Annotated in this window: 30 protein-coding genes and 1 pseudogene (2 of these 31 running past the window's edge); 10 read left to right on the top strand and 21 right to left on the bottom strand. The window is 54.9% G+C overall.

All coding sequences use genetic code 11. The features are described from left to right. Positions 1–1,061, top strand: partial view of a TonB-dependent receptor gene (locus PREDE_RS13195; RefSeq protein ID WP_005846083.1) — the 3' portion only. 1,003 nt of this gene lie to the left of the window's left edge; the window shows 1,061 of its 2,064 coding nt (coding positions 1,004–2,064); the start codon falls outside the window, past its left edge; its stop codon occupies positions 1,059–1,061. Between the two features lie 27 nt (positions 1,062–1,088). Here PREDE_RS13195 and PREDE_RS13190 read toward each other — a convergent pair whose 3' ends face one another. The 6 genes from PREDE_RS13190 to PREDE_RS13165 form a co-directional block, all read right to left on the bottom strand. Continuing rightward, a complete protein-coding gene (locus PREDE_RS13190) occupies positions 1,089–2,558 on the bottom strand; it encodes an MFS transporter (protein ID WP_005846081.1) in 1,470 nt (489 codons plus the stop codon). A gap of 26 nt (positions 2,559–2,584) precedes the next feature. Next, positions 2,585–3,556 carry a 5-dehydro-4-deoxy-D-glucuronate isomerase gene (kduI, locus tag PREDE_RS13185; RefSeq protein WP_005846079.1) on the bottom strand — a complete coding sequence of 324 codons (972 nt, stop codon included), beginning with the start codon at positions 3,554–3,556 and terminating at the stop codon, positions 2,585–2,587. 87 nt (positions 3,557–3,643) lie between these two features. Next, on the bottom strand, positions 3,644–5,023 hold the full coding sequence (locus PREDE_RS13180) for a PTS galactitol transporter subunit IIC (protein WP_005846077.1): 1,380 nt from the start codon (positions 5,021–5,023) through the stop codon (positions 3,644–3,646). Positions 5,024–5,525: 502 nt separating this feature from the next. Then, positions 5,526–8,003 carry a bifunctional UDP-N-acetylmuramoyl-tripeptide:D-alanyl-D-alanine ligase/alanine racemase gene (locus PREDE_RS13175; RefSeq protein ID WP_005846073.1) on the bottom strand — a complete coding sequence of 826 codons (2,478 nt, stop codon included), beginning with the start codon at positions 8,001–8,003 and terminating at the stop codon, positions 5,526–5,528. Positions 8,004–8,101: 98 nt separating this feature from the next. Beyond that, positions 8,102–8,581: an S-ribosylhomocysteine lyase gene (locus PREDE_RS13170; protein WP_005846071.1), complete on the bottom strand. Its 480-nt coding sequence runs from the start codon at positions 8,579–8,581 to the stop codon at positions 8,102–8,104. Positions 8,582–8,593: 12 nt separating this feature from the next. Beyond that, positions 8,594–9,292 (bottom strand): 5'-methylthioadenosine/adenosylhomocysteine nucleosidase, encoded by a 699-nt coding sequence (locus tag PREDE_RS13165; RefSeq protein WP_005846070.1) that lies wholly within the window; start codon positions 9,290–9,292, stop codon positions 8,594–8,596. Between the two features lie 135 nt (positions 9,293–9,427). Here PREDE_RS13165 and PREDE_RS13160 point away from each other — a divergent pair, with 135 nt between their 5' ends. Together PREDE_RS13160 and PREDE_RS13155 are read left to right on the top strand one after the other, a co-directional pair. Continuing rightward, positions 9,428–11,953 (top strand): YfhO family protein, encoded by a 2,526-nt coding sequence (locus PREDE_RS13160; RefSeq protein WP_005846068.1) that lies wholly within the window; start codon positions 9,428–9,430, stop codon positions 11,951–11,953. 86 nt (positions 11,954–12,039) lie between these two features. Next, on the top strand, positions 12,040–14,739 hold the full coding sequence (locus PREDE_RS13155) for a LamG-like jellyroll fold domain-containing protein (RefSeq protein ID WP_005846066.1): 2,700 nt from the start codon (positions 12,040–12,042) through the stop codon (positions 14,737–14,739). Positions 14,740–14,763: 24 nt separating this feature from the next. Here the strand turns inward: PREDE_RS13155 and fucP are convergent, their stop codons facing one another. Next, entirely contained in the window at positions 14,764–16,095 is a 1,332-nt protein-coding gene (gene fucP, locus PREDE_RS13150) for an L-fucose:H+ symporter permease (RefSeq protein ID WP_005846065.1), read from the bottom strand. Positions 16,096–16,287: 192 nt separating this feature from the next. Between fucP and PREDE_RS13145 the strand changes: the two genes are divergently transcribed. Further along, complete coding sequence (locus tag PREDE_RS13145) at positions 16,288–19,113, top strand: bifunctional fucokinase/fucose-1-phosphate guanylyltransferase (protein ID WP_044127015.1); 2,826 nt, start codon at positions 16,288–16,290, stop codon at positions 19,111–19,113. Positions 19,114–19,140: 27 nt separating this feature from the next. Continuing rightward, positions 19,141–20,010, top strand: a complete 870-nt coding sequence (locus PREDE_RS13140) for a GSCFA domain-containing protein (protein ID WP_015310581.1) — start codon at positions 19,141–19,143, stop codon at positions 20,008–20,010. 96 nt (positions 20,011–20,106) lie between these two features. Here PREDE_RS13140 and PREDE_RS13135 read toward each other — a convergent pair whose 3' ends face one another. The 11 genes and pseudogenes from PREDE_RS13135 to PREDE_RS13085 all read right to left on the bottom strand — a co-directional run bounded on the left by PREDE_RS13135 (position 20,107) and on the right by PREDE_RS13085 (position 46,471). Beyond that, a complete protein-coding gene (locus PREDE_RS13135; RefSeq protein ID WP_044127012.1) occupies positions 20,107–22,575 on the bottom strand; it encodes a glycoside hydrolase family 127 protein in 2,469 nt (822 codons plus the stop codon). A gap of 261 nt (positions 22,576–22,836) precedes the next feature. Beyond that, on the bottom strand, positions 22,837–25,815 hold the full coding sequence (locus tag PREDE_RS13130; protein ID WP_235777512.1) for a beta-L-arabinofuranosidase domain-containing protein: 2,979 nt from the start codon (positions 25,813–25,815) through the stop codon (positions 22,837–22,839). Positions 25,816–25,892: 77 nt separating this feature from the next. Beyond that, on the bottom strand, positions 25,893–27,215 hold the full coding sequence (locus tag PREDE_RS13125; protein ID WP_005846057.1) for a DUF6055 domain-containing protein: 1,323 nt from the start codon (positions 27,213–27,215) through the stop codon (positions 25,893–25,895). Positions 27,216–27,297: 82 nt separating this feature from the next. Continuing rightward, on the bottom strand, positions 27,298–29,058 hold the full coding sequence (locus PREDE_RS13120; RefSeq protein WP_005846055.1) for a RagB/SusD family nutrient uptake outer membrane protein: 1,761 nt from the start codon (positions 29,056–29,058) through the stop codon (positions 27,298–27,300). A gap of 41 nt (positions 29,059–29,099) precedes the next feature. Further along, on the bottom strand, positions 29,100–32,336 hold the full coding sequence (locus PREDE_RS13115) for a SusC/RagA family TonB-linked outer membrane protein (protein WP_005846054.1): 3,237 nt from the start codon (positions 32,334–32,336) through the stop codon (positions 29,100–29,102). 22 nt (positions 32,337–32,358) lie between these two features. Beyond that, positions 32,359–34,041, bottom strand: a complete 1,683-nt coding sequence (locus PREDE_RS13110; RefSeq protein ID WP_005846052.1) for a fasciclin domain-containing protein — start codon at positions 34,039–34,041, stop codon at positions 32,359–32,361. 65 nt (positions 34,042–34,106) lie between these two features. Continuing rightward, a complete protein-coding gene (locus PREDE_RS13105; protein WP_235777511.1) occupies positions 34,107–36,119 on the bottom strand; it encodes a fasciclin domain-containing protein in 2,013 nt (670 codons plus the stop codon). 16 nt (positions 36,120–36,135) lie between these two features. Further along, on the bottom strand, positions 36,136–37,866 hold the full coding sequence (locus PREDE_RS13100; RefSeq protein ID WP_005846049.1) for a RagB/SusD family nutrient uptake outer membrane protein: 1,731 nt from the start codon (positions 37,864–37,866) through the stop codon (positions 36,136–36,138). Between the two features lie 10 nt (positions 37,867–37,876). Beyond that, positions 37,877–41,204: pseudogene (locus PREDE_RS13095) on the bottom strand (SusC/RagA family TonB-linked outer membrane protein). A gap of 3 nt (positions 41,205–41,207) precedes the next feature. Next, positions 41,208–43,853: a fasciclin domain-containing protein gene (locus PREDE_RS13090; RefSeq protein WP_005846043.1), complete on the bottom strand. Its 2,646-nt coding sequence runs from the start codon at positions 43,851–43,853 to the stop codon at positions 41,208–41,210. A gap of 44 nt (positions 43,854–43,897) precedes the next feature. Continuing rightward, the gene (locus PREDE_RS13085; RefSeq protein WP_005846041.1) at positions 43,898–46,471 is read right to left on the bottom strand and encodes a hypothetical protein; all 2,574 of its coding nucleotides are present in this window, start codon (positions 46,469–46,471) and stop codon (positions 43,898–43,900) included. 309 nt (positions 46,472–46,780) lie between these two features. On the opposite strand from PREDE_RS13085, the gene PREDE_RS13080 reads away from it, so the two are divergent. The 4 genes from PREDE_RS13080 to PREDE_RS13065 all read left to right on the top strand — a co-directional run bounded on the left by PREDE_RS13080 (position 46,781) and on the right by PREDE_RS13065 (position 54,434). Next, entirely contained in the window at positions 46,781–49,312 is a 2,532-nt protein-coding gene (locus PREDE_RS13080; RefSeq protein WP_005846038.1) for a DUF4859 domain-containing protein, read from the top strand. A gap of 387 nt (positions 49,313–49,699) precedes the next feature. After that, entirely contained in the window at positions 49,700–49,843 is a 144-nt protein-coding gene (locus PREDE_RS13990) for a hypothetical protein (RefSeq protein WP_154648468.1), read from the top strand. Between the two features lie 63 nt (positions 49,844–49,906). Further along, on the top strand, positions 49,907–50,161 hold the full coding sequence (locus PREDE_RS13070; RefSeq protein ID WP_015310577.1) for a DUF5053 domain-containing protein: 255 nt from the start codon (positions 49,907–49,909) through the stop codon (positions 50,159–50,161). Between the two features lie 247 nt (positions 50,162–50,408). Further along, positions 50,409–54,434 carry a hybrid sensor histidine kinase/response regulator transcription factor gene (locus tag PREDE_RS13065; protein WP_235777509.1) on the top strand — a complete coding sequence of 1,342 codons (4,026 nt, stop codon included), beginning with the start codon at positions 50,409–50,411 and terminating at the stop codon, positions 54,432–54,434. Positions 54,435–54,501: 67 nt separating this feature from the next. Here PREDE_RS13065 and typA read toward each other — a convergent pair whose 3' ends face one another. Then, positions 54,502–56,304: a translational GTPase TypA gene (gene typA / locus PREDE_RS13060; protein ID WP_005846029.1), complete on the bottom strand. Its 1,803-nt coding sequence runs from the start codon at positions 56,302–56,304 to the stop codon at positions 54,502–54,504. Between the two features lie 216 nt (positions 56,305–56,520). On the opposite strand from typA, the gene rpsO reads away from it, so the two are divergent. Beyond that, positions 56,521–56,790 carry a 30S ribosomal protein S15 gene (rpsO, locus tag PREDE_RS13055; protein WP_005846028.1) on the top strand — a complete coding sequence of 90 codons (270 nt, stop codon included), beginning with the start codon at positions 56,521–56,523 and terminating at the stop codon, positions 56,788–56,790. 321 nt (positions 56,791–57,111) lie between these two features. On the opposite strand, the gene folK is transcribed toward rpsO, so the two are convergent. Then, entirely contained in the window at positions 57,112–57,537 is a 426-nt protein-coding gene (gene folK, locus PREDE_RS13050; protein WP_005846026.1) for a 2-amino-4-hydroxy-6-hydroxymethyldihydropteridine diphosphokinase, read from the bottom strand. Continuing rightward, positions 57,537–57,671, bottom strand: partial view of a tRNA preQ1(34) S-adenosylmethionine ribosyltransferase-isomerase QueA gene (gene queA, locus PREDE_RS13045; protein ID WP_005846024.1) — the 3' portion only. 1,059 nt of this gene lie beyond the right edge of the window; only the last 135 of its 1,194 coding nucleotides appear in the window; its start codon lies beyond the right edge, outside the window; it ends in the stop codon at positions 57,537–57,539. Before queA ends, folK begins: the two co-directional genes overlap by 1 nt.

Genomic DNA, 57,671 nt, shown 5'->3' with positions numbered 1-57,671 from the left:
CCAAGGGCGGCATGCGGTACCAATGGATTGCCGGAGCTTTCGGCTTCTACCAGAAAGAGGACTACACCACGCTCATCGACTACGTGGCGCGCAAGCAAACTCTCGGGCTGGTCAACGGACTGCCCACCAGCGGCATTGCCGCATACCATGTCTCTACCCTTGACATCTACCGGGGGCTTTCGGCTTCCGTCGGTCTGCGTTACGATTACGAAGACGCCAAAATAAACAACGAAAACTGGCTGGCACCCCTTGGCAACACCGCCGACCACAAGCAGACCGGTACTTTCAGCGGGCACAGCCACTCGTCGCAATTCACGCCAAAGTTCACGCTGAACTATCTCTTCGCCCCCGAGCAAATCGCCTACGCCACGGTGGCCCGGGGCTTTAAGGCCGGTGGCTTCAACAGTGTCATCGAGACCGAAGCCGACCGTTCCTACGATCCTGAATACACCTGGAACTACGAGCTGGGCACCAAACTGGCTTTTCCGGGCGGCCGTGTCTCTGTCGAGGCCAGCCTTTTCTACGTGGACTGGAAGCACCAGCAACTCCCCATCACCTTTCCCGGCAAGGGAAACGTGGTGCGCAACGTGGGCCACAGCAACAGCAAGGGCTTCGAGCTGACACTCCACGCCAACCCCGCCAAGGGCCTCTTGCTACAGGCCAACTACGGCTACACCTACGCCCAGATGCTCAACGGCAACATGGGCACCCAGGACTACACGGGCAACATGCTGCCCATGGTACCCCGCCACACCCTGTCTCTCGACGCCGGCTACACCCTGTGGAACCCCCTCCGCGGGCTCAACAAGCTGAGTTTCCACGCCAACCTCACCGGCACGGGCCCCATCTACTGGCGCGAGGACAATGCCATGAAGCAACCTTTCTACGCCCTGCTCAACCTGAAAGCCGCCATGACCAAGGGCCGTTTCACCTGGGAGCTGTGGACCAAAAACACCACGGACACGAAGTATATGGCCTACTACTTCGTATCCGTGCAGAAGATGGGGCAGCAAGGTCGCCCCTTTATGGCCGGCACCTCGCTGGTCTACAACCTGAAGTAGACCCGAAGTGCCGGCCCGCTTTCCGTTTTATTCCACCACAATGGGCTTGTACTTCGGCACAAGTGTCTTCATCACCACCCAGCCCACGAGGTAGGCCACGGCACAGATGCAGAAGATAATCATGTAGCCGGCCGGCTTCCCGTCGAAGCCCATGAAGCGGAACGCCTCACCCTGCCCCTCGGCATAGGTGAAGAGCATGCCCGAACCTTTGTTGATGAGGAACGAACCCAGGCCGCCCGCCATGGCGCCGATGCCGGTAATGGTGGCTATGGTCGACTTGGGGAACATGTCGCCGATGGTGGAATAGAGGTTGGCCGACCAGGCCTGATGCCCGGCTCCCAGCAGTCCGATGATGATGGCGGGCCACCAAGGACTCAAGGTGCCCATGGGTTGGGCCAGCAAACCCAGCACGGGGAAGCACGCAAAGATGAGCATGGCCCGCATGCGGCCGATGTAGGGATTCATGCCTTTCTTGTCGACGAAGTAGGTGGGCAGGTAGCCTCCACCGATGCTCAGCACCGTCACGATGGCATAGAGCGTGAAGATAAGCAGGATGCCCATGGTCGAGTCTGACGTGTAGCCATACTGGTCGGAGAAGTAGGCGGGGGCCCAGAACAGGAAGAACCACCACACGCCATCGGTGAGCAGCTTGCCCATAATGAACGACCAGGTCTGCCGGAACGTGAAGCAACGCCAGAAACCAATGACCTTTTCTTCGGCCTCGGGGGCGTCGGCCGCCGGTGTGTCAAGCGGCGCGGCCTCGTCGTCGCTGTCCTGATTGATGTAGAGCAGCTCGGCCGCATTCACGTGTTTGCTCTTGGCGGGCTTGTCGTAGAGCCAGATCCAGAGGCCCATCCACACATAGCCCAGCACGCCGATGATGACAAAGGCCCACTCCCAGCCCAGCGCACGGGCCAGCAGGGGGATGGTGGCCGGGGCGGCCAAGGCCCCGATGGAGGCGCCGCTGTTGAAGATGGAGGTGGAGAAGGCGCGGTCTTTCTTGGGAAAATACTCGGCCGTCACCTTGATGGCAGCCGGGAAGTTGCCGGCCTCGCCGGCAGCGAGGATGAGCCGGCAGGCCAGAAACAGATACACACTCACCGTGGCAATGGCCACCGCCGCGTCGCTGCCCGCCTGCACCATACGCAGGGCTTCGATAGAACCGTAGCCCTCAATCTGCATGGCCACCCAGCCGCAGCCGGCGTGCATCACGGCTCCCGTGGACCACACGAAGATGGCAATGAGATAGCCTTTCTTAGTGCCCATCCAGTCGATGAACTTTCCTGCAAAGAGGTTGGTCATGGCATAGAAGATGGAAAAGAGGCCCGTGATGGTGCCATAGTCGTTGTCGGTCCAGTGAAATTCGGGCGAAATGAAATCCTTCCACGTCAGCGAGAGCACCTGACGGTCCATGTAATTGACCGTCGTGGCCAGAAAAAGCAGGGCACAAATCACCCAGCGGAAGTTCGACATTTTGTTGGTTTGAATCGTAGACATAGTTTTTATTCTTCAGTGTTTGAAGTTTATTCGAGGTTGGGAATGCCGACAACCTGCATGTCGGTATAGACCAGATTTTCTCCGGCCATGCCCCAGATGAAGGTGTAGTTGCTGGTGCCGGCGGCGCAGTGCACGCTCCACTGCGGGGAGATGACGGCCTGCTCGTTGTTCATCCAGATGGGGCGCGTCTCCTGCGGCTCGCCCATCACGTGCAGAATTTTCTGGCCCTGGGGCACCCTGTAGTACATATAGGCCTCCATGCGGCGGGTATGCGTGTGGGCGGGCATGGTGTTCCACACGCTGCCCTCCTTGAGTTCGGTGATGCCCATCTGGAGCTGACAGGTGTGCACGCCGGCCACGCCGTCGATAATCATCTGGTGAATCACGCGGTCATTGCTCTCTTTCAGGCTGCCGGCCTTGATGTTGTTGGCCTCTTTCAGCGTCACTTTCCTGGTGGGGTAAGTGGCGTGGGCGCAGGCCGAATTCAGGTAGAACTTGGCCGGTTCGGCGGCATTCTTGCTGGCCACCACGATGTCCTTGGCCCCGCGGCCCACGTAGAGCGCCTCCTGAAAACCGAGCGTATAGCTCTTGCCGTCCACCGTCACCGTGCCCTCTCCGCCAATGTTAATGATACCCAGCTCGCGGTTGTCGAGCAGGTTGCGGCCGTTCGTGCCCTTGCTCTCGTCCACATAGAGCGGGGCGATGGAGGTGAGTTTCAGCGGAGCTGCCGTGGGCTCTGCACCGCCGATGAGGAAGCGGTCGTAGAACGTGTAGGTCCAGTTCACCTCGCCGGGAGCAAACACTTTCTCGATGAGATACTCCTTGCGCAGTCGGTCGGTGGTGTAATGCTTAGCGTCGTCGGGGCCTGTAGCCCAGCGCACATTGTAGTGGGTGTAGGCGTTTTCGGCCTTCACCTCGTAACCCTTGTTGCAGCATTGCTGTGCCATGGCCATTCCGCCGACGAGGCACAGTGCGATTGTCATGAATGTTTTCTTCATTGTTCGTTCGGTTAAAGGGAGGCCCGCGGGGCCTCCCCATGGTTGTATGGTCTTTTCGTTTCTATAGTATCGCCATGTCGGTAGGCCTTAGAGGGCCTTTTCGGCCTGCAGTTTCTCATCCCTGAGGATGAGCCGACGGTTCCAGAGCATCATGCCCAGCGTGGCCAGCAGCAGGGCGCCGGCGCCGATGTAGGCCCCCCACTTGCAGGCGGCGTAGATGACAAAGCCGTAGAGCGAGCTGGCAAAGTCCATGCTGCCGGCCTCGAAACCCTCGGGCACCTGCGCGGCCTTGTCGCCCGTCTCACGGAACACGGTGGCGGCAGCCTGGGTGAAGTCGGGCGCCATGATGGTGACAAACCACAGCCCCAGCAGCAACGCCACCAGGCCGACAAGGTAGGTGCGCACCACGTTGCCCTTGGTATAGGGCAGCATCAGCGGGAACAGATAGAACAGGCCGGCCAGCGAAGCCAGGGGCAGGAACTGGTTGCCGGGCAGCACCACGGCGATGACCAGATAGGTGGGAATGAGCAGCAGCGTGCACACCAGCGTGGTGGGATGGCCGATGACCAGGGCCGGACTCATGCCGATATACACCTTTTTGCCATGAAAGCGCTTGTCCACCAGCTCCTTGGTCTTCTCCGAGATGGGCATCAGACCGTCGATAAACAGCTTGGTGATGCGGGGAATGAGTTCCATCACGGCACCCATCGTCACACCGAGAAAGAGCGTCTTCTTCACGTCGAGCTGGGCCACGAGGCCAATCAGTGCGCCCACGATGACACCCAGCACGAGCGGTTCGCCCAGCACGCCGAACTTCTTCTTGAGCCCCTCGGCGTCGATGTCGAGACGGTTGAAGCCGGGAATGCGCTCGAGCACCCAGTTGATGCAGAGCGTGAAGGGCACAAAGCTCTGGCAGAAAGGCTGCGGCACGGAAATGCCGTCCATGCCCTCGTAGAAGCGTTGGAACTTGGAGGCCGTGAGGTCGGCCACTACCAGCGTGAACATGTAGCACACGATGGCGGCAAAATAGCCCCACACCAGATTCTCGCCGAACACGAAATAGACCACGGCGCCGATGAAGGCGAAGTGCCAGTAGTTCCACAAGTCGATGTTTACCGTGCGCGTAGTCTTGGTGAGCAGCATCAGCACGTTCACGCCCAGGCAGATGGGGATGATGAGTGCACCCACTGCCGTGTTGTAGGCCACGGCGGCGGCGGCCGGCCATCCCATGTCGAACACGTTGAGTTGCAGGTGGTAGATTTGCGAGATCAGCGTCAGCGGGTCGCTGAAGTTGGTGGTGAGCAGGGCTGTCACAATGCCCAGTCCCACGAAACCGACGCCCACATAGAGGCCCGATCTCAACGCCTTACCGAAGTTCATGCCTATGCACAGCCCAATGATGGTGAAGATAATAGGCATCATCACGCTTGCTCCCAAGCTGATGATATAGCTAAATACATTTTCCATAATTCTTTTTTGATAGATTGTTTTAGCAACAACTTGGCGCAAATTTACTAAAAATAATTGGTTCGGCGCAGGGAAACGCCAAATAATTGCATGTTTTGACACTTTGCCGCCAACGGGCCGCCGCCCCGACACGGGCCCGGGCGGGCGGGCACTTCTACGCGCCATGGACACACGACCGCCGGCCGGCCGCCATGCAGCCGGATGCCGAAGCGAGAACGCCGCCGCACTATTCGCCTGGCGAAAACGGTGGTTTCGCAGAACCAATACGGTGAAAACGCATCGCGACAACAGTGTAATCGCAATGCGAAAACGGCGCAATCGCAGCACGATAACGGCCTCATCGCCAAGCCTGAACAACAGATTGACAGAAGCAAGGCTTTGGAATCAATGGAGCAAGACCATGGAATCGAGAGAGCAAGGCTTCGGAATCGAAGAGACGGAACGGCGGCTTCGCAGTGGCGCGAGGGGGCGGCGGCAACAAATGGGCCGCCGCCCCACCCCGTCAATCCTGGAAGTAGACGCGCTTGACACGGTTGCTGATGCCAGTGAGCACTTCGTAGGGGATGGTGTCGAGGGCGGTGCTCAGCTCGGTGACAGGCAGATGGTCGCCGAAGATTTCCACGCTGTCGCCCTCCTGACAGGCAATGCCGGTCACGTCGATCATGGCCACGTCCATGCAGATGTTGCCCACGTATTCGGCCCGCTGCCCGTTCACCAGGCAGTAACCGCGGCGGTTGCCCAAGTGTCGGTTCAGTCCGTCGGCATAGCCTATGGGGATGGCCGCGATGAGACTGTCGCGGGCAATGGCACCCTTGCGGCTGTAGCCCACGGTGTCGCCCGCCTTGACCTCGCGCAGTTGCAGGATGGTGGTCTTCAGTGTAGACACGTTGTTGATGATGCTGTTGTCGCGGCTGTCGATGCCATAGAGGCCCAATCCCAGGCGGCACATGTCGAGCTGGCGTTCGGGAAAGTGCTCGATGCCGGCCGAATTGTCGATGTGCCGCAGTATCTTGTGGTCGAAAGCGGCCTGCAGCCGCCGGCTGGCCTTGTCGAAAAGCTGGAACTGACGGGCCGAGAACTCGTCGAAACCGTCGCTGTCGGCCCCCACGAAATGGGAGAAGACCGACCGCGGGATGATGGCGTTCTGGCGGTGCAGACGGCCGATGAGCTCGTCCATGTCGTGCTCGGGATCGAAGCCCAGCCGGTGCATGCCCGTGTCGAGCTTGACGTGTACGGGGTAGCCGGTGATGCCTTCTTTTTCGGCGGCGCGTATCAGGGCATCGAGCAGGCGGAAAGAGTAGACCTCGGGCTCCAGGTCGTAGTCGAACATGGTCTTGAAAGCCGAGAGCTCGGGGTTCATAATCATGATGTTGCTCGTGATGCCGTTGCCCCGCAGCATGGCTCCCTCGTCGGCCACGGCCACGGCCAGATAGTCCACGCGATGATCCTGCAGGGTCTTGGCAATCTCGATGCTTCCGGCCCCGTAGGCGTCGGCTTTAATCATGCACACGAGTTTGGTTTCGGGGTGCATGAAGGAGCGGTAGTGGTTCAGGTTCTTCACCACAGCGTTGAGATTCACCTCGAGCACGGTCTCGTGCACCTTTTGCACAAGGAGCTCGGTGATGCGGTCGAAGCCGAACTGGCGTGCGCCCTTGAGCAGAATCACCTCGTCGCGCAGGCTCCTGAACACCTCGCTGCGGATGAACGACTCCACGGTGGAGAAGAAGAATTTCTCGGAAAGCTGTATCTCGTCGGCATGGGCGGAGAGCACAGGGCCTATGCCGATGAACTTCACCACGCCGCGCTTGCGGGCCAGGTCGCTCACTTCCTTGTAGAGCCGTTCGGGCTCGTCGCCGCTCTGGAAGATGTCGCTCAGGATGAGCGTGCGCCGACGGCCCTTGTGGTCGGGTCGCCGGTTCATGAAGTCGAGGGCGATGTCGAGCGAGTTGATGTCTGAATTATAGGAATCGTTGATGAGCGTGCAGCCATGGCGGCCCTCCTTTACCTCCAGACGCATGGCCACAGGTTCCAGTTGCGGCATGCGCTCGGCGAGCTGCCGGGCGTCCAGTCCCAGGTGCAGGGCCACGGCGGCGCACACGATGGAGTTCACGATGGAGGCGTCGTCGATGAAAGGAATGCTGTAACTGGCCTCCGCCCCACCTTTATATATATAGGTGACGGTGGTGCTGCCCTCCCCTTTCGCCACCGACTTGACGAACAGCGGAGCCCGCCGATCCTGCGTGGACCAGCAGAGACGCTCGCCCTTGCTGCGGAATTCGGCCACCACGCGGGCCACGTTTTCGTCGTCGGCGTGATACACCACAGTCTCGGCATCATGGAAGAGCATCAGCTTCTCGCGGCACTTGTCCTCCATCGAATCGAAGTTTTCCTGATGGGCTGCACCCAGGTTTGTGAGCACGGCAATGGTGGGTTGGATGATGTCGCGCAGGGCCAACATCTCGCCGGGCTCGCTGATTCCGGCCTCGAAAATTCCCACCTGCGTCTGCTCATCCATGAGCCAAACAGACAGGGGCACGCCTATTTGGGAGTTGTAACTGCGCGGGCTGCGCGTCACATGAAGCCCCGGCGAGAACAGCTGGTAGAGCCACTCCTTGACCATGGTCTTGCCGTTGGAGCCCGTGATGCCCACAATGGGGATGTTGAACTCGTCGCGGTGGCGCTCGGCCAACCGCTGCAAGGCCTCCAGTGTGTTGACCACCCGCAGGAAGTTGGCTTCGGGATAGTCCACGGCATAACCGGCCGGAACATCGGCCACGACGAAGTTGCGGACACCGCGTCGGTAGAGTTCGGGGATGTAATTGTGACCGTCGTTGCGCTGCGACTTCAGGGCGAAGAACAGCGTCTCCTCGGGAAAGCAGAGCGAACGGCTGTCGGTAAGCAGGAAGCCCACGTTGGCATCGCGGTCGCCATAACGGCGTGCTCCGATGAGTGTGGTTACTTTTTCAATGGTGTAAGTCATGATGATCACGTTTTTACTTCGGTGCAAAGATAATAAAAAGCGGGTAAAACGGAAAGTAAAAACGCCAAAAACGGGGCATATTTCCACCCCTCGCCCCCTTATTTCGGGTAGGCGAGGTTGGCGGGTTGGATGCGTTCCAGCACCTCGGCGAGGTACTTGCGGGCCTCCCAACGGGCCATGGGCAGGTCGTGAAGCAGGTAGTTGCCGCAGTCGCGCGGGGCGGCGCCGGGGATGTCGCCGGCGTATTCGGCCACGAAACGGAACGTGCGTTTCATGAGCTCCACGATGTCGGCCGACTCCAAATCGCCGCGCAGCAGCAGATAGTTGCCCGTGAGGCAGCCCATGGGGCCCCAGTAGACGACGCGGTCTTTCCACTCGGCATCGTTGCGCAGATACGTGGCGGCCAGGTGCTCCATGGTGTGGATGGCGCCGTTGTGAAGCGCGGGCTCGCGGTTGGGTTCTTTCATTCGGATGTCGAATGTGGTGATGGTCTCGCCGCCCACCACGTCTTTTCGCGACACGTAGATGCCGCGCAGCAGTCGCGTGTGGTCGATGGTGAAAGAGGGAATCTTGTCCATACGGTCTTGTTTTTAAATGATTTTCTGTAGAAATGCCTTGGTCATGCCGAAGCTCCCGTCGGCCATTCGGCTCCAGAAATCGAAGTACTGGGCGGCCTTGTGGTCCTTGAGCGGCACGTCGCTGATGATGCGGAACGAGATGAAGGGTGTGTGATAGAGGTGGCAGGTCTGGGCAATGGAGCAGCTTTCCATGTCCACGGCCATGGCCTCGGGGAAGCGGTCGAGGATGGTTTGCATCTTCTCCCGGCTGTCCACAAACCAGTCGCCGCTCACCGTGAGCCCGCTGCAAACCCGGCCCGGACGACCGTCTGCGTCGAGCTCGAGGGCGCGCTCCACCAGCTCGGGCGGGGCTGTGTAGCGGGCGGGAAGCCCCATCACCTGGCCGAACTCCACCTCCTGGCCGCAGTATGCGTCGTGATAGGCACAGGCTGTGGCCACTACCACGTCGAGCGGATTGAGCTCTACGCTGGCCCCGCCGGCCACTCCGGTGGAGACAACGAGGTCGGGATGGAAGGCGTTGATGAGCTCCACGGCCCCAATGGCCGAGTTCACCTTGCCGATGCCGCACTGCAACATGACGATCTCGGCGGGGCCCATGCGGCCCGTCACAAAGTCTTTTGCGTGGCGACGCTCCGTGCGGGCAGCCTCGAGCAAGGTCTGCAGCTGCGCAAATTCCTTGTCCATCGCCACGATAATTCCTATCTTCTTCATGGCTGCAAAGTTACAAAAACGGCGGCATATTGCACCTTTTAACGTTTAACTTTTAACTTTTCGGCGAAATTTATCTACCTTTGCGCAGCATTATGCGATAACCATCGAAGCAAAAATAAACGTTTATCACAAATCATGGGAACACTCAAGAGATGCCTGCCAGACGTTCTGGCGATTGTGCTTTTCGCCGTCATTTCCTTTGTTTACTTTATGCCCGCCGACCTTGATGGGCGCATTCTCTACCAGCACGACTCGTCGGCTGGCCGCGGATCCGCCCAAGAGGCGCGTGCATATCAGCAGCAAACGGGCGAGCGCACCCGCTGGTCCAACGCCACCTTCAGCGGCATGCCCACCTATCAGACGGCTCCTTCGTACAACAGCACAGACGTGTTGAGCAAGGTCATCACCGTCTACCACCTCGGTCTGCCCGACTATGTGTGGTATGTCTTTGCCTATCTGCTGGGCTTTTACATCCTGCTGCGCGCCTTCAACTTCCGTGAATACCTGGCCGTGCTGGGCTCCGTCATCTGGGCTTTCTCCAGCTATTTCTTCATCATCATAGCCGCGGGCCACATCTGGAAAGTGATGGCACTGGCCTATTTGCCGCCTATGATCGGCGGTCTTGTACTGGCCTACAGGGGCAAATTTCTGTGGGGATTCATCGTGACGGCCATCTTTACGGCCTTCGAGGTGAACGCCAACCACGTGCAAATGACCTACTATTACCTGTTCATCATCCTCTTCATGGTCATTGCCTGGCTTGTCCAGGCCATTCGCGAACGCCGGATGGCCCGCTTTTGGAAAGCCTCGCTTGTGGCCATGGCCGGTGCAGCCATCGGCATTTGCATTAATCTTTCCAACCTCTACCACACGTGGCAGTACTCGCAGGAGAGCATGCGCGGCAAGAGTGAACTGGTGAAAAAGAATGCCGCCAACCAGACCTCCAGCGGCCTCGACCGCGACTACATCACGCAGTGGAGCTATGGCATCGGCGAGACTTGGACGCTGCTCGTGCCCAATGTCAAGGGCGGGGCCAGCGTTCCCATGAGCCAAAACAGGACGGCCATGGAGAAGGCCGACCCCAATTTCGTGCAGGCCTATCAGCAGATAGGCCAGTATTGGGGCGAGCAGCCCGGCACAAGCGGCCCCGTCTACGTGGGGGCTTTCGTGCTGATGCTCTTTGTTCTCGGCCTGTTCATCGTCAAAGGGCCCATGAAATGGGCCTTGCTCGCCGCCACGGTGCTGTCCGTTCTCCTCTCGTGGGGCCGTAATTTCATGGACTTCACCAACTTCTTCCTCGACTATGTGCCCATGTATGCCAAGTTCCGCACGGTGGCTTCCATCCTCGTCATAGCCGAGTTCACTATCCCATTGCTGGCCATGCTCGCCCTGAAGAAGATAGTGGACGAGCCCGAAATCCTGAAGCAAAAGGCCAGATGGCTCTATCTGAGCTTCGCCCTCACCGGCGGATTCGCCCTGCTGTTCTGGCTGGCGCCGGGACTGTTCTTCCCCGATTACATTTCGACTGCCGAGTCGCAGCAGTTCGCCCAGATAGCCCAGCAGGGTGCCGAAGCCCGACAATGGGTGGAGGGATTCAAGGCCAACCTCGTGAGTGTGCGCAAGTATATCTTTGCCGCCGACGCCCTGCGGTCGCTGCTTGTCATCCTCGCGGGCTCGCTGCTGCTCTGGCTTTACCGGGCCAAACGCCTCAACGCGAAGTTCCTGGTGGGCTGCATCGCGCTGCTTTGTCTCGTCGATATGTGGCAGGTCAACAAGCGTTATCTCAACGACGGCATGTTTGTGGAGAAGAGTGTGCGCGACACTCCGCAGCCGATGACGGCTACCGACCAACAGATTCTCAAGGACAAGGGCCTCGATTATCGCGTGCTCAATCTGGCCTCCAACACGTTCAACGAGAACGAAACATCGTATTATCACAAGAGCATCGGCGGCTACCACGCAGCCAAGCTGCGGCGTTATCAGGAGATGATCGACGCCTATATCTCGCCCGAAATGCGGAAGATGATTCCGGCGATAGCCGGTGCCGGTGGCGACATGACCAAGGTGAACGGCGACTCCATCTACCCCGTCATCAACATGCTCAACGCCAAATACATCATCATGGGCCTACAGAACGGCCAAACCGTGCCCATCCAGAACCCCTATGCCTACGGCAATGCGTGGTTCGTGGACAAGGTGGACTACGTGGATAATGCCAATGCCGAGATTGCCGCCGTGGGTAAAATCAACCTGCGCCACGAGGCCGTGGCCGACAAACGGTTCGCCCAACAGCTCGGCCAGTCGGTGCAACAGGGCAGCATGTCCATGGCCACACTGAAGACTTATGCGCCCAATGCCCTCAGCTATGAGGTGAACTCCGACAAGGGTGGCGTGCTGGTGTTCTCCGAAGTGTACTATCCCGGCTGGACGGCCACCGTCGATGGGCAGCCCGCCGAACTGGGGCGCGTCAACTATATCCTGCGTGCCATCAACCTCAAACCGGGCAAACACACCGTCGCGCTCGACTTCCACCCGTCCTCGATCCGCAGGACAGAGACCGTGGCCTACGCGGCCTATGGCCTGCTTGCGGTACTGATGGCCCTCGGACTCTTCTTTGAATGGAAGAAGAACAAGGGCGCAACAGCATGGCAGAAGCCCTGAACACACTACCAAGCAACGTCCTGCCGCGCAGCAGAAAACGCCTGTTGCGCGGCAGGACAACCGCATAACCCAACCGCATTCCTCCCATGACATCCTGCAAGACTCTCCTCACCCTCGGTCTTCTGCTGGCCAGTGCCGCGGCACCGGCCCAGGAATACCGTCCCGGCTCCAGCTTGTTTCTGACCCCATGGCCCGTCGCCCAGGTCACCGTTCCGTTCTCCTTGTCGGCCACCGGCACGCAATTGCCCGTCCAATGGGGCCTCGACGTGGCTTGGCTCAACGAGCAAAACATCCGCAAAGGCATCAATTTCATAGGCAGGGAAAACCTGGGAATTGCCCGCAGCAGCTTCCAAATGAACGAGCCTCTGGTGGGTGACACCACCCTCACCAAGGCACAGCAGACCATGCTGCGACGGCGGACGGCAGCCATCAATCTGATAAGTCACAGCCTCGACATCGTGCTCAACGCCGACCAAGGCGACGGTTCTTCGCAATACATCAACAGCTACTACTCGTCGGGCAACAGGGCCAATCCCGAACGCTGGGCCCGCCTTATCGACGCCTCGGTGGCCTACATGCAGGAGAAATATCCCGCCCACAAGGTCGTGGCGGTGTCTCCTTTCAACGAGCCCGACTATACGCCGTGGAACGAGGGAACGCTGGCCAACTTCAAGGAAATAGCCAAACTGCTGAAAGAAAACTACCCCCGGTTCGAGAATATAGCCATCACGGCCGGCAATACGCTCAACAATGACTATGCCGCCAACTGGTACAACGGGGTGAAACCCTATGCCACATGGGGCAACACGCACCAGTTGGCGGGGTCGTTCAACAGCTTTGCCAACTTCTGGAAGCAGGTGGTCGACGACGGCAACTACCCTTACGCCGACGAGTTGCACAACGTGGGCGAGGCCATGATAGCCGTCCATTATGGCATGAAGACCGGCATCTGGTGGGGATTCGACAGCCGCGCCCGCGGTGAATTTTGCCGCATCAGCAACCACGGCACCCGCTTGGCCTATGCCGAGAACCGCGCAACGTGGACGGCAGCATCGGTCTATCGCGACGATGCCACCGGCCAGGCCAAGGCCTTTGTGGGCGGCAGCGAGCGTCAGGCCAACAACTCCACGTACCTCTTTCTCTCGCCCGACCGCGACGTTTACTTCGACGGTCAAGGCCCCTTGCGCGCCTTCCGCATGGAATATCCCGGCGGAACAGGCTATCAAACAGGCCAGACCAACGCCGAGCGCGTGTACAATATCACCAGCGGCGAGGACGTGGAGCGCAAGCCGCTCACGGCCGGAGAGTACAAGATTATGAACAAAGGCACGCAGGGTTTGGTGGCCGCCCTCGGCACAGACGACATTGTTCAGAACTGCTACACGCCCACCGCCACTCCCCGCAAGCAGGACATCTGGGCCATTGCACCGGCCAGCGATCGCATCGGCGGCGACTACAGCTTCTACACCATCACCAATCCCGCGACTGGGCTGCACCTGAACGTGCTCAACAACTCGACGGAATCTGGGGCCAATGTCATTCCCTACAACGCCCAGAATGCCAGCAACGAGCAGTGGTACACGGAGTATGCGGGCGACGGCTTCTATTTCATCCGCAACCGTGAAAGCGGCCTTTACCTCACCTTGCGCGCTAACCGCAAGGTGAGCAACATCAGCATCGTGCAGAGTAGTCTGCTCACCGGCGCCAACCTGGACCGCCAGCTGTGGCGCTTCCTGCCCATAGACGCACCCACAGAACTCACTGCACCCACCACCCCCACCGGGCTCACGGCCACGCCGCAATCGGCCAGTGTGAGGCTCAACTGGACGGCAAGCACCGATGCCGACGTGGACAGCTACACCGTTCTGCGCGCTGATGCCGACGGGAACGGGTGGAACACCATCGCCCGTGGCATCGCCGCCACCTCCTATACAGACAATACTTGCCGCCCCGGCACCACCTATATATATAAGGTGGTGGCCGTGGACAAGTCGCTCAATGCCTCCGAACCCAGCACGACCATACAGGCAAGGCCCGGCAACGACAAGGATATGGTGGCCTCGTGGCAGTTTGAAGGCAGCATCAACGACGAGTCGGCCAACATGATGGATGCCGTCAGCCCTGAGGCTCCGGCCTATCAGACCGATGCCAAAGTCGGTGCCCAGGCCCTCGCACTGAACGGTACCGGCTGGCTGCAACTGCCTTACGAGGCGGGCGACATGGACGAAATGACCATCGCCCTATGGGCCAAATGGACCAACAACAGCAAGAGCTGGACGCGCCTCTTCGACTTTGGCAACGGCACAACGCAGTACATGTTCCTCACGCCGAGCAACGGCACGAACATGCGTTTCGCCATCAAGGACGGCGGAGACGAGCAGACCGTGGATGCCCCGACCAAGTTCCCGGCCAACAGCTGGCACCACGTGGCCGTCACTCTTGGCGGCGGAACCGTCACCCTCTGGCTGGACGGGCAGGCCGTCGGTTCGTCCACGGGCGTCACCATCAAGCCCAGCGACATCCACCCCGTGCTCAACTACCTGGGCCGAAGCCAGTTCAGAACCGACCCTTTGTTTGCCGGAGCCCTCGACGACGTGCGCATCTACAACCACGCGCTCAGCCAGGAACAGCTGCGAGACCTTATCTCCCAGCCCACGGGCATCGCCTCTCCCGAAGCCGAGGAGAGCCGCAAGGCTGAACCGCTCTACAATCTGGGCGGCAGCCGCGTGGCCGAAAGCTACAAGGGCGTCGCCGTGCAGAAAGGGCGCAAGGTGGTCAGGCGGTAACCCGCCGCGCCCTGCGCCAGCCCGCTACACGGCCAGCTTGCGGCTCCGCATGCCGTAAGCGGCAATGACCATAAAGCAAATCATAGGAACCACAAACGAAAAATTCATGGCGGGCAGCCCCAGCACCCGCCCCTCTACATCCATAATGGCAGCCTGAATGGGCGGGATGACGCTGCCTCCCAAAATGCTCATCACCAGGCCGGCACCGGCAAATTTCACGTCGTCGCGGATGCCCGTCAGGGCGATGCCATAGATAGTGGGGAACATCAAACTCATGCAACCCGACACCGACACCAGGCACCACAGCCCCACTCTGCCGTCTGCAAAGACCACGCCCACCAGCAACAGCAGGGCGGTAGCAGCCAGCAGGGCAAGTAGCGTGCCGGGGTTGACGAACTTGAGGAAGTAGGTGCACACAAACCGGCCCACGGCAAACAGGGCCAGCGCACCCAAGTAATAATAGGTGGTGAGCTGGTGGGCCGCAGGCTCGGCCATGCCTTCCAGGTCGCAGAACACGTGGTTGCCATAGTACATGATGTAGGCCCAACACACCGTTTGCGCCCCTACATAGAAGAACTGGGCCACCACGCCGCGGCGGTAATTGGGCAGCCTTGCCAGCCGTCCCACGGCGGCCCACAGGCTGCGCCGCTCGCCGGTGTCACCGGTTTTGGGCATGCGCGTGAGGGCAATGGCGGCCAACAGTGCCAGAATCACGATGCCGATGTAGAGATAGGGCTGCACCAAGATGTCGAGATCGTGGGCCTTAATGGCCTCGAACGCCGCCGTGTCACCGGCCTTGAGCCGGGCGCGCAGCGCACTGTCGGCCGGGTTGATCCCCGCCGACACGTAGGTCAGGGCGACGAATGCGCCCGAAATGGCTCCCACGGGATTGAATGCCTGCGCAAAGTTGAGCCGTCGGGTGGCCGTGTCGGCCGAGCCCATACAGTAGACATAAGGGTTGCAACTGGTCTCAAGAAACGAGAGGCCGCAGGTCATCACAAAGTAGGCGGGCAGGAAAGCCAGGAACAGTCCCGAGGCCTTGGCCGGGACAAAGGCCAGCGCGCCCACGGCATAGAGGGCCAGGCCCAGCATCACACCGGCCTTGAACGAATAGCGCTGGATGAACATGGCCGCCGGAAAAGCCATGCAGAAATAGCCCAAATAGAAAGCCACCTGCACGAAACTGCTCTCGAATTTGCTGATTTGGAAGATTTTTCCAAACGAGGAAACCAGCGGGTTGGTCACGTCGTTAGCAAAGCCCCACAGGGCAAAACACAGGGTAATCATGAGGAACGCCAGCAGAAAGCTGGTGCCGTCTTTCTTGAAAAGTCCGTCCGGACGCGATGCTGTCTTCATGTTTGTTGAATAGGTGTCAGGTCGATTCTGCCGTGGCAGGGCCGTCTGGCAGCCCCGTCGCGTGGGTCAAAGGCCCATGGTTTTGGCGCAAAAATACAACAAAAAGGCGTTATCACCAAAATTATTTTGTATTTTTGCGGGCAAGGGCACGACCGCCAAGGCGTGCCCGCAAACCACTTAGAGACCCCACGCATGAAGAAACTGCTCTCGCTTCCCCCCAATCTCGTAGAATGTTTTCATGACATCACCGGCTGTGACCCGGCCGAATGGTTCTGCGCCCACGACCCCGTGGGCCGCAAATTGGGCTCCGGCGGCGGCACCGCCTGGCTGCTACTCAAGGCCCTGGCCGGCTGCCCTTCGGCCGAGGGCAGGCTGCGGCCGGGCGACCTGCAACGGGTCCTCGACCGGCTGCCACAGGAAAAGCACATCCTCATCCACGCCGGCGGGCAGAGCCGCCGACTGCCGGCCTATGCCCCCTCGGGCAAGATTCTCACCCCCCTGCCCGTGTTCCGCTGGGAGCGCGGACAGCGGCTTTCGCAAGACTTGCTGCAATTGCAGCTGCCGCTCTACGAGCGAATCATGGCGGCTGCACCGGCCCGGCTGCACACCATGGTGGTGAGCGGCGACGTCTATATCCGCGCCACACAGCCCCTGCAGCCCATCCCCGAGGCCGACGTGGTGTGCTACGGGCTGTGGCTGGGCCCCGAGATTGCCAAGGACCACGGCGTGTTTGTCTCCTCGCGGCAGCGGCCCTCGGAGCTGGAGTGCATGCTGCAGAAGCCCACGCCAACCGTGCTGGGCCAGCTGCTCAAGGACCATTACTACCTCACCGACATCGGTGTCTGGCTGCTTTCCGACCGTGCCGTGCGCGTGCTCATGGAGCATGCCGTGGCCCACGACCGGGTAACCGACTACGATCTCTACGGCACCTTCGGTTGCTGTCTCGGCACGCGGCCCACCGTGCACGACGCCGCCGTAGCCCAATTGTCGGTGGCCGTGCTGCCGTTGCCCGGCGGCGAGTTCTACCATTTCGGCACTTCCCACGAGCTGCTCTCGTCCACACTGGCCATCCAGAACTTAGTGAACGACCAGCGGCGCATCATGCACCACTCGCGAAAGCCCCACCCCGCCATCTTCGTGCAGAACGCGCTCGCCGAGTGCCGGCTCACCGAAAGCAATGTGAACATCTGGATAGAGAACAGCCACGTGGGCCCGGACTGGACGCTCTCGCGCGAGAACATCGTCACCGGCGTGCCCCGCAACGACTGGTCGCTCACGCTGGAGCCGGGCCAATGCGTAGACCTTGTGCCCATGGGCGAGGCCCACTGGGCCGTGCGCCCCTACCGCTACGACGACCGTTTTGACAGCAACCTGCAGCAGAAGCCCCTATTCCCCGTGGCCGAAAGCGTGGAGGCCGCCGGGCAGCTGCTGGCCTGCATGCTGGGCCAGGACAGGTCGGCCGAGGCCCGTGCCCGTTTCGAGCAGGCACCCAAGGTGAGTGCCGAGCAAATCTCGGCCCGGGCCAACCTGCGCCGGCTCACGGCGCAGCGCACGCGGCTGCGGGCCGAAGCCTGGCCGCGGCTGGCCCTGAACTACGAGCACAGCATCTTCTACCAGCTCGACCTGGCTGACGCCGCCCGCGAGTTTGCCCGCCACCACATGGCCGAACCGCCGGCCATCGACGTCCGTGCACCGCTCATGACCCGCATCCACGACGCCATGTTCCGCTCCGAGCTGGCCCGCCTCAACAGCAGCGACGGCCAAGGCGGCCTCGCGCAGGAGGAGCGGGCCTTTGCCCTGCTGCGCGAGGGACTGGCGGCCCCCACACCCGCCGACGGGCCCACGACGGCCTTGTCCACGGGCACCACCGCCATGCCGGAGGCTCCGGCAGCCGGCCGACGCGTGGCCACCGACCAGATAGTGTGGGCCCGCAGCCCCGTGCGCATCGACATTGCCGGCGGCTGGACCGACACCCCTCCCTACTGCCTCATGGAGGGCGGGAGCGTCATCAACCTGGCCATAGAGCTCAACGGCCAGCCGCCCATCCAGACCTACGTGAAGCCCTGCGCCGAGCCCCACATCATTCTGCACAGCATCGACCTCGGGGCCACGGAGACGGTGACCACCTATGAAGAGCTGGCCGACTGCGACCGCGTGGGCAGTCCGTTCTCCATTCCCAAGGCGGCGCTCACGCTGGCCGGCTTCGGCCGCGGCCGGCAACCGGCCGGACACGCCACGCTGCGCGACCATCTGCGGGCCTTTGGCTCGGGCATCGAGCTCACGCTACTCTCGGCCATCCCCGCGGGCAGCGGTCTGGGCACCAGCTCGGTGCTGGCCGCCACAGTGCTCGGAGCCCTCAGCGACTTCTGCGCACTGGGCTGGGACAAGCAGACCATAGGCCGCCGCACGCTCGAATTGGAGCAGATGCTCACCACAGGCGGCGGCTGGCAGGACCAGTTCGGCGGACTGCTGCACGGCGTGAAACTGTTGCAGACGCAGCCGGGATTCGAGCAGACACCCTCCGTGAGGTGGCTGCCCGACGGGCTTTTCACCCAACCCGAGTACCGTTCCTGCCATTTGCTCTACTACACGGGCATACGGCGCACGGCCAAAACCATCCTTTCCGAGATTGTGCGGCGCATGTTTCTCAACCAGCACGACGAGCTCATGCTGCTGCGGGAGATGAAAGCACACACGATGGAGATGTACGAATCCATCCAGCGGCAGGACTTCGAGGCCGTGGGGCGACTGGTTCGCACGACCTGGAAACAGAACCAAATGCTCGACAGCGGCACCAACCCCGACGAGTGCCGACGGCTCACACAGCTGGTGGACGACCTGTGCCTGGGCTACAAACTGCCCGGGGCGGGCGGCGGAGGCTACCTCTACATGATGGCCAAAGACCCCGAGGCGGCCGCCCGCATCAAGGCCATCGTTGACGAGCACCCCCTGCGACCCAACGCCCGATTCGTGGACATGAGCCTGAGCCGGCACGGGCTGCAAGTGTCGAGAAGCTGAACACCCTTGAAGCTCAAGAAGAACATCATGGATTTCAGAACCATTGTAGACATTCCCGCCGCGCCGTGGCAAATCATGCCCTGCGAGCGCATGCTCTTCGTGGGGTCGTGCTTTGCCGACAGCATGGGGCGGCGGTTCGAGCAGGAAAAGTTCCGCACCGTGGTGAATCCCTACGGTGTGATGTACAATCCGGCCAGCATCCTGCACACCGTGGAGCGGCTCATCGCCGAGGGCGGCATGCCTTTCCGTGCCGACGAGCCGGGCACGGCCGTCTTCACCCTCGGCACCAACCGCGTGTACGTGCTCAAGGAAACGGGCGAGATTGTGGACAACTGCCGCAAGCGGCCGCCGCGGCTCTTCGAGGAGCGTAGCCTCGGCACCGCCGAGTGCGCCGACTGCCTGCGCCGCAGCATCGGCCTCATCCGCCGGCATTTCCCCGCTGTGCGCTTCGTGCTCACGGTGAGTCCCATCCGCTATCGCAAGTACGGCTACCACGGCAGCCAGCTTTCCAAGGCCACGTTGCTGCTGGCCGCCGACAGCGTGGTCTCGGCGGCGGCGGCCCCTCCCGGGGACGGCGGTGAGAGCCGCGACGGGGCGTTGTACTACTTTCCCTCCTACGAGATTGTGAACGACGAGCTCCGCGACTACCGTTTCTACGCCCCCGACATGCTGCATCCCTCGGCCCAGGCCGTGGACTATATCTACGAACGCATGGCCGAGACGCTTTTCGCCCCGGCCACCCACGAGTTTCTGCGGGCATGGAAACCCATTCGCGAAGCCCTTGCCCACCAGCCGTTCCACCCGGAATCGGCCGAATACCAAGCCTTTCTGGCCAAGGCACGCGAGCAGGAGCGCGAGCTGATGCAGCGCGTGGAGGCCGCCAGGCGGCCGCGATAACGCCGCAACGGCGATGCGGCGACGGCGCAAACGCCGCGCGATTACAGCGCAAAGGCCCCGCGATAATACGTTTATCGCGGGGCCTTTGTGTCGTTGTCATTTCACCATCCACTCGAAGAGGCCCGACGAGTGCTTCTCGGGCTGCTTCACGTCGAGCCTGATGGCACGCGTCTTCACCGGGTCGAAATGCACGGTGCAGGCCGCGCCGCGCTGCGTGGGATAGGCGTCGGCATGGGTCACGGGGTGCCAGTTGCCGGCCTCGTCCTGATAGTTCAGCGTCCAGCTGTCGGGCACCTTGCAGCCGCCCCACGGCTGGTCGTCGTACCAGTAGACGGTGCTGGTCTGCACGGTCTTGGGCTCGGGGAACGTGTAGGTTATCCACTCCGTGGTGTTCTGCTTGGGCCACCAGTGGAAATAGGGCACGCTACGGTCGTTCTCGTCGGCGGGCACCAGTCCGTCGGCAATGCTGTAGAGGCTGCGGGTGGGCGTGGACGAGGCTATCTCGGCCTGTGAGGCCAGCGTGACCGGCACGGCGGGGCGCGCGGCACGCACGTCCTGCGGCAGCCACACCTTCATGTTGCCGTTGCCGCGATGGGCCCAGGCGAAGTAGGGAATGAGCTTCAGCGTCACGTCGTGCGTGGCCAGCCGGCCGTCCTTGTCGTAGGCCAGCGTCTGGGCGGGCATGGAGAGTGTCTGCACGGCGAGGCCGCGATACTGGGTGAGGCGGCCTTTCAGACTGTCGGCGATGAAGCTGTCGTAGGGCATGGAGCCCTGGGTGAAGACGGGCTTCTGGCCCACGAGCACGTTCATGATGTCGAACGCATTGTCGGGCCATTCGGCGGCGTAGACCAGGGGGCCGCGCTCCACACACACCTGTCCGCGGTCGGCCTCCACCTTGTTGTTGGCCCTCACGGTGCGCACCGGAATGTCGAAATGCACGCGCACCACGTCGCCCTTGCGCCAGTTGCGGCGTATGGTGTAGTAGCCGTCGGGCGTGAGTTCGGCCGCCGCGGGCTGGCCGTTCACGGTCACGCTGTACGTAGGACGCAGCTCGTCGCTGTAGGCATAGAGGTCGGAGGGCACGGGCTTGTTGCGCACCCAACCGGGAATACGAATCTTCATGTCGAACACGCCGGCCTTGTTGCCCTCCACTTTCAGGGCCACGTCGCCGTCCCAGGGATAGCGCGTGTCCTGGCTGATCGACACCCGGCGGCCGGCCACATCAAACTGCGAGGAGCAGCTGAGGAAGAGGTTTACGTAGACACTACGGTCGCGAACGGCATAGACATAGCCCGGAAGCGACGGCAGGAAGCGGCACACATTGCTCGGACAACAGGCGCAGCCGAACCATGCCTGACGCTGGTGCTGGCCCATGCTCTCCAGCGGATTGGGGTAGAAGAAGCCGCCGCCGTCCATCGACACGCCGTCGATGAGCCCGTTGTAGAGCGTGCGTTCCAGCACGTCGTAGTACTTGCTTTCGCCGTGAAGCAGGAAGAGCCGGTAGTTGACGTAGACGTTGCCAATGGCGGCGCAGGTCTCGTTGTAGGCGCTCATGTTGGGCAGTTCGTAGTTCTTGCCGAAAGCCTCGCCGTTGCTGGTGGCCCCGATGCCGCCTGTGATGTAGAGCTTGCGGCCCACGATGTTGTCCCAGATGCGGTCTATGGCGTGGATATAGGCCGTGTCGCCCGTGAGGGCGGCCACGTCGGCCATGCCGGCATACATGTAAGTGGCCCGCACGGCATGGCCCACAGCCTCGTCCTGCTGGAGCACGGGCAGGCGGCTCTGGGAGTAATCGTTCTTGATTTCTGTCTTTCCACGGTAGTCGAGGAAGAACTTGGCCTCGTCCAGATACTTGCGGTTGCCCGTGGCCAGGTAGAGCCGGCACAGGGCCATCTCGGCAATCTGGTGGCCCGGAACCACGCAGGCCTGTCCGGCACGGGGGCCCACCTCGCGCACCACGCAGTCGGCATAGCGCGTGGCAATGTCCAGAAACTTGCGGCTTCCGGTGGCTTGCCAGTGGGCCACGGCTCCCTCGACCATGTGTCCCAGGTTGTAAAGCTCGTGGCTCAAGTCCTCTTCCTTGCTCCATCGCGTGGCTCCCGCCCAGCCGTGTGGGTGCTTGGGGTTCTGCGTGCGGGCGGTGTAGAGGTAGCCGTCGGGCTCCTGGGCCGCCCCGATGATGTCGAGCACGCTGTCGATGTAGTGCTTCAGCCGGGCGTCGGGATAGGTCTGCAGGATGTAGCTGGCCCCCTCGATGGTCTTGTAGGGGTCGGTGTCGTCGAAGCTGAGAGGCATCAGCTTGTTCACGTCGTAGCTGTCGCTGGGGTGCACGGCCCGCTCAAAATTCTTGTAGCGGCCCTCTGTCTCGCACTTGCTGAAGGCCAGGGGGATGGTGACGCGCCGCGACGTCTCCAGGCGTTGGCCCCAGAACGTGTTGTTCCACAGCTTGACCGAGGTGAACGGCACCGGCGTGATGGGATAGCCCGGGGCCGCCTTCGGCTTCCCGGCTTGCACCGCCATGGCCAGCGTGGCCACGGCGACGGTCATGATAAGATTCTTTTTCATCGTATGGTATTGGTGTTGAAGTTTCGGACGTTGGCATGGCTTGAGCCTCCGTACAGGCGTATGCCATGCCTTTGCAAACTTACGCAAAAAACGGGTAAAACGCAGGAAAAATTCGTCTAAAACGGTGAAAATTTCGTCTCCTATCGCCGTTTTGGACAATCGTCGCATGCTTTTGGTGGCTCGTTGGACGCTTCAAGGAGACCGTGTCCTTGTTGCAACACAGTCTCCTTTGCAGGTCTTTGCAGGTCTGGAACGGGCTTTTTACTGTCCCGTAGCCTTTTTCAATCTCTGGATGGCTTCCTTGATGAAGTCGTGTGTGCCGCTTCCGTCGGTCACGTATTTCATCACCATTCTGCCATAATCCACCGCCTCACGAAGTTCTTTGCTGCTGTTCCCGTCGGACCGGCCCGCGCGGGAGAGGAGGGCCGAGAGCGGCCGAAGGTCCTCCATCTCGGCCAGATTGCCCGGGCGCATGGTGTTGATGGCCTTGTTGAGCATGGAAGCTGTTCCCTCCAACTCGTCCTGCGTGATGTCTTTTTTATCCTTGGCCAGCACCTCCTGCGCCTGCAGCATGGCCTTGACCATCCGCTCATAGCCATGCGGCGCCCAAGGGGCGTGCTCCGGTTTCGTCGCCATCGCATTCCATTTCTCCTGGTCAGCCTTGCGCTGCCTGGCCATGTCCACAAGCGATTTCAGTTCCGAAAGGTCGGCCACGGCATTCTTGTCGGCTGCCGTGGCTTCCATGTCGGTGAAATGAATGCGGTAGTAATGGGTGGAGTTGACGTTGCGATAGTAGTCGGGCTGGAAGACTTTTCCGTTCAAGGAGAGCGTCAACAGGTTGGCGTCCGCCCCTGTCTTCACGCCGTTTCCCTTGCCCTCCTCAACCGTTTTCAGATAACTGTCCACGTCGAGCGTGGCCTCTTTCCAGATAGCCGAGCCCGTTCCCGTCATCGCCAGCGGCCCATACATCAAGGTTCCGACCCAGGCGGTTCGCAGCGGAGTGCCGTCCATGCTTGCCACTTCGCTGGTCAATTTGTCGGCCCCATACTCGATATGCTTGGTGAAAGGCATGTCTATCTCCACGACATCGCCCGCTTTCCATCTGGTCTTCTCCAAAGCCACATAACTGCTTGGCCTGAAAAGCTGTTTCACCTTCTTGCCGTTCACCTTGACCTCGAAACCGCCGGTGGCCCAGTAAGGCACGCGTAACTTGAGGGTGAACTCGCCCTTGCCCTCGGCAATTTGGATGGCCGTATGCTGGGCCGGCCACGCGCACTCTTGCCTGATGGTCAGGCCCTTTGCCTTCCAATGGAGGGTGGTCGGCATGTAGAGGCCTACCCAAAGCGTATGGGTGTTGGCGAAATAGGCAGCAGCCTGATACTTGGTGTGGTTCTCCGAACCGGTTCCGCCGCAGCAGGTGCTCTGCGGGGTCTCGTTGCCAAAGGGCTTGGTGGCGTTGAGCCCTACGGCATACTGGTAGCAGGTCTCATACTTGTCGGGGTTGAGCGAACCGACAATCTGATTGTAGAGCCCACGCTCATAATAGTCCATGTATCGGGCGTCGTCAGGGTTGTAGCAGTTCAAGTCGCTCGTGAGTTTCAGGAGATTATAGGTGCAGCAGGTCTCGTTGATGTCGGGATTGGCCTGACGTTCACCCTCCTGCATGCCATTGGTTGCCATGCTCAGTATTTGCGTATAGGGCTGTCGGAACATTTCGCCGTTGCCCACACCGCCCGTGGCATACATGTATCTGCCCTGCACCAGATGCCAGAAGTTCTGCGAAAGATGGTAGTAGAACGGATTCTTGTTGGTCTTGTAACTGCGCAGTGCCCCCACAATCATGGGAATGTGCTGGTTGGCATGGCGTGTTCGGATGTCGTCCACGTTCTTGGACAAAGGGTTGTAGAACTTGGGAGCGTCGAAACAACCGGCCGCCTCAATGAGTTTGGCCTTTTCTCCCGGGTCGGAAACCATCTCGGACAAGCGGGCCAACGACTCGCTCATGCCGCCAACCTCACCTGCAATGTACATGTCCCACATCTCGTAGCGGTTGCCCGGCTTGCTGCGACGCTCTGCTTCGGTGCCATCTTCTTTCACGTAGGTGCGATAGTGCATGCGGTTCCACACCCACAGGCCCATGTCCTTGGCTGTCAAGAGCGCCTTGTCGCAAATGGCCTTGTCGTCGAAATAGGTGGCAATGTCGATGAGACCGGCCAGCTGCTTGTGCACGCTGTAATAGGGCGCCCAAACCCAATCGCTGTTGTTATAGGCACGATACATCTCGATGAGTGCACAGTGCTGGGCGGGAATAGCATTGATATAGCCATAGCCGTACTTTTCGGGATGCTTCTTGTATTCGTCGAATGCTTCCCAAGTGCCTTTCAGGCCCCGCAATTCCTCCTCGGGTGCGAAGTCACGGGCCTCCCAATAGCGGTTCAAGGCTTTGTCGAACACGAACGTTTTCTCTTGGCAAGCACGCAGTTCGTTCACCATCCGCGTGATGTTCTTGCGGAGAATGGCCTTCTGCCGCGGGTCTTTCGTCACGGCATAAGCCTGGGCTATGGCCGACATGTAATGGCCGGAGCCGTGTCCCTTGAGTTTTGTGTCGGGAGAATCCCAACCGTCACTTCGGGTATAACCGTCGGTGCTAAGCCCGTATGTGTCGCGATAATTATAGAGTTGCTGGCTCACGTCCCAAGAACAAATCTCGCGCAAGGCCTCATCGCGGTTGTGGGTGAGCCGGTTGTCGCCGTCCAGCGTCACGTCGGCAAGAGAGAAAGCATGGGCCATCTCCTGCCCGGGAGCGGCGACGGCAGTGGCGACAACCCTGACTTGCGCCTTGATGGGATAGCCTTTGTCGGTGGTTGCATCGCCTATGATGTATCCGTTCACCTCATAACGGCTTCCCTCGGGATGCTTGGCATGGTCTGTCTCGCCCTTTTCTTCGGCCAGCGACGAGTTGCTCCATCTTGCCTGCCGGTACTCCGCGGCACCGTCTGAATAGACAACCCACACCCTGAAAGGGAGCACCGGCGACGTTCCCACAGGGCAGTCCACGACCACGGGACTAACCTCGGCTATGGAACGAGGCCTCGAATAGTCGGGAACGAATGTATGGCCCACATTCAGGTAGCGTTTATCCTTTGCAGATTTAGCCTTGCCATGTGCAAACAATGGTGTTATGGCCAGGAAAGCACAACACGCCGTTCCTAAGAACATCATAAATAGTTTTGAATTCATACTTCCACTTTTTTCTTGGCGAATGCTATTTGCAGTCAGTAGCATCACCTCTTTTTGCACTAATAGTCAAATATTACCTACCTTATCTTCACCTCGTATGGGAATCGACGGGAAGAGGGATCTTGGGAATGGTTGGTTGGCGCTCCCATGACAACCAGATAGAGGGCTTTCAGCGACTGGTTCCGGGGGGCGGCAAAAGTAACTTCTCCTTTGACAGCCTCTCCCACCTGTCCATAAATGCACCGGTCGTCTGCGGTCACTCCTACCAAGCCATAGCGATAGCCGATGGAGTGCTCCACTTTGCCCTTGCTGTTACTCCGGACCAAAGCACGGAAACCAACCGTGACCTTCTTACCGCTTTGCGGTACATCCAGCCGGATGGCGTTGAAACCATAATTCTCGGGAATGCAATCCTCGGCAGGGCGCAGACAGACATTCGTCTGCTTCTGCATCGGTGTGGAGAATGTGCAAGCATACTCTCTTGTCTCCCTGCGGGCATAGTCGAAATCGAAGTTTACCAAATGGCGATAGCAGTCGAACATCTCGTCGTTAAACTGTTTCTGTGTCATGCCATACTTGCGTTTGTAGGTGATGACGGGGTCCTCGCCCAGCTTACCCTCGCGAAAAAGTTGGGCAATGCTTGGCAAACCATGCTTTTCGGCCCACCACTCTATGACGTATGGCGAATGATAGATGTTCTCACTATGCAGAAATCCCTTGTGGGTAAGTTTTTTGAATGCCTCGAAATGGTAGTTCTCATCGGTGAGCCAGTCGGGATTAACCCTCCATAACATCCACTGCGACGTCATCTCGAAGAACCCGGTCCCACCCCATGCCTCACCCGCACGGTCGGCCATAATCTGGGCTTGGAAGCTGTGTCCCAGCTCATGGACCAGGCAATTGAGCTTCCTGTCCTGGATGCGGTTGGGGGTCACCCACAAGGCGCCGATGAAGTTGTCATACGTTCCGCCATAGGCTGTTCCCTCCAGTGAATAGTTTACCATCACCATCATCTTGTATTTCTCGCAAAGGCTGCCCGGCAAAGCAAACTTCAAAGTATCACGGAAGAACCGGTAGAAACGCTCCACCCTGTTCTGTAGGTTGCCAATATCAAACTTCATGGGCTGGCCGTCGAGCAAAGGGGGATTGGAGGTGTCGTCGCCGAACGGCTTCTCCCAAAAGTAAACTACATTTTGTGTTTGTGCGCTGTGCCGCCAGCACCATCGGGCATTGTCGTCATTGAAATCGTATGGTTTCAGCGAGTCGGGCACGAATATGAGTTTCTGCGTCGCCGTCGTCGGATTCTCCGGAGGTACAGAAAGAGCTTCAAAAGGGTCTTGCGCCATGACAGGGCACACGGCAGTAGCCGTCAGTGTCATGGACAGTAAAAGCTGTTTCATTGCTGATAAGATACAGTTATTGAGCAATTATTTAGAAGAGGGGGTTGTGTCTTTTAGTCCTCCTCTTTGTTTATAATAGTACTTATTTCGTGATTGACAATCCCAACTGATTGTCCCAATTGAGATACCAGTTGTTGGGATTCTTTAGGTCGACGGCAATTATACCTTGCATCTCTGCCAATTTTTCTGCTCCCCGTCGCGCATATACCCTGTCAGCAAGATAAGAAGGGGCGTTGCGGCGCAAAGCCACACGCATCAAGTCATAGAATCGGGTTCCCTCAAAGGCACACTCCAAGGCACACTCGTCCATGATGAGGTCTTCAACGGCATTCTGTTCCTCTTCCGCCGTATCACGTTCCGGGTAGAGGTAATAGTCGTTGTATTCCGTCCAACCTGCCCCACGAGAATGAATACCTATCGTATTCTCCGTGGAAGCGTTCGCCTTTGTTCTGAGGATATACTTACTTGTAGGGAAATCAAACTGTTTCAAGAAAGCCTCTTCCTCCGGATAATATGGAATAATGTCGTTTTCTATAACGTTATTGTTTACCCCTGTCTTCAGAATGGAGAATGCAAAACGAGGGAAGCCGGCACGGTTCAGAGCCTCTGCCAAACGGAGATACACCATGGCACATCTGTAGATGCGCACATTGCGTCCGCTATACTTCTGGCATTCTATGAGTTTGTCTACTTTTGCACCGCTTACCGCTACGTTTACAGACCTTTCCGTATAAAAATCTGAATAGCGAAGGTCGCCACTCTTATCGTCTACCAGATTGTCGGGTGCGTATACGATTTCATTGGCAGAGTTGACATGGCAATACTTCTGCACTCCCGACAAATTTCTCAATGCCTGCGAAGATACAATGGAAGCCTGGTAATTGTTACTTTCCCTTGCATTAAAATAATTCTGCAAATGGCTATAGTTGCCCTCTGATGGTATGGAGTCGCCAGGAATCACCGTGATAACCTCTGAATCGTCGGCTATGCTCTCTGTATAGAAACAATGGGTTCTCCATGTACCTAATGTGGTTTTCCACTTGGTATCGCCTTTCATCCATGAGACTTGGTAACCTCCTATTGGATAGACCGAGTTCGCCCCGTTGCGAGTGGAAATGTATTTATAGTAGCACCATGCTGCCTGACGATAGTTGCCGGCCCAGAGATTCAAGTCTCCCATCAATACGTAGATTGGGAAGAAGAAGAGACGTGAATCATTGCTACGGATTGTACCATAGCTGGGGCGCTCCACATCTGCGTAAGGTGCGATGTCGTTGATGAAATACTCACAGATGCCTTTGATGTCTTTCATCTCATACTGCTTGTCGTTGTCATCCTTGGTCAAGACAGGCTCCGTAACGAGTGGCACCTTGCCGTAGTTGAGCACCAACTGCAAATATGTCCAGGCACGGAATGCCTTTACTGCGGCATACTCCTTGCGGAAGATATATTCATTTCTGTTGTTCTTCAATGCAGTGTCTGCATTAGCAAGGAAATAGTTGCAGTTGTTGATGACCATATAATAGTCGCGGGGCGAGTTGTATTGATTGTTGGTCGAGACATTGAAGTTGGAAATCTCACGCAAATCGGCAGCAGTGTTGCTGCGCACATCCACCAGGTCGCCGCGCAATTCTCCTAAGAGAACAGTGCGGTCTGCCAAGGCCTGTATCTTGTTCATGATGCCGATTACGGAATAAAGGGTATCAGAAGCGTTGTTGAGGTGCTCCTTGTCGGAATAGATCACACGATCCGACTTCTGGTCGAGCAAGTCACCGCATGAAACAAGCACTTGTCCCAGCCCTCCACACAATACCATTAAGATGATATATAATATCTTTTTCATATCGTTTGCTTTTTAAAGTTTTCTATATGCTTGTGCAACGGTTAGAGATTGATTTTGACACCAGCCACAATATTGCAGCTCTGCGGCAACTGGCCAAGGTCTATGCCCTGACCGACGACACTGTTTGTCATCGTAAATTCAGGATCGCTTCCAAGATATTTGGTCAGCGTGAACAGATTGTTGGCCTGCACCCAGAACTGGAATCCTTGAAGCAAGGTCGAGTTGACCGGCAAGGTGTAGCTCAATGTCACGGTCTTCAGTCGGATGTAGCTTCCATCCTCGATCCATCTGTCGCTGAAACGAGAGTTGCCCATCGGGTCTTGGAAAGTTGCCTTTGGCATTTTGGTCACCTGGCCTTCGTTCTGCCAGCGGTTGGTCATGGCCAAGGTCTGGTTCATGAACCTGCTGCCCGATTCAAGCTGTTGGCGCATGTAGTTGTACACGTCATTGCCCAAGCTGTAGTTGAAGTTCATGTCGAGGCGGAAACGCTTGTAGGCAAACGATGTGAAGATGTTACCATAGATGTCAGGGTTGGGGTCACCGATAATATCACGGTCGTTCTCATTGATGACATGGTTTTTGTCCTTGTCCACAAACTTCATGTCGCCGGCACCAAAGTAGTTTTTGTCTATTCCGTTGCTTCCCATTACATAAAGTCCATCGGACTTGGCCTCCTCGCTTGTGCTGTACACACCTGCGGTACGGTAACCATAGAACAGGTTGGCAGCACTGCCCACCTGTGTACGAATGGTTGCTCCATACACCGTGTTGTCGAGATGAGTTTGTCCTTCCGACAAGGACACAATTTCATTCTTGTAGTGTCCTACACTTGCCCCCAGTTCCCAACTGAAGTCTTTCGCATTGATGAGCTTGCCCTTTGCCGTGACATCAAAGCCGTTGTTCTTGAGTGAGCCGCTATTGCACCAGTTCTTCTCTATACCAGAAATATAGTTGAGCGACTGATAAGTCAATATGTCTTCGGTGCGGCTGTTGAAATAATTGAAGCGGAGATTCAGACGGTTGTTGAACAAGTTGGTCTCCAACCCGATGTTCCAGCGCCTGGTGATTTCCCACTTCAGGTGGTTGTTGCCGATATTCTCAAAGGTCAATCCTGACACACTCTGCAAATACTTGGTGGAAGAGAAGAAGCTACGGGCAGCATAATAATCTATATCGTCATTACCACTCACGTCATAACCTGCGCTCAACTTCAAGTAATTGACTGCCGACACGTTGGCAAACCACGTTTCATTGCTGATGACCCATGATGCCTGAATACCAGGGAAGATGCCCCATGCAGCGTTGAAAGCCTTCAATGCACCGTCTGCGTCCTTGCCAAAGCGTGAGGAAGCCTCGGCCGTCAAGTTGCCTTGCAGATAGTAACGCTGCAAGTAATTGTATTCTGCTTGCGCATACCAGGCAATGGAAGTCCAGTTGTCATTGGCACCAGTGGTCTTGATATTCAATAAAGAGCTGGAGATAAACGGAGTCTTATCGTTACCGGTGTTATATCCCAACTGAGTGTTGAGCGTATAGCTTTCCCAATTGATACGCGCCCCGGCAAAAGCATAGATGGCGTGAGGGCCATATCTGTTGTTCCAATCCAAACGCGTATCGCTCATCACAGAGTTCTGCTTGGAAAACAGCGAACGCACCTCGTTCTCACGAAAGCCTCCCACACTGCTTACATAGTAATTGGGTACACCACTAATAGGAATATAAAACTTCTCATTGGTGTTCACCAAATTGTAGCTGAAATGCTCGCTCAGACAGAGATGCTTGTTGAATTGGAACTTAGGCGTAACAGCCAAGTTTACCATTGAGTTCTCCCAACGGTTCTTGTTCTCTGCATCAGCATACTCATTGATGGCATAAGGATTGCCCAGCTTGTAGTTGTAATTCTTATAGCCCGATAAAGCCTCATCAAGGTAAGATTCTGCATCCACATCCAAATAGCTGTGGCTCAAGATACCATTGGCGTAAGCATAAGGGCTGAGCATAGGACTCTTGACATATGCCAGGAAAGCCGGTGAGGTTGGAGTTCCCTCATTATAACCCTCCGGTGCTCCGTCATTACGGATGTTTCGAGTCTGATTGGCAAAAGAAGCATCGAAACGCATGCTGAATTTTTCGGTGAGATGGATGTCTGCATTGAACCGTATGTTCAGTCGATTGAGATTGTTACACTTCAATGTGGTCTGGTTGCTGATATATCCAAGACTCAAGTTATAGTCGGCAACATTGTCACCACCCTCTACATTGATGTTGTAGTTCTGGGTTAGTGCCGTGCGGTACACGCCTTTCTTCCAGTCAGTATTGTTGTGATACTGTGGATAATAGTAATAAGACGGGTCATCGTTAAGGAATTTGAAACTCGTCATCATGGTGTTGGTCGTCGAGAGCATGTCGGAAGCATAGCTCTTGTACTGTGTGGCATTCATCATGTCATAGAACTTGGGCTGCATCACGACACCTGCCGACAGACTGGCAGTGATACGCGTTGCCATACTATGACTACGCCGGGTCTCGATGATGATGACTCCGTTGGCTCCCTTTGCACCATAGAGAGCCGTTCCATTGCGGAGAACGGTTACTTTCTCTATATCGGTCGGCGAAATGTTGTTGAGAATATTGTTGTAGAAACCATCATGGAGCATCATGCGTCCATACTGTTGCTCTATGATGACACCATCAACGACAACCAAGGGTTGTGCATTGACATTGAGGGAGTTCAGACCGTTTATAAACATCACGCTTCCCGTGCCTGCATTGCCATTACGGGCTACCGTATGTACTTCTGCACCCATGCGCTTCTGGATTTCGTCCTCTACACTCACTGCATTGGAATACTGGAAACCCGAGGCCGCCTGTTGTCCCGTAACGTTGGTTCCAAAAATGTATTCTGAGGAGAAAGCAGAAGAATAGAGCTTGATGTCACGCTGACTGTCACCACGCAACAATCCTATCTTGACCAGATTGTAGTCTGGGGCCGTCACCTGCAAGGTTGATGCAAACTCTGGAACGTTGAGTTCATACTCACCTTTGTCATTGGTAAGCACGCTGTATCCCTGCATCTCACCCACACTCACCAAGGCACCGGAAACTGGCAAGTTGGTTGCGGAGCTGAGCACACGTCCCTTAACCTTTCGTGTGGGATATTGCTTGGCTGTTTTCAGAGACTTCGTATCTTTGGAGTTGACGGTCTCCGCCTCTTGCGCCATCATTGTATTGGTGCCGATCATTAAGGCCGACAAACCGAACAGTATATATCTTTTCATTGTATAAACATATTAAGTGAAATCAATAGGTTACCTTGTACTCCTTGGCTTCACTCACCGGAGCGTCATGCGGTTTCACGATGATGCAGTCGATACGCATCGTGGTCTGGTACTTGGATGTCTGATTTGTCGGCACATCCGTGTAGATTTTCACCTTTGCCTGATAATCACTTAGTCCCCATGAAGCAGTCTTGAACTTATAGTTGCTCTTGATCTTGATGGTATCGATCACATCAGCCTTAGTTGTGAAACTTGCGTTGCGTTCCCATTTGGTTACACCACTTTGCTGATAGCCCACCTGCGCCCTGAACTTTACAGGAAGGCGTTGGTCTTCCGTAGCAAGGGTGTCGTAGGCCAGTGCCGGAACGAAGATAGCATAAATGTCGTACGCCACATTGGACAGCACGTCAGGTATCTTGAATGTCACCGAAGGCTGAGCACCCAAGGCATCTGGGGAAATCTCTACAAAAAGGTTGCCTGACACCTGCCCATAGAATGGATTATTGCTCAATACAGAGCGGACAGTCATCGGATCAATGGCATTGTACAGTGTATCCTGGTATAATGTCTGCTCAGCTTCACAACTAATGGTCTTCAAGAATGTGTCAAACTTACTGATACGGAAATTTGAAGCCTTGCGTATATGTCCATTGCTTAAGGATATGTCCTTTGTGCCCTCGAATATTCCTCCAGAAGCAAAGGGCTTATAGAAGACATCACCCATGTGGGACTCTATAGACAACAGCTTACGCATCTCTGCATAGGTTGACACCGCAGAGTCCTGGAAAGCTATGTCACTCTGGCCACTACGATTGAAGAAAGCTGACCTGACGATGGCCAAACGCGCATTTGTAAACTGCAAAGAATCGCGGTCGTCCACCCTAGTGTCATAATTGAAATAAGGCGTATACTCCTCTACCAGTCTATTCCATTCGGCATTGGTAGGTGCAAGCACCCAATAAGTAGAGTCTTCACTGTTGATGTAGCCATAGAGCGTATAGAAGGCATTGTTATATACCGTAACGGAATCCAGATATTGGGTCTTGCCGTCAACAATGCCTCCAGGCACACTTTGACTTGCGTCAAACTCGTAGACTCCGAAACTCTTAACGAACTTATTGATACTGTCCAGCTCTTCGTCCGTTGCCAGATATTCTGCAATGTTAGGGGCATACGACAGCGCATTGCCTATTGTATAAAGAATGCCATTGTTGTAAAGTACATTCTTGGTCTCAAAGTTTCCCCCTCCTATTGATGTTGGGGTAAACATCTGGTACTTTCCATTCATCATCCTCAAGGAATCATTGGTGGTCGTAGACACAGACTTCTTGTAGAGTGCAATATGGTTTTGGAGTATTTGCTTGATGACTGTATTCTCTTCATCTTTCACGCCAGCAGCCTTCTGCTTGTTGTACACATTCACAAGACTGTCGGCCGTACTCTCACTCAAGCCACTGTTGGTCAGGGCAAACACGGTGTAGGTCTGGCTTCCGTCGAGCTTGGCGTCATATCCGCAAGCCTTAATTACCTTGGCAAAATGGCTCAAGTCTGGTTTGCTCTCGATGGCTTGCCAAATGGTGGTGTTGACGATACCATCCTTTGCCTCGCTGTAATGCTCATCCCACTTGTCGGAGCAGGATGCGCAAGACAGAGCCGCCAAGATAACGACCGCTGCTTGCTGTTTATATGATTTCTTCATTTTCATGTGTATAGAATATAGTGATGATTCTATGTCATATTTCTTTCCGTTTTTCTATGCCTGCATCAGGTTTAGAGGGGGTCTTCCATATTGCTGTCGGAAACTCCGTAGACGCTCTTCGGAACCAGTTCGAGATAGTCGAGGTCGAACTCGGTCTGGCCTGTTGACACACAGCGTATGCGCAAGTAGTGATCCTCATGGGGGTTGATGTGAACCGTACACAGGACACGGCGCAAGGTATTTTGCACTGTCACAAACTGACGGTATGTGCTGGCTCCGGCTCCATCGTAACGGTAACCACCCATGGCCCCCCGATAGTATCCCTTGTTCTTCAGGTTTTTATAGTCGGAAGACTTGTCTGCATCACTCATGCTGGCGTAATCCTGCACCCAGTCTGATCCCAAAAGAGAGGCATCGGTCAAGAGTTTGGTCATATCCAAAGGAATGCCTTGAGGCTTGCCGTCGAAGTAAATCTGGGCTATGCCACGTGTGCTCTCGGCGGCATATCCCAAGCGAATCTGCCAGTCACCTTCGTACGGAACAGGAGGTATCTTGAAAGCAATGTCAAAATTGCCAAAGAGGTTGAACTCATCACCCTCGTAAGAGTCATAATAGTCGTGAGGACGACGGTAGACAAAATAGCCTGTACTCTTCACATTCTTCAGATAGCCATTAGGAAAATAGTAGTTGCGACCATACTTTCCCGTCTCATCATAGTCTGGATCCTGCTGCTTCACGTTACCGTTCTGGCGAATGCCATTGGTCTCAATCTCGGGGAAAATAGTAGCAAAGTCCATGCGGATACGGCAGTTCTGAACAATGTCTCGAGTGGTCTCGTCGAAGGCAAGAATGTCGTCCACATAGAAATACCAGCCGTTGATAGCCTGATTGGAATACTCGTTCTCCACACTCTGCTGCACCATGGCTCCACGAATCTTGTACTCATCGTCACGACGACGGTTGATGTAATACTGCTTTGTCTGGTCAGCATCAGCATATTTCAGCATGGTGAGCTTCTCAACTTTCAGCATGGTATGTGGCAACAGCGTCTCATACCAGTCGACAGGATTCATCAAGTTCGTCATGATGCCTATGTCGTTGAGCGGAGTAAGGTAGTTCCAGCCCTGCATCTTGCGGTCGAGGATGTGATACTGAACAAAACGGCGAAGCGGATTAATGCTGTCTGTCAAATGGTCATAACCATGGCCTTCTTTGTTGACATCATCAGGATACATCACGTCGTAGATTTCGCAAGCTTTATGATAAAGGGCTTGCAAGCTGTTGATGCCATACTTTTTGTACAATACTTCATTGGTAGGAACAAACGCCGTATAACCAAACATCTTGGTATCCGGAACCGTAGCGGTTTCCTTGTTCACGTGCGAAGTGTACTTGTAGCGTGCATACTGGTCTGGATTATAGCTCGCGTCACGATAGTTTTCTTTCATCATTGTAGCCAAACCCGTCGCATTGAGAGCCTCGGTAAAAAGGCTGATGTTCTTGTTCTCCTCCATTACGTCGGGCAACATGCGGTTGCTGTTCTCCAGCACCTCGCTCACAGGCTGCATGATACCGTTCTGCACGGAATCATCCTGCAGTTCAAAGATGATATGGGAGGTTCGATTCAGGAACACCACGGCATTGCTGTCATTGTCCAGGCCATGGCTCACCTCAATGTAGCGGCGATTCATATTTGGACTGGCGATAACGCCTGTGTTCATATCGGAAGTGGCGTACATATTACTGATAAGATGGGTACGCGCGATGGTGTCGCAATCTGCCTTGGAAAGTTCCGAGACAGAAGACAAGCCCCGCCTGCTTAGGTAGCGGCTAATGGCTTCATTGGTGGGTGGAAAACAGGTGTAAGCGCCGTATGCCGACATCTGTTTCATCATGCCTGCACGCTCTATAATGCTTGCGAACTCACTGAAATCCTTGTGGCTTTTAAGGTAATCGCTCACCATCTCACCCGTGAAAGTATAATAGTTGGAGGTGTCCGGCTCGTCAGAACAACCGGTGATAGTCATTCCCGTCAATCCAAGCCCCAAAAGGAATGCAAGCCCATATTTTATCTTTCCGTTCATAATCCTCATGTTTTAATTATTTTGTGGTAGAGTAAGATGAGTCATCAGAACCAGAGCCGTAGACCGGATTCTGCACCAAATTGCCGTTCACCTTAATTTCTTCACTGTTGTATGGCCAGTAGAGTGCATCCATCTTGGCCAGTTTGCTCTGAACGACGCCAGCGTTATCCGATCCTTTCTGTTGCACCTTGTTGACCAAGAAACTGGTTTTGCCATCCCTGCGGGACTTGCGCACAAGGTCGTACCACCGCTTGCCCTCGAACATCAGTTCGCGCTGACGCTCCAACAAGACAAGTTGTTCCATCTGCGATTTGCTGGAATAATCATTGTAAGAGATGTCTGTATAGTTGGTTGCCTTGGAAGAACGCTTCTCTATGACATTCACCAACTCGTAGGCAGCCTTGAGCAGAGAGTCGTTCTTGGTTTTCGCCTCGTCGGTCTGTGGGTCATCGCTCACCATTTGAACCAATGCCTCCGCCTTCAAGAGCATGATGTCGGCAGTGCGGTAGATAATCCATGGCGCATAGCAGTTGCTTTCTGTAAAATGGTTGCCGGTTACCTTTACATCAGATGCCGAGTTCGTAGACACTACAATGTCTTGATTGGAATACTTGCCTATACCATAGATAGAAGTGGTCACCTTTTCAATATTCTCATAATAACGCAGGTCATCCTTGTCCTTAAAGACCTTGAACAGTTCGTCTGGCACATCTGTGGCTATAAAGTTGGCAGGTTTGATGATTCCTGGGAAAGTGGTCATGTTACCGTACAGATAGCTGACACTTCCATTGGACGGCTTGTTCTTATCACTGTCAAAAAGCAGCTCAAAAATATTTTCCATAGACCCACTGGGGCCATAGATTCTATAATAGGTGTAACCATTATACCTCCCGCCAGTCCTGTCACTAAACAAAGGGTAGCCCTCAAAAAGCTTGCTGTTGCTGCCGTAGGAACTGCCCGAAGAATTCTTGGAATCCTTGAATTCTCTGGTTTTGCTTTCCAATACGATGTCGGCATACTTGACTGCACCGGCATAGTCCTGTTTCCAGAGATACATCTCACAAAGCATGGCGTCAATACAGTCGCGGGTGATTCGGCCACGCTGGTAAAGCGGTTTGGTCTCTTCGTACTTGCTCACAGCATAAGGACGCACACTCTCCAAATCGGCAATCAGATTGCCAAGTATCTGGTCGAACGATGTTGCTGGCAAATTCATCTTCTGGGTATCATCCACAAAAGCCGTAGTGGTGTAAGGCACATCATGGAATGTACGGATGAGATAGAAATACATCAAGTCACGAATGGCAGAAACCTCGGCACGGGTTGCATTCAAGTCACTCTCCGAATAATTAGGATCTTTTTCTGCCACTTGCGGCGCATAGAGCAATACCAGGTTGCAACGGTTGATGATGTCGTAGAACTCACCCCATGTCGTGTAAGTATTCTTGGCATTGATATTCTCCTTAAAAATGTTGGACAGAGCCTCGTTGTTGGCAATGTTCGTACCTCCTACCATATCATCGGAACGCGACTCGCCCCAGATAATCATTCTATCGATGATGGTTTGCGACCGCATGTCGGCATAACAGCCCATCACAATGTTCTCAACATCGCTCTTGTTGGTCCAGAACTGATCCTGAACTATCTCGTTGAGCGGCTGGATGGTCAGGAAGTCGGAGCACGAGCTGAAGCCAAGGCTCAACATTCCTGCCATACTTATCGTCAATATGTTGTTTTTCAAATTCATAGTTGTTCCTTTAAAAATCGACGGTTACGCCTAATGTGTAAGACTTGGCACGTGGGGTTTGGCCTCTGTCTATTGATGCACCATAACTTCCATAGCTCACTTCTGGGTCGGCACCCGTGTATTTGGTCAGGCAAAAAAGGTTGTTGGCACTCAAGTAGAATCGCATTCCGCGTATGCCGAGTGTCTTGCTTATCCTTTTCTGGTCGAAAGCATAAGACAACTGCAGGTAGTTGAGACGCAAGAACGAGCCTTCTTCCACAAAGCGGTCGCTCACAAGTGTATTGTAGTTGGAGGTAGAACCGTACATGGCTCTTGGGATGGAAGTCAAGTCACCCTCCTTGCGCCAGCGGTAGTTTACGGCCTGGCTCTGATTGTTGTTGTTGACCATTGCCTCAGCGTCCAGACGAGTCAGATTCAGAATCTTGTTGCCAATGCGATAGTTAAACTGCGCATTGAGCTTCCAGCGGTTGTAGTTGAAGTTAAAACCGAAACCACCTGTCAGTTTTGGCAAGGAGCTGCCCAAATAAACAATATCAAGCGCATCGACGTTTCCGTCATGATTCACATCCTCGTAGATGGCATCACCTCCCTTTAACTTGTAGTTCTTGGCCGTACTCCCATTGGAATAGTTGTACATCATGCGTACCGGCTTGCCCTTGTCGTCGTATATGACCGATCCGTCAGCGGCAAGTGCAATTGGGGCCGTCTTGCCAGAAGCGAGAAACGCTTGTTGCTCCTCGGTGGTCATATTGGCAAAAGTATTATACTGGTACTGATACACACCCTTGCTGCGAAACCCGTAAATGGCTCCGAACGGGTTGTGTATCTGCACACGCTGCAAAGTCTCACGGTTGCCATAAGCAAAGGTCGAGTTCAATGTCTCCAGAATCTGTGGATCCATCTCAAGAATCTCGTTTTTGTTGTTGCCAAGGGTTGCGTTCATGTCAATCCAGAACTTCTTGCCGATAGTAACAAGTTTGTTGGTGTTGATATTCAACTCCCAACCTGTGTTGCGCATCGAACCGACATTCTTGTATGCCAGCGTATAATAACCGGAATTGGAAGGTATGCGTACATTGTTCATCAACATATCACTGGTGGTCTCATTGTACCAATCGACTGCAACGGTCAACTTATCGTGCCAGAAGCCAAAGTCCATACCCACGTTGTATGACTTTTTCTTCTCCCATCGCAAGTCTGTCAGTTTCAAGTTGCTTGGGCGCATAGTGGAAGCACCCAGGTAGGTACTGCCGGTAACATACTTGCTGACATACAGATAGTCGGAGCCAGGCTGGTTACCAACGACACCCCAACTTGGACGGATACTCAACATGGACAACCAGTCACTTGTACCTTTCATCCAAGGCTCGTCCACCACATTCCAACGCAAAGATACTGCAGGAAAATATCCCCAACGGCGATCGGGGCCAAACTTTGTCGTCCCATCTGCACGTACGGAGAAGTCGAACATGTAACGTCCCTTGTAAGCGTAGTGAGTTGAGAATGTATAGAACATCGAGCGCCACTGACTAAAATTGGAATTCATACCTGTAATAATACCACCAGACTCCGGGTTGACAATACCACCTGACGGGAGACCACTCCCATCCGTTGACTGTCCATTGGAGCTGCCCGATGTCAATTCAAAACGTGCCATCGCCATTAAAGAATGATCCTTGTTTTTGAAAGCAGGGATGAAAGTAAGAGTTTGTTTAGTGTTGAAAGCCGTACTCTTATTGCTACTGGCATTGGCAGAGTTCACACCATTTGTCCATGAGGTCGTAACCAGCTCGTTAGGGTAGAACTTATCCACGTACTCATTAAAGATGTTCATGTAGACACGTCCTTGCCAGTTTAGCTGCGTATGATCCTCATCCATGCCCAAGAGGTGATAGTTTAGTTCAAACTCTGGGGTGATGTCATAAGTACGGTCGTCAAACTTGGCAAGATTGGCACTTGCCACAGGGTTTACGTACACTTTCTGGTCGTCATTGAAAACTGACGATGCCGACTGCAACATCGTGTAATATTTGTCCGTATCGACTCCAGTCACAGGTTCCTGTTCGTAGATGCCCATATTAGGCATCTTCTTGTACGCGATAGACAAGAGATCATCATAGTTTTTCTTGTTTTTTGTGTAAGTCATCGCGAAGTTGGTCGAGATTTTAATACGGTCGCTAACATAGTAGTCCAAAGCCACACGGGTAGCAAAACGATTCAGCTGCTGCTTGATGATGGAACCTGTTTCATGGTCGAAACCTCCGGCAATACGGAAAGTGGCCTTCTCTCCACCACCGGTCACAGACAAATAGTGGTTCTGGCGCAGACCGAATTGTGTCACTGCATCTACCCAGTCGGTATTGTTGTTATACTGCTCGTATTCTGAGAATGTGGGGTCATAGTTCAATTCTGGAATATTCGAGGTTTTGTCGCTTTGTTCAGGGTTGAAGTAACTTTCCTTCAATAACATGGTGTAGTCATTACCGTTCAGCAACTTATAACCCTTGGGTTGGTAAGTACCCGTAAGACGTAGTGAATAAGTGAGCTGCGGCTTACCACGGGTGCCGCGCTTTGTTGTAATCTCTATGACACCGTTGGCACCTTGCGAGCCATAAATGGCTGTAGCTGCCGCATCTTTTAACACTGTGATGCTGGAAATATCCTCTGGGTTTAATGTTCAACAACTGTGAAAACTGCTCGTCGTTGGCATTCTTCACGTCAAAGCTGGTCATGTCCACATTCCAAGTATTGCCATTCACCACAATCAACGGGTTGTCACTGGTCAACGTACTTACCGACGAGGAGCCACGCAACCGCATGCTGGTTCCTGCACCCAAGTTACCAGAAACAGAAACGATGTCCAGACCCGAGATACGACCCTGCAAAGCCTCGTCTACAGTATTCAAACCCAATCCCTCGAACTCCTTGGCGGAAATAGTTTGGGCTGCATAGGAAAGCTCTCGCTCCGGAATGGCAAGACCACCCGAATTGATACGCTTCTTGGCAGTAATCGTAACCTCGTCCAACTGAAGATCAGAAGTAAGCTCTATAGTATACTCTGCCTTGTTGATAGGCATGGACACCGTCTTGTAGCCTATATAGCTGAAACGAATCTTATTCTTGGGATTACGCACTTTCATCGAGAAGTTACCATTGACATCTGTCATCGTAGACTCCACGATACGACCGTTTCCGTCAATCTCACAGACAGACGCACCTGCGATAGCCCCCAACTCATCGTTCACCACACCATGCACAGCTGTGATTTGCTGGGCTGACATTCCTAAGGCGGCTGCACACAAGATTGCCAATATCTTATATCTTAATTTATCCTTCATATATTACCTCCTCCTCTGTTTTGCATTGGTTCCACTTTTCAGTCCCGCAGCCTCTTTCCAACTGGTCTTTTGCGCAGTGTTGTAAAGCAATGCGCCATCTATCAGGTGAACCACTACGTCGGAAGCATTGTAAATCTCATCGTTGTCCGTATCTTTGTTCTTAATCCAATACTCACGGCCCTGAATATTGTAGAGCCCAGAGCTCTTAATCAATTTTCTGACCTCACCCAACTGGTCGGTAACTGTCAGGCCAGAATCGTCTGAAGTTACGGTCACACTGTAGAATCGCTTGTTGGCTGGATTGTTGGTGAAGGTTTCATACTTCGTTGCAATGTTGTTTGGTCCACCGATAATCACGGAGTTGTCCTGAATATGATACTTCAAGAAGTTGATGATACGGGTGGCCAATGTGGTTTTTGCTTTCTTGAACTTGGTATTGTCACCTCCGAAATCATCCACCTTAAGAGCTTCTATGTCTGACCAATATGGCAGATACCCCTGCTCATGCAATGCCTCTATTGACTCGTTGGTAGGCACATAGACCGTATAGTTGTAGGCATCAAACAGGCTGATATTCATGTCTGCGCAAGTATAAGCACCGCTCTTGGCTTTCATCAAGGCATCCGAAGAAGAAACAGAACCTGAACCACTCATCAACTCATAGAATTTGGAGTATTCCGGGTGAGCCTTCAATATGGCATAAGTCGACTTCTGGCTGGTCATAGGCATCTGCTCGTTGAGTATGTACGACTTTCCATTGCCATCCGGCCCCATGTCTGTAATACTTTGAATTTTCACACTTCTTCCCTGCTCCTCTTGTAAGCCTCCCGCTACGGTCATCATGCTTGCATCGCCAGGGTTAGTCACTTTCAGGAAGCCACCGCTCTTGGTTTTATAGAACACTTTGCCATCTTCCACATCGCCCACGACGATAAGGTTGTTGATCATGTCTACCAACCGGTTCTGAACCTGATTATCCGTGGCATCGGACAAGCTCTCTCCTGGTAAAATGGTCTGGTTCGCCAAATCATACTTGTAACGATGCGCTTTGACTGTCTTGGTATTGTCATCATAGTAGAACTGGTAGAGTATCTGAGTCGTATTACCATACGAGCATGGATCTACATAGTTCAGCATTGCCATATTGGTAGGGATGAAGAAACTGTATTTAGAGTCCATGGAGTTGAGATATGGCTCAAATGAGTTATTGGGGATTCCGGAGATGCCCCAGTAGATGACGTTCATCGTCTTTTCATTGACCAAGGCAGGGAAAGACACCGATGAGTAGTCTGCCGGAGCAAACACCTTATTAGATAGGTACACAACTCCGTTGCAACCCATGAAACAACTGTCCACGTTGGCCGGCTTGATGCCGATTGACACTTTCGTGGTGTTGTCCACAATATTGTCGAACTTGGATGGCACTGTCTCCGAGAATGAGTTGACCATGCCAATGTTGACCAATTTCACCAACACCTTAGTAGGAACGTTTTCCCAAGAACCGTACATATCCTGAAGCACCTTGCCGCCTGCATTCCACCAAGTGTCAAGTGCTTGGTTGGACGGCACGACTATGGCACCACAGTCATAGTGCAAGTCCTTATCGGAAGAACCTGAAGGATAATACTGGTTCCATCCAGGGTCAAAGAGAAGTTTCGATTCAACGACATTGCCTTTCGGGTCTGTGCCGACCACTCCCTGTGTCGGTGAGCCATAGTAACCCGTATTGCCCGAGGATGCAAAATATTTCAGGGTAAATACAGAGTCCGAATTGTTGTAAAAGCGGTTATACTCCTTAGTGGCAGCCTCATCGTAATAGGGAGCAGTGAATCGGGAGAGCATTTTTGCAAACGTGCTCATATTGGCGTGGCTATTGATAATCTGAGCCATATTGTCCGACGGAATCATCACTCCGTCCACCTTATGTATATAGCCATTCTTGCAGGTGATGTCACTCTCCGTAACTTTCTTGCCGTTTACCCATGAATCGGCGATGGAGTTGGACTCATGATTGGTAAGCATGTCGAGATCTCCTGAAGTAATCTTATTGGTTTGCATGTACGCCGGCAGAAAATGGATCATGGGTTTGCTGGTATTGTCACGTAGCAGGATGATGCCTCTCGCATTGCCCTTGTATTGGCTCCAGTATTCTGTATTTGGCATCTTGTCTGGCAAAATGCGCGATACGGAGTCCAATACAGACACGGCAGTCTCACGACGCATGCACAATCCTTCCTGAGGAGGATTCCCACTCAAGTTGCTCAGCAATTCTATCAAGTAGGCATTGTTGATCATCGAACCATTCAACAGGATTTTCTTCTGCCCCGTCGACAGGTCTTCATACTTGCGTACCCCCCAGCTATTGGTCCTGAAGAATTCCTCAAAAGCCGCATCGTCGGCGATGAACAGCGTCTTACTACCCGTTTGGCTCAATACAGGCGCTTGCCCCAAATCGTCAATCAGTTGTATCGTATAGGTGTAATTGCCATAGTTCTGGAGCTGCTCATAAATAGAATTGCCCAACCACAATGGTTGTCCCTCCAATACATCCTGCGTACAAGACTGGGTCAATCCCGAACCAACTAACAGGAGTATAGCCACTGCGGCAGAGGCTCCTCTCTTTCTATTCTTAGGATTTTTGTTTCTCATAAACAAACACTTATATTTTCACATTTATAATCTTTCCCTATCGGTTACTCTACGAGTATCTTCACGGCCGAACTGCTATGCCCATTGGATGCTCGGAGAACATACACGCCCTTAGAGATATTGCAAGGCACATGGTAGTCGCCATCGCGCATGAAACTTTGTGAATAGATTGCCTTGCCGGCAACAGAATACATCACTACAGGTATCTGATATCTTCCTGCTGCCTTGATGCTGAGTGGAATGTTATCACCAGGACTAACCACGGTTTTATCCAATACCAATTCAAACTTCGTTGCTTCGTTGGCAACAATGTTGTCTATTCCCGTAGGCTTTTTGAAAGTAGGATCGGTCAGACTGCTGTTGTAAGCATACCACTTCATCTGCGCCTTGGCGGGCTGATATACATTTTCTCCCATCTTCAGGCGGTAATCGAAATGGTGCTTTCTGGTCTCATCGTTCACATATATATAATCTGTATTGCATACTACAGCTATCACCACGTCGTTAGCCGGCTGCTCCTGCAAGGTCATGACCACATCCCCTTCTCCCTCCACTGGCTGGGAATAGTATCTCTTTCCTCTCTTTGAACGATAGCACAACATGCAGACCATATTGGAGTCCAATGGCTTGAAATGGATACTGACAGTGTTGCCTTTCTTGCCCTCCACATGTAAAGGAATCTGGTTGGCCCCACTCCATCCCGGCGTTGTGCGATATTCCGGATAATACCACCCTACGCTGTCTGTCTCGTTACACTTGTACATATTGGCATAAGGAGTAGCCTGCCACACTTTCACACTTTTCCAATAAGGCGCCCATTCCTGCTTGATGTTTACCAACCAGTTGTCGTTGAGCAGTTTGAGACATGCATTAGCCCACACACCGACATCAAGCATGGCTTGCCTTGCACGATATTCCAAGATAAGATGGCGCATCTGATTCTCGCCAAGCGAGTCGGCCATTCCCTCGAGAACCCTACTCTTGCAATAACGCCAAATCCATGGAATGCTTCCCTTGCCGAGGATCTCACTCACGAAATGCGGGAAAAGCTCACCATACTGCACACCTCCCAAAAGGTTGCGCCAAGTACAAACCTGCTGACTTCCGTTATACATATTGACACCTTCGGCACTTGGTCCTCCAAAAGAATCGTCGAGCAACCAACCCGAGTAGCATTCTATCGGCATGAACGGAGCTATCATGTTTCCTGCACTCAAGTAACCCATACTCGTGGGGATGGTTCCTGTTTTCCTGACCTCAGCCTCGGCCTGAAGCCATGTGTTACCCGCTTCTTGGTACCAAGCAGACTGTTTGCATCCCTCAAGGTCGGCAAAAATGGCATGTATGCCTTCATGTACACAGGCGTTCTGTTGAAACGTCTGGTCTGTCACGGAACTCCCATAATACTTGTCATAAGTAAAAGCTGGATCAAAACAAGCTATCGGGTAATAGCTGATGTTCACCATCGGCCAACTTCCACCATCATACCATGTAGCCCCTTGCCACCCTCCACGAGCCGTAGAATCAGCAGGGTCACTGTAAAGTCCGCTTCCATACACATATACTGTACTGTAATAGCCATTGCGGGCACGCTTGTCGGGTGGCCAGCCCATCTCGTCACGGAAATAGGCGAAATCCTCATTCATCTTTGCAAGGAGGTTCTTCTTTGCCGTCTCCGTGACGTATTTGCTTGTTTTGTCTCCCCAAGCGACAGCCCACCAGCCATCAGCCATATATCCTTTTTGGTTATTGTTCTCCGGCAAGAACTTAGTAGGTGCCTTGAGCGCAGGATATTCACTGCGATAGTCGTAACTCAATGTCGGAGAGTAGGCTGGCCATTCGTAGGAAACCAACGGATCATACAAGGTATAGGTCAGCGAAGTCTGCCGACCGCACTCACGCTCATAGGTCACGGTGTACTTTCCGAGCCCGTCGGCAACAACGCTCGGAGTGTTGGCAACGGTGCCGTCAGGCAACATCCATTCCCATCTGCCTTCTTCCGTTACGCCTTCCGGCAATACCACCGAAGGCATAAGCGTCACAGGCTTGCCTATATAATAAGGTATGGCAGATGACGGAGCAGACAGTTTCGCAGCAATGCAACCGGCAGTCACCTCACCGTAAACATTCACCTCACGGATGCCGCACCCCTTGTCGCCCTTCATGTAAATCCTAACTCTGTTGGACGTAAAATTCAACATGGTATTCGAGACACCACGCCTGTTGATACCATCTATACCCACAGACTTTACCCACCTCTTGCCGTTCCAGTAAGCGATATATGCGTCAGTAGGAAGATTGATGTCTCCGTCTTCGGTAGCCCAGTACACCTGAATCTTGTCCAGGACACAGTTTGTCTCCCACTGCAATTCCACATATTCGTAAGTACCGTAAAAATCTTCACCATGGAGTGTGCTCCAATATGGAGCGTTGGTATTGGCGTTGCCGTCATTGATCAAACTGACAGGATTGGATTCCGATTGCACAGAAGCTCCCATTTTCCACACCTTATCGGTTATTTCCACACATGCCCCCATCGCACTCACTGCGAAAAAAGACATGGCAAGTCCCAATAGCCGATTTGCAGAATTTTGCAAAAGATTCTTTGGTCTCATCATACATTAAAGCTTTAGGTTTTGTTTTGTTCGTAAAATTAAGACCTTTTTTAGGAACGCGCAAATTATATAATCGCAAAATATTCCATTTACTAATACATATCTCCAACTATAATTTTAAAATAAGAGTATCGTCTAATTTGATAGAAAAATCATCCAAATACCTATTTTTAAGACGATTTTCTCATGTGTTTCTTCTTTTTTTATATAGATTTGTGGTGCCATTAAGAAAGGCTATCATAACAAACGTTGATCTCAAGTCTTCTGCAGCATGAGTTCAATCTCGACTAATAACTAACATATTTATATTTCATGATGAAAACTATTACCCAAGATGTCAGACAATTCATGCTGACGGCCGTGGCAAGTCTATTGGGCTTGTCGGCAAACGCGCAGTACAGCCAGACTGTAGAGCAGTATCCCAACAAGGCTTATACCGAAGTCTATGCCAATTTCAGCTTGACAAAAGTCGCAGAAACCCTGAATACCGACACAGCCACATTGGTCAATGCCTTGAAGACATGGTATGCAGCCAACACCGCCGAAGGGGTGACAGCATCAGGTGATGCCATGTTCCAAGTAAAAGTGGCTGATGCTTATGCACCAACAGACGCATCCGGTTACAACGGAAACTTCAACGGTTTGTGGCTTGGCAAGGACGGAACTCTACAAGCATGGGGAGCTGGCGCCGTTTACCATGTCGGATCAGACTGGGATGCCAATGAGGATGCTTTCAAAATCGCATTGTGCCAGTTCCCTGACTCGCTGAAAGGCGGCGAGAGCTTATCTAACACATTTGCATTGACCTACGGCAACAAGACTGCCACATTCGATGTTATCTACAAGATTCTGGAACCTGCAGCAGTGCCAGACCCGGCAACTGTTCTCCGCTCTGAGTTCACAGAGAAGATGACCAAAACGGGTGAGACAACCATAGAGGTAAAACGTAAAGACATTGATGGCTATACCGCCTCCAAGGTAAAGATTGATGCTGCGGAAATTGCATCTAAGTTAGGTATAGACTTGGAAAAGTTCAAGACCATGGATGTCTCCAAGTTGATTTATACCATCGAATATGATACTCACAATAGTGGTATTGCCGATGACACGTTGACCAATAAATCCACAGCAACGGCCCCCGGTTTCTGGTATCGCCAGACCATATATGCACAGGGGGAGGAAAAGCAGGGCGAAGAATCTCCCATCTTAGGTTCAGCCGCCTACGGCAGCAATGACAAAGTATACATTCAGAGCTTCGCTTTCGACGGTGACTCCATCACTTGCGACATCGGCCAGTATCCTGGCGTACTGAAAGCTGGCGACGACCTCACTGCACCTATTTATATTTTATATGGTGACAAGTACTACCTTGTGAACTATAACATCAAGTGCGAGGCTGCTGCTGTTTCCAACATTTCAGACTACACCAACACTGGAAACCTTGACATAGAACTCGAGTTCAACCAGTTCACAGGCGACTACGGTGTCGTTTACAAGGAAATCGACCTCGAGCCTATCAAGACAGCCCTCGGCATCACAGACAATTCCTCTATCCAGTTCAAGGTGGCCAAGGACGAAGACTCTTTCTACCCAGGCAGTACAGATGCCGGTACCTATGGCTATTGGATGAGTGCAGAGAGTTATAAAACTACATGGAAAGATGCCAACAGCAGTCCTTTCTTCGTAACATACAAGACAACCGGCGATCCGAGCGTTATCGGCGTGGGGCTTTTTGCCGGTTTACACCAGAAAGCAGGCAACAGCTATACAGCCAAGGTTTATTACGTAGCTGGCGACAAGTACTACACCATCACGCTCAAGTGCAATGTCGTAGAGAAGCAGCAAGCCACTCACGACACATGGGAGGTTGTCTCCACCAAGAAAGTGGCCAAGCAAGTCATTGCAGGTGATACTTATATAGCAGATAACAACCAGACCGCTTTCACGCTCACAACCGCAGAGTGTGAGGAGTTGCTCGGCACATCGTCCCCAACATTGTACTGCGACTTGGCAGACAGCCTGAAAGTAGACGGCAAACTCTACGCTCCTTTTTCCGTATATCCCTGCAGTCCTACCCCTGGCGTATGGCTCGGCAAAGAAGGACAAGGGCACAACTGGAGCGGAAACGCCGAATGCCCTGTAGGCATCTGTTGGCTTCAGAGTGACGCAAACGGCTTGAAGACCGGTGACTTTGCAGTTTATCAGGTTCCGGACGTCAACAAGGCAGGCGACACTTTCACTGCAAGTCTATACCTTGTAAACGATGACACTTACAAGATGATCAAGATTGATTTCAACATCCAGTTTGTAAGTGAAATCAAGTCTGCCGAGACCGTAGGCACAGAAAACTACAAGGCATCCATAGGCGAAGACGACACACCCATCAACATTGACTTGACAAAGGCAGCCGCAGCTCTTGGCGTAACAGTTGAGGACTTGGTAAATGAAGATAACGGTTATTTCAAGGTTCAGCTTCTTTCCGGCATATTTACCAACACCAACGTCTCTCTCTCAAGTGGCTACACTTTCGGAATGGATGGCAATTACGATGCTGGCGGCAATGGAGCCTTGGGAATCTCATACACAGACAAGGGCTTCGTCACCTATTCCAACAGTACCATCGAGGGTACTTTCAGCATTACCACAACATTCTGCTTCGAGGTTAACGAAAAGCAATATGTATTCAATGTTACCGTAATGGATTCCAAGACCTACACTGGCATCAACGACATCAAGGCCAAGAGTGACAAGACTGGCAAGATCTACAACCTCCAAGGTATGGAAATCAAGCATCCTGTTAAGGGCCAGGTTTACATCCAGAACGGTAAAAAAGTCATCAAATAATTTCGGATCAGCTATAGAATATAATTCACATTCTATACTATAAAAGGCTATAGGGCGTGTCACTCTTTGTGACATGCCCTATTTCTTAGTTCGACCTGTACGGTTGAAAATCCCTGTACCGACATATCCCTGCTCCCTGTAATGGTATCTTGAGATTGGCTTCCTGCCCCAAATCCTCCGTAGTGCTCGGATACCCGGCCGGCCGTATAGATAAAAACAAAGGGGCCGTCACTACAATCGCAAAGACTCCTTTCCATATCATAGAGAAAAAAGAAATGTTAAAAACACTGTCTGTCTCGAAATATTATGGTAAGAATCTACATAATACAAAATAATGTAGTATCTTTGCTTTGTCTTAATAAAACAACAGATTATAAAACCAAGGAAATGGAAACAATGAGGGTTACTGCCGAAGAAAGAGACCTGATTGAGCAGATGAGAAATTACAACCGTTCCTATCCTAACGGTTATCCTAAATTGCTCGAAATCATTATAGAGAAGTTCTACTCCATGCTCCGTCAACCCTATTGACTATAAAACATCGCCTACTCTCAAAGGAAGGAGTGGGCTACAAAAATGGAAAGGAAAACAGAAATGGAAACAATTATTAGAAAACCGGTAGTAGTTAGCGATATGAAGCAGCGTTTGGCAGACATCAATCTGTCAGTGTCATGGATGGATTTTGCCAACAAGTATTTCCACAAGTCATCGTCATGGTTCTATCACAAATTGAATGGAATCGACGGCAATGGTGGTACAGGTGGTTTCAACGAAGAGGAGATAGAGCATCTCCGAGGATCACTTTTCGACTTAAGCAACCGTATACGCCGTGCCGCAGAAAGCATTTAAGTCTGGGCACTTGTTGGTCATATTAAGACAAAAGTCGCCCGTAGGGCCTACGGGCACAACATTTATCATCACAGCATCTCCCTTGATGTCAGAACAGAAGAAAGATCTTTCACAGGAAAGACCTTTCAAGATGAATTATCGACACACGGCCATCATTCAACCTGAATAAAGCGGCGGAATCGTTGCACAGTTGTCCTCGTTTTCGTATTTTTGCATGGTCAAATCACTTTTGCCAATGCCCGATGCCATGAAAATACGATTACGGGGACTGCTTTTGCCCTGCCTGGCTATCCTTGCCCTGACCATTCGTGCCGAACTGCATACCGAATGCCGCAACCTGTCCATGGAGGACGGTCTGCCCTCGGATGCCGTGCGCAACATCCTGCAGGACAAATACGGCTTTATCTGGCTGGGCACCGATGCCGGACTCTGTCGCTACGACGGCACCGCCATCCAGACTTTCCGTCTGCCCCATGCGGGAACCGACCAATACATTTCTGCCCTTTGCCGCCTCGGCGACGGCATCCTCGTCGGCACGGTGCGGGGCCCGATGGTGTACAGCTACCGCACAGAACGCTTCACTCCCCTTGCTCCCACCCTCCGGCAAACGGTCACTCGCTTTGCCATTGATGCCGACCGCTACATCTGGATGGTGATGCCCGATGCTGGCATAGCCTGTTACGATGCGAACACACGGGCCATCCGCCATTACCCCGCCCGCCTGTTGGGCGGCATACCGGGCGACATCGCCATAGACGGCAACCGCCAAGTGTGGGCCCTCCTGCGCACCACCACCCACCCCGGGGCCGGCACCCTGCTTCGGCTGAACAAGGCCCGCAACCGCTTCGAACCCCAGCAGCTCGGTCTGCCCCACGTCGAAAACAAAGCCATGGACGGCAAGCATGCCGGCCCCTCACTGCCGGGCATGGCCCTGCGCCCTGCCTCAGACGGCGGTCTCTACATCGGAACCTGGGACCAGGGACTCTGGCAACTCTCCTCCAACGGCAGTCTGCGCCAGATTCTCAACCCGTCGCTCGCAGGGGTAGGCACCCACGTCCACACGCTGTTCGAGCAGTCGGCCGACCGACTGCTCATCGGTTGCGAAGAGGGTGTTGTGGCCTGCAACCCCCGCAATGGGCAGTGGGAGTTGCAACGACTGTCCAGCAACCGCGAATCCACGCCCCAGGAAAAGTTTGTCTATTCCATCATGCGCGATGCCGAGGGAGGCATCTGGTGGGGCACGTTCTACGGCGGCGTGAACTATCTCTCGCCCGTGGCCCACCGCTTTCTCACCTTTCGCAACACCGGCATGCCGGGCTCGCTGCGCGGCAACATCGTGGGCCGCTTCCGCGAAGATGCCCGTCACCACGTATGGGTGGCCACCGACGACGGCGGACTCAACTGCCTGGTGGGCAACACTTTTGTAAGCTATCCCGGCGAGCAGCAGCTCTCGCGCTACAACGTGCACGCCCTATGGCCCGACGGCGACCAGCTCTGGGTGGGCACGTACAGCAAGGGCATCGTCCGGCTGGACACACGCACCGGCACGCTCAAACCCTACCGCCTCGCCGCCTCGCCGGGCAGCTGCTATGCCCTCCACATGGATATGCGCCACCAATTGTGGGCTGCCACCATGGAGGGCATCTACCGATACGACGCGCAAAGCGATGCTTTCAGGCTCGTGCGCAGCCTGGGAGCCTTGACCATGGACATCGAAGAAGACCGCCGGAACGGTACGCTCTGGTTTGCCACACAGGGCAACGGGCTGTGGAGCTACCGGCCCGCCACCCGCCGGTGGCACCACTATCTGCCCACCCGTGAGCCCTCTTCGCTCCTCTCGGCCGACATCAACTGTCTGCGACTCATTGGCCGCCAGCTCTTCATTGCCACAGCCGACGGGCTCTGCGCACTCCAGCTCCAGACGGGCAAATTCCGCCAGATTAGGCTCGACGGCACGCACTCCAACATCCGTTGCATCGTGCCCGACGGCAACGACCTGTGGCTCTCCACGGCCGGCGGCATCGTGCGCTGGCGGCCGGGAGCCGACGCACTCGTCTTCAACAAGTACGACGGCCTGCCCGGAGGCCAGTTCCAGGCCAACTCGGGCACGCGTCTTGCAGACGGGCGCATCCTCTTTGGTTCCACCCGCGGCTGCTGCGCTTTCCGCCCGGAACAGCTTCACACCAACACCATTGCGCCGCCGGTGTTCATCACAGGCCTCAGCCTTTTCAACCAACCCGTGGGCACAGGCAGCGAAAAGCTGCCCGAGCCCATCAGCCAAATAGACCACATCGACCTCTCGGCCTCCGACGACATGGTGGGCTTCGACTTCTCCTCGCTCAGCTATTGCTCGCCCGAAAAGAACCGATATGCCTACAAACTGGAGGGCTTCGACGACAACTGGCTCTATGCGGGCGGCCGCCATCATGCCACCTACACCAACCTGCCGGCCGGCTCTTACACTTTCCGCGTGAGGGCAACCAACAACGATGGCGTGTGGTGCAGCCGTGAGGCGCGACTGCGCGTGGTGGTGCACCCACCCTTCTACTGGTCGTGGCCCGCCCGCATTCTCTACCTGCTCCTCATCGGGGCCCTCATCAACCGTTACCTCTACTGGCGGCTGCGGCGATCGGAACGACGGCATCAGGACGAACTGAACCGGCTGCGCGAGAAAAACGAAATGAAGATTCGCGACGCACGGCTGCACTTCTTCACCATGATTGCCCACGAGATACGCACCCCCATCACCCTTATCATCGGCCCCCTGGAACGGCTCAAGGAGGAGTGGCAGGACATGAGCCGCAACGCGGGCAACGACCACACGGGGCACACGCTGCAGGTCATCGACCGCAATGCGCGGCGGCTGCTCGACCTGGTGAACCAGCTGCTCGACTTCAACAAAGTGCAGCGACAGTCCATGCAGCTGCGGCCCCAGCCGGAGAATATACGCAGCATCATGCAGGGTGTGGCGGTGCGCTTCAATCCCTCGATGGAGCAACGGGGCGTCAAACTCACGGCCATCTATCCGCCCGACGACTTTACAGCCGTTGTCGACCGCGAAGCCGTCACCAAGATCATTAGCAATCTAATGAACAATGCCCTGAAGTACACACGCTCCCGCGTGGAGCTGAACTGCCGGCCCGACGGCTGCCAGGCCGACGGCCGGCCGGCTTTCTCCATCAGCGTGAGCGACGACGGCATGGGCATTGCACCCCAAGACCAGGCCCGCGTGTTCGAGGCTTTCTATCAAGCCCACGACAACAAACCGGGCACAGGCATCGGCCTGAGCATCGTGAAAGAGCTGGCACAGCTGCACCACGGCCACGTCTCGGTGGCGTCCACGCCCGGGCAGGGCTCCACGTTCACCGTGACGCTGCCCATCAGCCAGCCCGACGACGTGATTGGCGAAGAGCCGCAACCACTCGCGGCCGTGGCCGACACCCCGGCACCCGCCCCTGCCGACACCACCTCCCTGCCCACTCCTCCGCCCCCGTCGGACGACCGGCCCACGGTGCTCATCGTGGAAGACGACGAAGACATGCGCCACTTTCTGGTAGCCACTTTCGCCCACACCTACCAAGTGCTCACCGCCGAGGACGGACAGGCCGCGCTGGAACTGCTCACGAACCACCAGGTAACGCTCATCGTGAGCGACTGGATGATGCCGCGCATGGACGGGGCGGAGTTCTGCCGCCACGTGCGTGCCAACCGCGAAACCAGCCATATCGCTTTCATCATGCTCACGGCCAAGACCGACAACGAGAGCAAGACCGAGAGCATGCACTGCGGAGCCGACGCCTATATCGAGAAGCCGTTCTCCACCAAATATCTGGAGGCCTGCATCGGCAACCTCATCGAAATGCGGCGCAGACTCATGCGCAAGTTTGCCAACACCCCCTCGGAACCCATCTCGCACATGGCCAAGACACCGGTCGACAACGACTTTCTCAACCGCGTGAACGCACTCATCGAGGACAATATGACCAATCCCGGCCTCTGTGTGCCGTTTCTGGCCGAGCGGCTGAACATCAGCCGCTCGGGCCTGTTTGCCAAAATCAAGAGCCTCACCGACGCCACCCCCAACGAGCTTATCCAGGTGGTGCGGTTGCGGCGGGCCGCCCAACTGCTGGGCGAGAACCGCTATCGCGTCAACGAAGTGTGCTTCATGGTGGGATTCAACAGCGCCTCCTACTTCTCCAAATGCTTCCAGAAACAGTTCGGCATGAAGCCTGCCGACTGGCCGAAAACAGAATCCTCCGAAAGACGCGGGTAGCGTTCTTTCGGAGGATTCCGTCTTCACTGTCTGCCGCCCGCACCCCGGCGGGCGGGCAACGGGCAGTTTATTCTTTGTTCTGCCGCTTGCGCTCCAGATGGTCGAGCACCACCTTGCGCATGCGCATGCTCTTGGGAGTCACCTCCACATACTCGTCTTCCTTGATATATTCCAGGCATTCCTCCAGGCTCATCACGGTCTTGGGAATCACGCGGGCCTTCTCGTCCGAGCCCGAGGCACGCACGTTGGTGAGCTGCTTGGCCTTGGTGACGTTCACCACCAGGTCGTTGTCGTGCACGTGCTCGCCGATGACCTCGCCGCCGTAGACCTCTTCGCCCGGGTCGATGAAGAACTTGCCGCGCTCCTGCAACTTGTCTATTGAGTAGGCGTAGGCCGTGCCATTCTCCAACGCAATCATCGAACCGTTGGTGCGTCGCACTATTTCTCCCTTGTAGGGCTGGTACTCCTTGTAGCGGTGGGCCATGATAGCCTCGCCCTGGCTAGCCGTGAGCACGTTGGTGCGCAGGCCGATGATGCCGCGCGAGGGGATGTCGAACGTGATGTTCACCCGGTCACCCTCGGTGTCCATGCCCGTGAGCTCGCCCTTGCGGCGCGTCACCATGTCCACCATTTTGCTGGAATAATCCTGCGGCACATTGATGTCGAGCTCCTCGATGGGCTCGCACTTCACGCCGTCAATTTCCTTGTAGATCACCTGCGGCTGGCCCACCTGCAGCTCGAATCCCTCGCGGCGCATGGTCTCGATGAGCACCGAAAGGTGCAACACGCCGCGTCCGCTCACAATCCATTTGTCGGTGGAATCCTCCACGTTGGCCACACGCAGGGCCAGGTTCTTCTCGAGTTCGCTCTTCAGCCGGTCTCCAATCTGGCGCGAAGTGCAGAACTTGCCCTCCTTGCCAAAGAACGGAGAGTCGTTGATGGTGAAGAGCATGCTCATCGTTGGCTCGTCCACGGCGATGGGGGGCAGGGGCTCGGGGTTCTCGAAGTCGGCGATGGTATCGCCTATTTCAAACCGTTCCAGACCCACCACGGCACAGATGTCGCCGCTCGCCACGGCGTCGGTGCGCTTGTGTCCGATACCTTCAAAGGTGTGTAGCTCCTTGATTTTGGTCTTCTCCTTGCTGCCGTCGCGGTGGCAAATGGTGATATTCATGCCGTCGCGCAGCTCGCCACGGTGCACCCGTCCCACGGCAATGCGGCCGGTATAGTTGCTGTAATCAAGCGAGGTGATGAGCATCTGGGGCGTGCCCTCGATGTGTTTCGGGCCGGGAATATCCTCGATGATGCGGTCGAGCAGGTAGTCGATGTTGTCGGTCTGAACCCTGAAGTCCTCGCTCATCCAGCCATTTTTGGCCGAGCCGTACACCACGGGGAAGTCGAGTTGGTCCTCGGTGGCGTTCAGGTCGCACATCAAATCGAACACCATTTCGTACACCTGCTCGGGCCGGCAGTTGGGTTTGTCCACCTTGTTCACCACCACAATGGGCTTCAATCCTATCTGCAAGGCCTTCTGAAGCACGAAGCGCGTCTGCGGCATAGGGCCTTCAAAGGCGTCGACCAGCAGCAGACAGCCATCGGCCATATTGAGCACACGCTCCACTTCGCCGCCGAAATCGGAGTGGCCGGGCGTGTCGAGAATATTGATTTTAACGTCTTTCCAGTTGATAGATACGTTCTTGGAGAGGATGGTTATCCCCCGCTCGCGCTCCAAATCATTGGAGTCGAGCACCTCGCCGCTGTTATCCTGGCCGTCACGGAACAGTTTGCCGGCGAGCATCATCTTGTCAACCAGTGTCGTCTTTCCGTGGTCAACGTGCGCAATAACTGCGATGTTACGAATGTCTTGCATTGCCTTTACCTTAATTAGCTAATCTTCTGATGTCTGTAATTGCGTGCAAAATTACAAAAAAAGATTGGAGAAAAGGCTGCCGGGCCAAATCTTTTTAGTAACTTTGCACCGCATTTTCGGAAACACCGACGCATTCGATGTCGCCCTACCGTTGTGATTAAGGCGGACGGCGGCAGAGAGATGTGATGATGCAACAACATTAATCATTACAACAACATGTACTTAGACAAAGAGAAGAAAGAGGAAATCTTCGGCCAGTATGGCAAGGCAAACACCGACACGGGCTCTGCAGAGAGCCAGATTGCACTGTTCACCTATCGCATTGCACACCTGACCGAGCACGTGAAGGCCAACCACAAGGACTTCGTGACCACCCGCTCGCTGACGCGTCTGGTAGGCAAGCGCCGCGCCCTGCTCAACTATCTGAAGGATCGCGACATCAGCCGTTACCGTGCCATCATCAAGGCATTGGGCCTGCGCAAGTAGTTCCTCTTCGCGGCACGGGCTCCTCTTGGAGGCGGCCCGCCCCTTTCATCAAGACAAAAACCCCGGCTGTCCATCGTGCGACAACCGGGGTTTCTTGTTTTCAGAGGGCAGGGGCCGCCGCAGGGCCGGCAAGGCAACGGCCGCACCGTGGGCGGCAGACGCTGCGCGATGGCGGTGCAAACGCCATGCGACCACACCGCAAACGCAGCGCGAAAACGCCGCAATCGCAAGGCCGCCACGCCGCAAACGCAACGCGGCTACACCGCCGACGCAAGAGCCGGCGGCGGTGCACGTGCTGCGGCAGAGTCGCGGAGGCGGGAATCAGAGCGGGTAGTCGCCCAGAATTTCGCGCAGGGGCTGCATCACAAAATCGCGCTCGCGCATGTGGGGATGGGGAATCTGGAGGCCGGGCTCCAAGAGATGGAGGCGGTCGTAGAGCAGGATGTCGATGTCGATGATGCGGTCGTGATAGACCCCGCCCACCGATTTCTCGCGCCGTCCCAGCCGGCGCTCTATCTGCTGCGTGGCCTGCAGCACGCGGCGCGGCGAGAGCGCCGTCTCGCAAAGGGCGCAGGCATTGATGAACAAATGCGATGAGGCGAAGCCCCACGGCTCGGTCTCGTACAGCGACGAACGCCTTGTCACGGCCCCCACCTCGCGGGCGAGCAGTGACAAGGCGTTGGCAATGTTGGCTTCCCGGTCGCCCATATTGGTGCCGAGACTGAAGTAGACGCGGTGCAAACCCATCAGTCCACGATGAGCAGACTGTCGCCGAAGCAGCCGAACATGTAGCCGTGCTTCACGGCAAGGTCGTAGCAACGCATCACGTTGTCGTAGCCGCCGAAGGCCGCCGTCGACATCATGAGCGTGGATTCGGGGTG

The organism is Prevotella dentalis DSM 3688, from assembly GCF_000242335.1.
Taxonomy (GTDB): domain Bacteria; phylum Bacteroidota; class Bacteroidia; order Bacteroidales; family Bacteroidaceae; genus Prevotella; species Prevotella seregens.
This window is presented reverse-complemented; position numbering and strand designations above follow the sequence as displayed.

Excerpts from the sequence above, each read along its gene's own strand:
- PREDE_RS13190 (WP_005846081.1), bottom strand. The coding sequence starts at position 2,558 with ATGTCTACGATTCAAACCAACAAAATGTCGAACTTCCGCTGGGTGATT.
- kduI (WP_005846079.1), bottom strand. The coding sequence starts at position 3,556 with ATGAAGAAAACATTCATGACAATCGCACTGTGCCTCGTCGGCGGAATG.
- PREDE_RS13180 (WP_005846077.1), bottom strand. The coding sequence starts at position 5,023 with ATGGAAAATGTATTTAGCTATATCATCAGCTTGGGAGCAAGCGTGATG.
- PREDE_RS13175 (WP_005846073.1), bottom strand. The coding sequence starts at position 8,003 with ATGACTTACACCATTGAAAAAGTAACCACACTCATCGGAGCACGCCGT.
- PREDE_RS13170 (WP_005846071.1), bottom strand. The coding sequence starts at position 8,581 with ATGGACAAGATTCCCTCTTTCACCATCGACCACACGCGACTGCTGCGC.
- PREDE_RS13165 (WP_005846070.1), bottom strand. The coding sequence starts at position 9,292 with ATGAAGAAGATAGGAATTATCGTGGCGATGGACAAGGAATTTGCGCAG.
- PREDE_RS13160 (WP_005846068.1), top strand. The coding sequence starts at position 9,428 with ATGGGAACACTCAAGAGATGCCTGCCAGACGTTCTGGCGATTGTGCTT.
- PREDE_RS13155 (WP_005846066.1), top strand. The coding sequence starts at position 12,040 with ATGACATCCTGCAAGACTCTCCTCACCCTCGGTCTTCTGCTGGCCAGT.
- fucP (WP_005846065.1), bottom strand. The coding sequence starts at position 16,095 with ATGAAGACAGCATCGCGTCCGGACGGACTTTTCAAGAAAGACGGCACC.
- PREDE_RS13145 (WP_044127015.1), top strand. The coding sequence starts at position 16,288 with ATGAAGAAACTGCTCTCGCTTCCCCCCAATCTCGTAGAATGTTTTCAT.
- PREDE_RS13140 (WP_015310581.1), top strand. The coding sequence starts at position 19,141 with ATGGATTTCAGAACCATTGTAGACATTCCCGCCGCGCCGTGGCAAATC.
- PREDE_RS13135 (WP_044127012.1), bottom strand. The coding sequence starts at position 22,575 with ATGAAAAAGAATCTTATCATGACCGTCGCCGTGGCCACGCTGGCCATG.
- PREDE_RS13130 (WP_235777512.1), bottom strand. The coding sequence starts at position 25,815 with ATGAATTCAAAACTATTTATGATGTTCTTAGGAACGGCGTGTTGTGCT.
- PREDE_RS13125 (WP_005846057.1), bottom strand. The coding sequence starts at position 27,215 with ATGAAACAGCTTTTACTGTCCATGACACTGACGGCTACTGCCGTGTGC.
- PREDE_RS13120 (WP_005846055.1), bottom strand. The coding sequence starts at position 29,058 with ATGAAAAAGATATTATATATCATCTTAATGGTATTGTGTGGAGGGCTG.
- PREDE_RS13115 (WP_005846054.1), bottom strand. The coding sequence starts at position 32,336 with ATGAAAAGATATATACTGTTCGGTTTGTCGGCCTTAATGATCGGCACC.
- PREDE_RS13110 (WP_005846052.1), bottom strand. The coding sequence starts at position 34,041 with ATGAAAATGAAGAAATCATATAAACAGCAAGCAGCGGTCGTTATCTTG.
- PREDE_RS13105 (WP_235777511.1), bottom strand. The coding sequence starts at position 36,119 with ATGAACGGAAAGATAAAATATGGGCTTGCATTCCTTTTGGGGCTTGGA.
- PREDE_RS13100 (WP_005846049.1), bottom strand. The coding sequence starts at position 37,866 with ATGAATTTGAAAAACAACATATTGACGATAAGTATGGCAGGAATGTTG.
- PREDE_RS13090 (WP_005846043.1), bottom strand. The coding sequence starts at position 43,853 with ATGAGAAACAAAAATCCTAAGAATAGAAAGAGAGGAGCCTCTGCCGCA.
- PREDE_RS13085 (WP_005846041.1), bottom strand. The coding sequence starts at position 46,471 with ATGATGAGACCAAAGAATCTTTTGCAAAATTCTGCAAATCGGCTATTG.
- PREDE_RS13080 (WP_005846038.1), top strand. The coding sequence starts at position 46,781 with ATGATGAAAACTATTACCCAAGATGTCAGACAATTCATGCTGACGGCC.
- PREDE_RS13990 (WP_154648468.1), top strand. The coding sequence starts at position 49,700 with ATGGAAACAATGAGGGTTACTGCCGAAGAAAGAGACCTGATTGAGCAG.
- PREDE_RS13070 (WP_015310577.1), top strand. The coding sequence starts at position 49,907 with ATGGAAACAATTATTAGAAAACCGGTAGTAGTTAGCGATATGAAGCAG.
- PREDE_RS13065 (WP_235777509.1), top strand. The coding sequence starts at position 50,409 with ATGAAAATACGATTACGGGGACTGCTTTTGCCCTGCCTGGCTATCCTT.
- typA (WP_005846029.1), bottom strand. The coding sequence starts at position 56,304 with ATGCAAGACATTCGTAACATCGCAGTTATTGCGCACGTTGACCACGGA.
- rpsO (WP_005846028.1), top strand. The coding sequence starts at position 56,521 with ATGTACTTAGACAAAGAGAAGAAAGAGGAAATCTTCGGCCAGTATGGC.
- folK (WP_005846026.1), bottom strand. The coding sequence starts at position 57,537 with ATGGGTTTGCACCGCGTCTACTTCAGTCTCGGCACCAATATGGGCGAC.